Source organism: Candidatus Pelagibacter sp. HIMB1495 (genome assembly GCF_052047955.1).
GTDB lineage: Bacteria > Pseudomonadota > Alphaproteobacteria > Pelagibacterales > Pelagibacteraceae > Pelagibacter.
In genome coordinates, this window is record NZ_JBNAIQ010000001.1 from 1090098 (window position 1) to 1147423 (window position 57326).

General features: G+C 31.1%; 58 protein-coding genes, 1 tRNA gene and 1 pseudogene (2 of these 60 cut by a window edge). 22 read left to right on the plus strand and 38 right to left on the minus strand.

Going from position 1 to position 57326, the window contains the following annotated elements; genetic code table 11:
* The 3 genes in view from purL to grxD are tightly spaced (each overlapping or abutting the next) and all read left to right on the plus strand, a layout consistent with a single transcriptional unit that may run on beyond the window.
* A protein-coding gene (gene purL, locus ACTTAW_RS05935; RefSeq protein WP_440651504.1) for a phosphoribosylformylglycinamidine synthase subunit PurL crosses the window boundary here: on the plus strand, positions 1-804 show its final stretch. It extends 1389 nt beyond the left edge of the window; the window shows 804 of its 2193 coding nt (coding positions 1390-2193); the start codon falls outside the window, past its left edge; its stop codon occupies positions 802-804.
* Positions 804-1034 (plus strand): BolA/IbaG family iron-sulfur metabolism protein, encoded by a 231-nt coding sequence (locus tag ACTTAW_RS05940; protein WP_440651505.1) that lies wholly within the window; start codon positions 804-806, stop codon positions 1032-1034. Before purL ends, ACTTAW_RS05940 begins: the two co-directional genes overlap by 1 nt.
* Positions 1034-1366: a Grx4 family monothiol glutaredoxin gene (gene grxD / locus ACTTAW_RS05945; protein WP_262589070.1), complete on the plus strand. Its 333-nt coding sequence runs from the start codon at positions 1034-1036 to the stop codon at positions 1364-1366. The genes ACTTAW_RS05940 and grxD overlap by 1 nt, the downstream gene beginning before the upstream one ends.
* A 9-nt stretch (positions 1367-1375) precedes the next feature.
* On the opposite strand, the gene rpsD is transcribed toward grxD, so the two are convergent.
* Genes rpsD through ACTTAW_RS05990 form a run of 9 tightly spaced genes read right to left on the minus strand, consistent with a single transcriptional unit; the run spans position 1376 to position 11251 of the window.
* Positions 1376-1993 carry a 30S ribosomal protein S4 gene (gene rpsD / locus ACTTAW_RS05950; RefSeq protein ID WP_440651506.1) on the minus strand — a complete coding sequence of 206 codons (618 nt, stop codon included), beginning with the start codon at positions 1991-1993 and terminating at the stop codon, positions 1376-1378.
* Positions 1994-2033: 40 nt separating this feature from the next.
* Positions 2034-2747 (minus strand): RNA methyltransferase, encoded by a 714-nt coding sequence (locus ACTTAW_RS05955; RefSeq protein WP_440651507.1) that lies wholly within the window; start codon positions 2745-2747, stop codon positions 2034-2036.
* Positions 2747-3610, minus strand: coding sequence for an urea carboxylase-associated family protein (locus ACTTAW_RS05960; protein ID WP_440651508.1), 864 nt, complete (start codon positions 3608-3610; stop codon positions 2747-2749). The genes ACTTAW_RS05955 and ACTTAW_RS05960 overlap by 1 nt, the downstream gene beginning before the upstream one ends.
* A 2-nt stretch (positions 3611-3612) precedes the next feature.
* Positions 3613-5214 (minus strand): citramalate synthase, encoded by a 1602-nt coding sequence (gene cimA / locus ACTTAW_RS05965; protein WP_440651509.1) that lies wholly within the window; start codon positions 5212-5214, stop codon positions 3613-3615.
* Positions 5211-6566: a cysteine--tRNA ligase gene (gene cysS, locus ACTTAW_RS05970; RefSeq protein ID WP_440651510.1), complete on the minus strand. Its 1356-nt coding sequence runs from the start codon at positions 6564-6566 to the stop codon at positions 5211-5213. Before cysS ends, cimA begins: the two co-directional genes overlap by 4 nt.
* Before the next feature lie 45 nt (positions 6567-6611).
* The gene (nadE, locus tag ACTTAW_RS05975) at positions 6612-7349 is read right to left on the minus strand and encodes an NAD(+) synthase (RefSeq protein ID WP_440651511.1); all 738 of its coding nucleotides are present in this window, start codon (positions 7347-7349) and stop codon (positions 6612-6614) included.
* Positions 7350-7388: 39 nt separating this feature from the next.
* Positions 7389-8768: a class II 3-deoxy-7-phosphoheptulonate synthase gene (locus ACTTAW_RS05980; RefSeq protein WP_440651512.1), complete on the minus strand. Its 1380-nt coding sequence runs from the start codon at positions 8766-8768 to the stop codon at positions 7389-7391.
* A gap of 35 nt (positions 8769-8803) precedes the next feature.
* The gene (gene glmS / locus ACTTAW_RS05985; protein ID WP_440651513.1) at positions 8804-10624 is read right to left on the minus strand and encodes a glutamine--fructose-6-phosphate transaminase (isomerizing); all 1821 of its coding nucleotides are present in this window, start codon (positions 10622-10624) and stop codon (positions 8804-8806) included.
* Between the two features lie 3 nt (positions 10625-10627).
* The gene (locus ACTTAW_RS05990) at positions 10628-11251 is read right to left on the minus strand and encodes a DapH/DapD/GlmU-related protein (RefSeq protein WP_440651514.1); all 624 of its coding nucleotides are present in this window, start codon (positions 11249-11251) and stop codon (positions 10628-10630) included.
* A 69-nt stretch (positions 11252-11320) separates the two neighbouring features.
* Between ACTTAW_RS05990 and ACTTAW_RS05995 the strand changes: the two genes are divergently transcribed.
* The 4 genes from ACTTAW_RS05995 to ACTTAW_RS06010 are packed head-to-tail and all read left to right on the plus strand — an operon-like array spanning position 11321 to position 15577.
* A complete protein-coding gene (locus ACTTAW_RS05995; protein ID WP_440651515.1) occupies positions 11321-12001 on the plus strand; it encodes an HAD-IA family hydrolase in 681 nt (226 codons plus the stop codon).
* Positions 12002-12054: 53 nt separating this feature from the next.
* Entirely contained in the window at positions 12055-13557 is a 1503-nt protein-coding gene (locus ACTTAW_RS06000; protein WP_440651516.1) for an MmgE/PrpD family protein, read from the plus strand.
* Positions 13557-14453, plus strand: a complete 897-nt coding sequence (prpB, locus tag ACTTAW_RS06005; protein WP_440651517.1) for a methylisocitrate lyase — start codon at positions 13557-13559, stop codon at positions 14451-14453. The genes ACTTAW_RS06000 and prpB overlap by 1 nt, the downstream gene beginning before the upstream one ends.
* Complete coding sequence (locus tag ACTTAW_RS06010) at positions 14453-15577, plus strand: bifunctional 2-methylcitrate synthase/citrate synthase (RefSeq protein WP_262589057.1); 1125 nt, start codon at positions 14453-14455, stop codon at positions 15575-15577. The genes prpB and ACTTAW_RS06010 overlap by 1 nt, the downstream gene beginning before the upstream one ends.
* 14 nt (positions 15578-15591) lie before the next feature.
* Here ACTTAW_RS06010 and ACTTAW_RS06015 read toward each other — a convergent pair whose 3' ends face one another.
* Positions 15592-16605, minus strand: a complete 1014-nt coding sequence (locus tag ACTTAW_RS06015) for a ribonucleotide-diphosphate reductase subunit beta (protein WP_440614253.1) — start codon at positions 16603-16605, stop codon at positions 15592-15594.
* Positions 16596-18533: a ribonucleoside-diphosphate reductase subunit alpha gene (locus ACTTAW_RS06020; protein ID WP_440651518.1), complete on the minus strand. Its 1938-nt coding sequence runs from the start codon at positions 18531-18533 to the stop codon at positions 16596-16598. Before ACTTAW_RS06020 ends, ACTTAW_RS06015 begins: the two co-directional genes overlap by 10 nt.
* Before the next feature lie 179 nt (positions 18534-18712).
* Between ACTTAW_RS06020 and ACTTAW_RS06025 the strand changes: the two genes are divergently transcribed.
* A complete protein-coding gene (locus ACTTAW_RS06025) occupies positions 18713-20167 on the plus strand; it encodes a phosphomannomutase/phosphoglucomutase (protein WP_440651519.1) in 1455 nt (484 codons plus the stop codon).
* Positions 20168-20270: 103 nt separating this feature from the next.
* Here the strand turns inward: ACTTAW_RS06025 and ACTTAW_RS06030 are convergent, their stop codons facing one another.
* The 5 genes and pseudogenes from ACTTAW_RS06030 to ACTTAW_RS06050 form a co-directional block, all read right to left on the minus strand.
* Positions 20271-20672: an HIT domain-containing protein gene (locus ACTTAW_RS06030; protein ID WP_440651520.1), complete on the minus strand. Its 402-nt coding sequence runs from the start codon at positions 20670-20672 to the stop codon at positions 20271-20273.
* 2 nt (positions 20673-20674) lie between these two features.
* Positions 20675-21460, minus strand: a complete 786-nt coding sequence (locus tag ACTTAW_RS06035; protein WP_440614249.1) for a sulfite exporter TauE/SafE family protein — start codon at positions 21458-21460, stop codon at positions 20675-20677.
* Positions 21461-21500: 40 nt separating this feature from the next.
* On the minus strand, positions 21501-22493 hold the full coding sequence (gene dusA, locus ACTTAW_RS06040; RefSeq protein WP_440651521.1) for a tRNA dihydrouridine(20/20a) synthase DusA: 993 nt from the start codon (positions 22491-22493) through the stop codon (positions 21501-21503).
* 180 nt (positions 22494-22673) lie between these two features.
* Positions 22674-23054: pseudogene (gene rpoZ, locus ACTTAW_RS06045) on the minus strand (DNA-directed RNA polymerase subunit omega); the annotation flags it as partial.
* Positions 23055-23099: 45 nt separating this feature from the next.
* Positions 23100-24305 carry an MFS transporter gene (locus ACTTAW_RS06050; protein ID WP_440651522.1) on the minus strand — a complete coding sequence of 402 codons (1206 nt, stop codon included), beginning with the start codon at positions 24303-24305 and terminating at the stop codon, positions 23100-23102.
* Between the two features lie 11 nt (positions 24306-24316).
* Between ACTTAW_RS06050 and ACTTAW_RS06055 the strand changes: the two genes are divergently transcribed.
* Together ACTTAW_RS06055 and ACTTAW_RS06060 are read left to right on the plus strand one after the other, a co-directional pair.
* Complete coding sequence (locus ACTTAW_RS06055; protein ID WP_440651523.1) at positions 24317-25192, plus strand: NAD(P)-dependent oxidoreductase; 876 nt, start codon at positions 24317-24319, stop codon at positions 25190-25192.
* A 3-nt stretch (positions 25193-25195) separates the two neighbouring features.
* A complete protein-coding gene (locus ACTTAW_RS06060) occupies positions 25196-25801 on the plus strand; it encodes a flavin-binding protein (RefSeq protein WP_440651524.1) in 606 nt (201 codons plus the stop codon).
* On the opposite strand, the gene ACTTAW_RS06065 is transcribed toward ACTTAW_RS06060, so the two are convergent.
* From ACTTAW_RS06065 to ACTTAW_RS06075, 3 genes are read right to left on the minus strand one after another with little or no spacing between them, the layout of a single operon-like run.
* Complete coding sequence (locus ACTTAW_RS06065) at positions 25798-26088, minus strand: DUF1330 domain-containing protein (RefSeq protein WP_440651525.1); 291 nt, start codon at positions 26086-26088, stop codon at positions 25798-25800. The genes ACTTAW_RS06060 and ACTTAW_RS06065 overlap by 4 nt on opposite strands.
* 24 nt (positions 26089-26112) lie before the next feature.
* The gene (locus ACTTAW_RS06070; protein ID WP_440651526.1) at positions 26113-27033 is read right to left on the minus strand and encodes an ROK family protein; all 921 of its coding nucleotides are present in this window, start codon (positions 27031-27033) and stop codon (positions 26113-26115) included.
* 11 nt (positions 27034-27044) lie between these two features.
* Positions 27045-27557, minus strand: a complete 513-nt coding sequence (locus tag ACTTAW_RS06075; protein ID WP_428079902.1) for a gamma carbonic anhydrase family protein — start codon at positions 27555-27557, stop codon at positions 27045-27047.
* Positions 27558-27577: 20 nt separating this feature from the next.
* Here ACTTAW_RS06075 and ACTTAW_RS06080 point away from each other — a divergent pair, with 20 nt between their 5' ends.
* From ACTTAW_RS06080 to ACTTAW_RS06090, 3 genes are read left to right on the plus strand one after another with little or no spacing between them, the layout of a single operon-like run.
* Positions 27578-28132 (plus strand): thioredoxin family protein, encoded by a 555-nt coding sequence (locus ACTTAW_RS06080; protein WP_440651527.1) that lies wholly within the window; start codon positions 27578-27580, stop codon positions 28130-28132.
* Positions 28132-29214: a glycosyltransferase family 4 protein gene (locus tag ACTTAW_RS06085; protein ID WP_440651528.1), complete on the plus strand. Its 1083-nt coding sequence runs from the start codon at positions 28132-28134 to the stop codon at positions 29212-29214. Before ACTTAW_RS06080 ends, ACTTAW_RS06085 begins: the two co-directional genes overlap by 1 nt.
* On the plus strand, positions 29211-30101 hold the full coding sequence (locus ACTTAW_RS06090; RefSeq protein WP_440651529.1) for a DMT family transporter: 891 nt from the start codon (positions 29211-29213) through the stop codon (positions 30099-30101). The genes ACTTAW_RS06085 and ACTTAW_RS06090 overlap by 4 nt, the downstream gene beginning before the upstream one ends.
* Here ACTTAW_RS06090 and ACTTAW_RS06095 read toward each other — a convergent pair.
* Genes ACTTAW_RS06095 through ACTTAW_RS06105 form a run of 3 tightly spaced genes read right to left on the minus strand, consistent with a single transcriptional unit; the run spans position 30098 to position 33073 of the window.
* The gene (locus tag ACTTAW_RS06095; protein WP_440651530.1) at positions 30098-31597 is read right to left on the minus strand and encodes a tripartite tricarboxylate transporter permease; all 1500 of its coding nucleotides are present in this window, start codon (positions 31595-31597) and stop codon (positions 30098-30100) included. The two genes, ACTTAW_RS06090 and ACTTAW_RS06095, sit on opposite strands and share 4 nt — an antisense overlap.
* The gene (locus ACTTAW_RS06100; RefSeq protein WP_023855083.1) at positions 31594-32064 is read right to left on the minus strand and encodes a tripartite tricarboxylate transporter TctB family protein; all 471 of its coding nucleotides are present in this window, start codon (positions 32062-32064) and stop codon (positions 31594-31596) included. Before ACTTAW_RS06100 ends, ACTTAW_RS06095 begins: the two co-directional genes overlap by 4 nt.
* A 28-nt stretch (positions 32065-32092) precedes the next feature.
* Positions 32093-33073, minus strand: coding sequence for a tripartite tricarboxylate transporter substrate binding protein (locus ACTTAW_RS06105; protein WP_440651531.1), 981 nt, complete (start codon positions 33071-33073; stop codon positions 32093-32095).
* A gap of 117 nt (positions 33074-33190) precedes the next feature.
* Here ACTTAW_RS06105 and ACTTAW_RS06110 point away from each other — a divergent pair, with 117 nt between their 5' ends.
* Both ACTTAW_RS06110 and ACTTAW_RS06115 read left to right on the plus strand, forming a co-directional pair.
* The gene (locus tag ACTTAW_RS06110) at positions 33191-33889 is read left to right on the plus strand and encodes an IclR family transcriptional regulator (protein ID WP_440651532.1); all 699 of its coding nucleotides are present in this window, start codon (positions 33191-33193) and stop codon (positions 33887-33889) included.
* A complete protein-coding gene (locus ACTTAW_RS06115; RefSeq protein ID WP_440651533.1) occupies positions 33889-34941 on the plus strand; it encodes an AbrB family transcriptional regulator in 1053 nt (350 codons plus the stop codon). Before ACTTAW_RS06110 ends, ACTTAW_RS06115 begins: the two co-directional genes overlap by 1 nt.
* Here ACTTAW_RS06115 and ACTTAW_RS06120 read toward each other — a convergent pair.
* Positions 34931-35872, minus strand: a complete 942-nt coding sequence (locus ACTTAW_RS06120; protein WP_440651534.1) for a glycosyltransferase family 9 protein — start codon at positions 35870-35872, stop codon at positions 34931-34933. The two genes, ACTTAW_RS06115 and ACTTAW_RS06120, sit on opposite strands and share 11 nt — an antisense overlap.
* 32 nt (positions 35873-35904) lie before the next feature.
* On the opposite strand from ACTTAW_RS06120, the gene ACTTAW_RS06125 reads away from it, so the two are divergent.
* Positions 35905-36294, plus strand: coding sequence for a DUF6165 family protein (locus ACTTAW_RS06125; RefSeq protein ID WP_440651535.1), 390 nt, complete (start codon positions 35905-35907; stop codon positions 36292-36294).
* Here the strand turns inward: ACTTAW_RS06125 and ACTTAW_RS06130 are convergent.
* From ACTTAW_RS06130 to ACTTAW_RS06165, 8 genes are read right to left on the minus strand one after another with little or no spacing between them, the layout of a single operon-like run.
* Positions 36284-37072: a phytanoyl-CoA dioxygenase family protein gene (locus tag ACTTAW_RS06130; protein ID WP_440651536.1), complete on the minus strand. Its 789-nt coding sequence runs from the start codon at positions 37070-37072 to the stop codon at positions 36284-36286. The two genes, ACTTAW_RS06125 and ACTTAW_RS06130, sit on opposite strands and share 11 nt — an antisense overlap.
* Position 37073: 1 nt before the next feature.
* Positions 37074-37751, minus strand: a complete 678-nt coding sequence (locus ACTTAW_RS06135) for an ABC transporter permease (protein ID WP_440651537.1) — start codon at positions 37749-37751, stop codon at positions 37074-37076.
* Positions 37751-38443 carry an ABC transporter permease gene (locus ACTTAW_RS06140; protein WP_440651538.1) on the minus strand — a complete coding sequence of 231 codons (693 nt, stop codon included), beginning with the start codon at positions 38441-38443 and terminating at the stop codon, positions 37751-37753. Before ACTTAW_RS06140 ends, ACTTAW_RS06135 begins: the two co-directional genes overlap by 1 nt.
* A 44-nt stretch (positions 38444-38487) precedes the next feature.
* On the minus strand, positions 38488-39339 hold the full coding sequence (locus ACTTAW_RS06145; protein WP_440651539.1) for a transporter substrate-binding domain-containing protein: 852 nt from the start codon (positions 39337-39339) through the stop codon (positions 38488-38490).
* A 57-nt stretch (positions 39340-39396) separates the two neighbouring features.
* A complete protein-coding gene (gene speD / locus ACTTAW_RS06150; protein WP_440651540.1) occupies positions 39397-40437 on the minus strand; it encodes an adenosylmethionine decarboxylase in 1041 nt (346 codons plus the stop codon).
* Positions 40437-41072: a class II aldolase/adducin family protein gene (locus ACTTAW_RS06155; protein WP_440651541.1), complete on the minus strand. Its 636-nt coding sequence runs from the start codon at positions 41070-41072 to the stop codon at positions 40437-40439. Before ACTTAW_RS06155 ends, speD begins: the two co-directional genes overlap by 1 nt.
* Positions 41069-42139: an S-methyl-5-thioribose-1-phosphate isomerase gene (gene mtnA, locus ACTTAW_RS06160; RefSeq protein ID WP_440651542.1), complete on the minus strand. Its 1071-nt coding sequence runs from the start codon at positions 42137-42139 to the stop codon at positions 41069-41071. Before mtnA ends, ACTTAW_RS06155 begins: the two co-directional genes overlap by 4 nt.
* The gene (locus tag ACTTAW_RS06165; RefSeq protein ID WP_440651543.1) at positions 42136-43008 is read right to left on the minus strand and encodes an S-methyl-5'-thioadenosine phosphorylase; all 873 of its coding nucleotides are present in this window, start codon (positions 43006-43008) and stop codon (positions 42136-42138) included. The genes mtnA and ACTTAW_RS06165 overlap by 4 nt, the downstream gene beginning before the upstream one ends.
* Before the next feature lie 33 nt (positions 43009-43041).
* Between ACTTAW_RS06165 and ACTTAW_RS06170 the strand changes: the two genes are divergently transcribed.
* Entirely contained in the window at positions 43042-43569 is a 528-nt protein-coding gene (locus ACTTAW_RS06170; protein ID WP_440618283.1) for an adenine phosphoribosyltransferase, read from the plus strand.
* 1 nt (position 43570) lies between these two features.
* Here ACTTAW_RS06170 and ACTTAW_RS06175 read toward each other — a convergent pair.
* Positions 43571-43647, minus strand: a tRNA-Met gene (locus ACTTAW_RS06175).
* A gap of 58 nt (positions 43648-43705) precedes the next feature.
* Between ACTTAW_RS06175 and ACTTAW_RS06180 the strand changes: the two genes are divergently transcribed.
* Positions 43706-44179, plus strand: a complete 474-nt coding sequence (locus ACTTAW_RS06180) for a DM13 domain-containing protein (RefSeq protein ID WP_440651544.1) — start codon at positions 43706-43708, stop codon at positions 44177-44179.
* A gap of 9 nt (positions 44180-44188) precedes the next feature.
* Here the strand turns inward: ACTTAW_RS06180 and ACTTAW_RS06185 are convergent, their stop codons facing one another.
* From ACTTAW_RS06185 to ACTTAW_RS06195, 3 genes are read right to left on the minus strand one after another with little or no spacing between them, the layout of a single operon-like run.
* A complete protein-coding gene (locus ACTTAW_RS06185) occupies positions 44189-46633 on the minus strand; it encodes a GcvT family protein (protein WP_440651545.1) in 2445 nt (814 codons plus the stop codon).
* Between the two features lie 2 nt (positions 46634-46635).
* Positions 46636-47754: an alanine dehydrogenase gene (ald, locus tag ACTTAW_RS06190; RefSeq protein WP_440651546.1), complete on the minus strand. Its 1119-nt coding sequence runs from the start codon at positions 47752-47754 to the stop codon at positions 46636-46638.
* 30 nt (positions 47755-47784) lie between these two features.
* Entirely contained in the window at positions 47785-49131 is a 1347-nt protein-coding gene (locus ACTTAW_RS06195; RefSeq protein WP_440651547.1) for an aspartate aminotransferase family protein, read from the minus strand.
* Positions 49132-49333: 202 nt separating this feature from the next.
* Between ACTTAW_RS06195 and ACTTAW_RS06200 the strand changes: the two genes are divergently transcribed.
* From ACTTAW_RS06200 to ACTTAW_RS06210, 3 genes are all read left to right on the plus strand, one after another.
* On the plus strand, positions 49334-50275 hold the full coding sequence (locus ACTTAW_RS06200; protein ID WP_440614218.1) for an ABC transporter substrate-binding protein: 942 nt from the start codon (positions 49334-49336) through the stop codon (positions 50273-50275).
* Positions 50276-50361: 86 nt separating this feature from the next.
* Positions 50362-51159, plus strand: a complete 798-nt coding sequence (locus tag ACTTAW_RS06205) for an ATP-binding cassette domain-containing protein (RefSeq protein ID WP_179850418.1) — start codon at positions 50362-50364, stop codon at positions 51157-51159.
* A complete protein-coding gene (locus ACTTAW_RS06210; RefSeq protein ID WP_440651548.1) occupies positions 51159-53084 on the plus strand; it encodes an ABC transporter permease subunit in 1926 nt (641 codons plus the stop codon). Before ACTTAW_RS06205 ends, ACTTAW_RS06210 begins: the two co-directional genes overlap by 1 nt.
* 18 nt (positions 53085-53102) lie before the next feature.
* Here ACTTAW_RS06210 and ACTTAW_RS06215 read toward each other — a convergent pair whose 3' ends face one another.
* From ACTTAW_RS06215 to ACTTAW_RS06225, 3 genes are all read right to left on the minus strand, one after another.
* Positions 53103-53609, minus strand: coding sequence for a TRAP transporter small permease (locus ACTTAW_RS06215; protein WP_440651549.1), 507 nt, complete (start codon positions 53607-53609; stop codon positions 53103-53105).
* Positions 53610-53611: 2 nt separating this feature from the next.
* Entirely contained in the window at positions 53612-54895 is a 1284-nt protein-coding gene (locus tag ACTTAW_RS06220; protein ID WP_440633518.1) for a TRAP transporter large permease, read from the minus strand.
* A gap of 90 nt (positions 54896-54985) precedes the next feature.
* Positions 54986-56011, minus strand: coding sequence for a TRAP transporter substrate-binding protein (locus tag ACTTAW_RS06225; RefSeq protein WP_440651550.1), 1026 nt, complete (start codon positions 56009-56011; stop codon positions 54986-54988).
* Positions 56012-56247: 236 nt separating this feature from the next.
* Here ACTTAW_RS06225 and ACTTAW_RS06230 point away from each other — a divergent pair, with 236 nt between their 5' ends.
* Positions 56248-57326, plus strand: partial view of an aldehyde dehydrogenase gene (locus ACTTAW_RS06230; protein WP_440614213.1) — the 5' portion only. It continues 409 nt past the right edge of the window; 1079 of the gene's 1488 nt are visible here — the first part of the coding sequence; its start codon is at positions 56248-56250; the stop codon falls past the right edge of the window.

Sequence of the window (57326 nt, forward strand, 5' to 3'; positions counted from 1 at the left end):
ACCGGTGGAAAACAAGTTGTTTGTGAAAGTTTTAGAAATTTAATTGCTGTTGGTGCAAAACCTATAGCTATTACTAATTGTTTAAATTTTGGAAGCCCTGAAAATGAAGAGAATATGGGTGAATTTGTTGAATGTGTTCAAGGAATTGGTGAAGCAAGCGAATATTTAAAATTCCCAGTAGTTTCAGGAAATGTTTCTTTTTACAATCAAACTAAAGATGAAGGTATAAAGCCAACTCCTGCTATTGGAGGTGTGGGCTTGATAAAGGATTATAATAAAATGATCACTATGGATTTTAAAGATATTGATAATGTGGTTTTAGTTATTGGAAAAACAGAGGGACATTTAGATCAAACTTTATTTGCAAGGAATATATTAGATGAAAAAAATGGCCCTCCTCCTGAAATAAATTTATTTAATGAAAAAAATAATGGAGAAACATTATTAAAACTTATCGAAAGTAATCTAATCAAAAGTGCTCATGACGTTTCTTTAGGTGGAATTATTACAGCGGTAGCCAAAATGTGCATCAAAGGTAAAAAAGGAATAAATTTAAATAAACCAAAATATTTAATCAACGAATTGGAATATTTCTTTGGTGAAGATCAAGGGCGTTACATTATTGAGGTTAGTAAAAAAGATTTAAAAAAAGTCACAGATATATTGAATAAAAATGCTGTTCATTTTGACGAACTTGGTACAATCAGTGAAAATGAACTATATTTTGATGATAAGACAAATGTTACAATTGACGAATTAACAAGTTCTAATACAAAGTGGCTTAAAGATTATATGAGTAAATAATGGCAATGGATTTAAAAGAAATTGAGAGTTTAATTAAAGATGCAATGCCTGATGCGGTTGTAGAAATTCAAGATTTAGCAGGTGATGGAAATCATTATTCAGCGACTGTGACTTCTTCACAGTTTTCAGGAAAAAGTAAAATTGAACAACATAAAATGGTATATAATTCTTTAAAAGGGCGTATGGGAAATGAATTACATGCCCTAGCAATTAAAACAAAGGAGCAATAATGGACGATAATACAAAAAATATAATTCAAAATCATATAGACAACAATGATGTTTGTTTATTTATGAAAGGAACTCCAGATGCTCCACAGTGTGGTTTTTCAATGGCTGTTTCAAACATGTTAAAAATTCTTGAAGTAAATTTTAAAGGAGTAAATGTTTTAGAAGATCAAAACATCAGAGAAGGTATTAAAGTTTACAGTGATTGGCCAACAATTCCTCAATTGTATATTAAAAAAGAATTTGTTGGTGGATGTGATATCGTAAAAGAAATGTACGAAAATGGAGAACTTAAAAAAGTTCTTGAAGATAAAGGTATTAATTTTAAAAATTAAATTTAGAAATTATCTAGAGTAATATTCAATTACAAGATTAGGTTCCATTATTACAGGATAAGGAACTTCTTCAAATTTAGGAATTCTCACAAATTTTAATTTTTTATTTTTCTCATCCATTTGGATATATTCTGGTGTTTCTCTTTCTTTATTTGCTAGAGCGATATCAATGATTGCTAATTGCTTAGATTTGTCTCTAATTTCAATTGTATCTTCTTCTTTTACTAAATAGCTTCCAATATTTACTTTCTTACCATTAACTCTTACATGACCATGATTAATTAATTGTCTAGCTGAAAAAATAGTAGTTGCAAATTTTGCTCTATAAATAATTGCATCTAATCTTCTCTCTAAAAGACCAATTAAATTTTCACCTGTATCACCCTTAAGCATAACTGCTTTTTTATAAATATTTCTGAACTGTTTTTCGTTAATATTTCCGTAATATGCTTTTAATTTTTGCTTAGCTTGCAACTGAATCCCGTAATCTGAAGGCTTCGATGTTTTTGTTTGACCATGTTGGCCAGGTCCATAAGCTCTAGTATTAAAAGGACTTTTTGGTCTACCCCACAGGTTAACCTTTAGCCTTCTGTCTACTTTATGTTTAGAGTTTAATCTTTTTGTCATTTAATAGTGGGCTTTATAAACTTACTCTTACTTTTGTCAATCAACGTTTTTTACCTAAACTGGCAAATACACCAGATAAAATACGCGTTTCTTTAGTTGATAATTCCATTCGGTAAAAGATATTTCTTAAGTTTTCAAGCATTATTGGCTTCTTGTCTTTTGATTTGAAGAAATTAATCTCTTCTAGATTCTGGATGCATAAATTAGCCATAGCAATAATCTCTTTTTTGGAGGCAGATTTTACTTTATTTGATTTATTAAAAGAGGACACTTTTGAATTAAGAATACTTGATACATATTGAGCAATAATTATGAGACTGTGAGAAAGATTTAATGACTTGAAATCAGGATTTGTTGGAATTTGAAGAGTGTAATTGGCATAACTAATTTCATTGTTAGATAAACCTGATGCTTCTGATCCAAACAGAAAGGCTATCTTTTTTTTATAATTAATTTTTTTTAAATCTTCTAATTGAATATGCTTAATATTTTTATTTCTAAATCTTGCGGATGTTGCAATAACAATATCGATATTCTTTAAAGATCTTTCTAAATTTTCATAATTCTTTGTTTTATTAATAATATTTTTAGCTCCAACAGAAGTTGCTAAAATTTTATCATTAGGAAATATTGGTTTAGGACCTACAACAACTAATTTCTGAAAATTGAAATTTTTCATTCCTCTTGCGCAAGCTCCAATATTTTCTGAAAGCTGAGGCTTATGTAAAATGAAAGAAATATTATTAGCTGACATTAATCAATGCCATGATTTCTGTTATAACTAGAAATTGCAGATGGTTTAATGTCTGTTAAATACTTGGGGTCTACAGACCAAATAGAAACTTTTAATGGATAACATTTTGCAACATCAGAGGAATGTTCAGATCCACAATCTCCTCCAGGACAAGCAGAAAGAACTCCTAATATATCTGTTTCAGCAAAAAACTCTAAGTAATCCCCTGGTCTAACTGGACTAGCTTTCATAAAGTATTGTTTAGTATCATTAGTAAAACCAGTAAGCATAAATACATTTAATACATCATGAACTATTTTTTCTGCATGATCTAATTGAACATTTTTTTCTTTAACTAATGCTCTTGTTAAATTTGAATGACAGCAATAGTGGTAATCATTATCACTTAAAAGTTTAGAAGTATAAGGATCACATCTAGTACCAATTACATCATGAACAGAACCACCGTCTTTATCATAATCATACCAATCCAAAGTATCCCAAGTTATTGTAGCCAAAGACCTTAGATATGGAAAACTACTAAACATTTTGTCTCCAACAGAAAGATGCGTTCCATATAAAGCTCTTGTTTTTCCTGAATAAAATTTTTCCTCTAGATTATTTAAATTAAATAAATTTAGATCTCCTACCTGTGGTCCATCTACACTTTCAATTCTGAAAAACTCCCCAAATTTAACCTCAAATGTTTTCGCGTCTCTTGGAGGTATGATTACTTCATCTTTTTTAACTAAATGCTCTCTTGCAGAATGTAAAATACTTAAATTTTTATCTTCAATAGTGGTATTTGGATAACAAACGATAGGCTTTGCACCTATTCTACTATCGATATCTGTTGGTTTTTCTGAAAATTTTTTAATTTTCATATTTATAAACTTCCAGGTGCTTTATCCTTAAATAATTTATAATCTAAACTATCCACTAAAGCTTTGAATGAAGCATCAATTATGTTGGGTGATACTCCAATTGTGAACCAGTTCACTCCTTTAGAGTCTGTACTTTCAATACTAACTCTAGTAACTGCTTCTGTACCTGTATTTAGAATTCTAACTTTATAGTCAACAAGCCTTAAGTCTTTTAAATATTCAGAATATTTAGCAAGCTTATTAACATTCTTTCTAATTGCATTATCTAAAGCATTAACAGGTCCATTTCCTTGTCCCTCACATAAAATTTTCTCTCCATCTACTTCCAATTGAGCTTTAGCATAAGATACAATCTCTCCTGTTTTATCTTTCTTTACTGAAACATCGTACTCATTAATTGAAATATATCTTGGTATCTCTCCCATCAATCTTCTTGCAAGTAATTCAAAAGATGCATCTGCGCCATCATAGCTATAACCAATGAACTCTCTATCTTTTACTTCATCTAAAAGTTTTTTTATTTTTGGGTCGCTTTTCTGAACATTAATCCCAATTGAATTTAATCTAGACATTATATTTGATTGTCCTGATTGATCTGAAACTACGATATTTCTAGAATTTCCAACCTCTTCAGGATTAATGTGTTCATAAGTTTTTGGATCTTTTTGAACTGCAGATACATGCATTCCACCTTTATGTGAGAAAGCTGATGCACCAACATAAGGTAAATGTTTGTTAGGTTTTCTATTTAATATTTCATCTAGTAATCTTGAGCATTGAGTTAAATTTTTTAAATTTTCTCTCTTAATACTAAGTTCAAATTTATCAGAAAAATCTTTCTTTAAGAAGAATGAGGGTATTAATGACATCAAGTTTGCATTACCACATCTTTCACCTAATCCATTTATAGTACCTTGAACTTGTCTTACGCCAGCTTGAACTGCTGCAAGACTATTAGCAACAGCGTTTTCAGTATCATTATGAGCGTGTATTCCTAAATTTTTTCCCGGAATATGTTTGGTTACTTCAGTTACAATTTTAGAAATTTCATGTGGGAGTGTTCCACCGTTAGTATCACACAATACAATCCATCTAGCTCCATTTTCAAACGCAGCTTTTAAACAAGACAAAGCGTATTCTGGATTAGATTTATAACCATCAAAGAAATGTTCAGCATCAAACATAAATTCTTTTCCTGATTTTACTATATGTTTTGCACTTTCACTTATGTTAGTTAAATTTTGTTCGTTAGCAATTCCTAAGGCAACTTTTACTTGAAAATCCCATGATTTACCAAATAAACAAACAGATGAGCATTTTGAGTTAATTAATGATGATAACATTGGATCATTTTCAGCACTATGCTCTGATTTTTTTGTCATCCCAAATGCAGTTAGTTTAGTTGATTTAAAATTATGATTTTTATTAAAAAATTCTGTGTCTGTTGGATTAGCTCCAGGCCATCCTCCTTCAACATAATCTACTCCTAACAAATCCAATGCAGATGAAATTTTCTCTTTATCATCAATAGAAAAATCGACACCTTGTGTCTGTGCACCATCACGTAATGTTGTATCAAAAATATAAAGTTGCTCTTTACTCATTTAAATTTCCAAATTGTTTTACCATCTTTATCTTCTATTAAAATACCTTTGTCTGATAGTTCCTTTCTAATTTTATCAGCTTCTTCGTAACTTTTCTTCTCTCTTGCTTTGTTTCTCTCGTTTATTTTCTTCAATATTTCTTCTTCAGATATAGAGGCTTTACTTTTCTTGAAACTTAACCACTCCTCTTTATTTTGATTTAACAAACCTATAAATCGACAAGCAGAAACAAATAAAGCTTTATCATTATCCTTACCTTTTTGAGCTTTTTCATATAATTTGTGTAAATTTGCAATGTAACCTGGAGTATTCAAATCATCATACAGAGGTTGAAGAATTTCATCAGATATATCTGTATTATTTTTACTATCTACATAAACATTGTACCATTTGTTAATAGTATTTTGACAATCTTCTAAAAGCTTATCATTCCAATCCAGTGGTTGTTTGTAATGTGCGCTCATTAAAGCTAACCTTAAAATCTGGCCACTTATTTTATTTCTAAAATCTTTTATTTTTAAAATGTTACCCTGAGACTTTGCCATCTTTTCATTAGACATAGTAATAAATGCATTGTGCAACCAATAATTAGCAAATACCTTTGTGCCATTAGCGCATCTTGATTGCGCTATTTCATTTTCATGATGAGGGAATATTAAATCAATACCACCTCCATGAACATCAAATTCATCTCCTAAAAATTTTTTTGACATTGCTGAACATTCTAAATGCCATCCAGGTCTTCCTTTTCCCCACGGAGAATCCCAAGATGGTTCGTCACTTGCTGATGGCTTCCATAATACAAAATCTTCTGAATTTTTTTTATTTTCACTTATTTCAATTCTTGATCCAGCAATTAAGTCCTCTGGTTTTTTGTTTGATAGCTGACCATAATCATTAAACTTTTTAACCTCAAAATAAATATGGCTGTTATTCTCATAAGCAAAACCTTTTTTGATTAATTCAGAAATCATATTAATCATCAAATCAATATTTTCAGTTGCTTTAGGTTGATGAGTTGGTGCTTCACAATTTAAATAATTACAATCTTCACCAAAACTTTCTGTTACTTTATTTGTTAACTCTGAAATTGAAATATTATTTTCTTTTGATGATTTAATAATTTTATCATCTACATCTGTAATATTTCTAACATAAGTAACTTTTGAATATTTTTTATTAAAAATTTTATAAAGAATATCAAAAACAACTATTGGTCTTGCATTTCCAATATGAGGATCATCATAAACTGTTGGTCCACAAACATACATTCTTATATTTTGTTCATCTATGGGAACAAATTTTTCTTTTTTGTTTGTAAGATTGTTTGTTAAAAAAATATCGTTACTCATAATTTTAGAAATATACTTAAATTATAGATTTGTGAATCTATTTGATTAATTTGGAATTTTGCATACTGGAATAGGCTCCATTTTATGCAAATTTTGTTTTCTAATGGTTTCGTATTTTGCTCTATTGGAAGATTTAGGATTATCCATAGCTTCCTCAAGTTCTTCATATTTTAACCCAAGCTGACCTTCATCAGTTCTACCATCATCCCACAATCCATCTGTAGGTGCTGCTTCAATAATTTCATTTAAAATACCAAGTTCTTTGCCGAGTTCCCAAACCTGAGTTTTATTACAATCTGCTATAGGGGAAATATCTACTCCTCCATCTCCATATTTTGTATAAAACCCAACCCCAAAGTCTTCTACCTTATTACCAGTTCCAACCACTATTCCTTTGTTAGCTGCAGCAACTTGATAAAGTGTGGTCATTCTCAATCTAGCTCTAGAATTTGCCATTCCATGCTCGTTGTCAAATTTAGATAAACTTGAGCTAAATGCCAAAAACAATTCATCTAAATTAATTGTATGTGCTTCAACATTGTTAAAATTTTTTACTAACCATTCCTGATGTTTTAAACTTAGATCATGTTGATGTGATTTTTGTTTAATTGGCATTGACAAAACTATTGTTTTCAAACCTGTCATAGCACTTAAGGTGCTAGAAACAGATGAGTCAATGCCTCCAGATATTCCTATAACAAGAGACTGTGCCTTTGAAGGCATATTGTCCACATAGCTTTTAATCCAATTAGATATAAACTTAGCTTTTTCTGAAGCATTCATAATTTATAAATTATTTTATTATATAGATTTTACAATGCCTTAAGATGCCGCTCTATCTGCATTTTTAGAATATGAGCTATTCTTTTTAATCTCATCTGAAATCATAAATGCTAATTCTAAAGCTTGGTTGGCATTCAATCTTGGGTCACAATGAGTATGGTATCTTGAAGAAAGATCTTCTTCAGAAATTTTTTGCGCTCCACCAATACATTCAGTTACATCTTGACCAGTTAACTCAATGTGAAGACCTCCTGCATAACTTCCTTCACTTTGGTGACATGCAAAGACATTTTTTACTTCATTTAGTACACTGTTGAATGGTCTAGTTTTGAAACCTGTTGCAGCTTTAATTGTATTTCCATGACATGGGTCGCAAGACCAAATTACATTCAATCCTTCTTTTTTAATTGCTCTAATTAATTTTGGTAAAAATTTTGAAACATTATCTGCTCCAAATCTTGATATTAAAGTGATTTTACCTTTTTCATTTTTTGGATTAATTCGGTTACATAGATTAATTAAATCATCTGGTTTTAAAGTTGGTCCACATTTAATACCAATAGGATTTTCAATTCCTCTACAAAATTCTACATGTCCTCCATCAAGTTGCCTTGTTCTGTCACCTATCCAAACGAAATGAGCTGAGGTATCATGGTTCTCACCTGTAGTAGAATCTGTTCTAGTCATTGCTTCTTCAAAAGGTAATAATAAAGCTTCATGTGATGTCCAAAAATTCACAGTGTATAATCTATTATTGAAATCTGATGTAATTCCACACGCTCTCATAAATGCTATCGCATCTGCAATTTTATCCTCTAGATCTTTAAATTTTTTGGCTTCAGGACTTTTTTTAATATAACCTAAATTCCATAAATGAACTTTGTTTAAATCTGCAAAACCTCCTTTTGAAAATGCTCTTATAAGGTTTAGAGTTGATGCAGATTGAGAATAAGCTTTAAATAATCTTTTTGGATCAGGAATTCTTGCTTTTTCAGTAAATTCCATTCCATTTATGTTGTCACCTAAATAACTAGGAAGCTCCACACCATCTTTATTTTCAACTGGAGAACTTCTTGGTTTTGAAAATTGACCAGCAATTCTTCCAACTTTCACAACTGGTAAAGAAGCTGAATAAGTTAAAACTAAAGACATTTGCAAAATTAATTTAAATGTATCTCTTAAATTATCAGGATTAAATTCAGCAAAACTCTCTGCACAATCCCCACCCTGAAGTAAAAATGCTTTTCCATCTACAACATCAGCTAATTGATCTTTTAGGTGCCTAGTCTCTCCAGCAAATACTAAAGGTGGAAAAGTTCCAATTTTATCTAAAACTTTATTAAGTTCTTTTTTATCTGGATACTCCGGTATGTGTTTAACCGGATATTTTCTCCAACTATTTTTTTTCCAATTTTTCATATTCAACCTAGAGGTGTTTTAGCAGAGTTTAAACTTTATTCAACTGTGACTGATTTAGCTAAGTTTCTGGGCTTATCTATATCATAACCCATTTTCAAAGCCGAATAATATGCAAGCTTTTGAAGTGGAATTGTTAGAAGGAATGGTAATAAATCGTCGTTTGTATTTTCTACTTCAATAGTTTCCCAAATATTTTCTGAATAAATCTCGTCTTTACTTTTGTTTGTAATTAAAAGAACTTTAGCACCTCTTGCTATAACTTCCTGCATGTTGGAAATTGTTTTTTTATAGTAATTGTCTCTTGGTGCCAGAACAACAACTGGCATCCCCTCTTCTATTAAAGCAAGCGGTCCATGTTTCATTTCACCAGCTGGATAACCCTCTGCATGAACATAAGATAATTCTTTCAATTTCAACGCTCCTTCCAAAGCTATTGGGAAAGAGAAACCTCTTCCAAGAAACATAGATCCTTTAGCTTCATTGAATGTTGAAGAGATTGCTTGAATATCATTATCTATTAATAAAGTTTTTTCTATTAAGCTTGGTAGGTTTTTAAGATCTTTAATTTTTTCATGATAATTTTTTTTATCAATTTGACCAGACAAAGATCCAATTTTTAAAGCTAAAATATATAAAACAAGTATTTGACCTAAGAAAGCTTTTGTAGATGCAACCCCAATTTCAGGTCCGCAGTGAATTGGTAACACAAAATTTGAGTCTCTTGCTATTGAGCTTTCAATTACATTAACTACAGCGCATGTTTTCATGTTATTTTTGTTACAAAGATCCAAGGCTGCATAAGTATCTGCTGTTTCACCAGACTGCGAAACAAAAATATATAAACTTTCCTTTTTAAATCTGTTTTTTCTATATCTAAACTCTGAAGCTATATCGATATTAACATCTAATGACGTTAATTCTTCAAACCAATATTTTGCCATTAAGCAAGAATGATAAGCAGTACCACAACCAATTAAAGTAACTGATTTAATTTCGTTGATTTTCCATGGAAAATTGAAAATATTTATCTCATTATTTACATTATCTAAATATTCTTTAATTCCAGTTTTTATTGTTACAGGCTGTTCTTCTATTTCTTTAGCCATAAAGTGTTTAAAGTCACCTTTATCATAAGTTGATTCATTAGATGATAACTCTAAAATTTTTTTATTAATTTTTTTGCCCTCTTCATTATAAAAATGAACCTGATCTTTTTTAACAATACAAAACTCTCCATCATCAAGATAAGTAATTTTGTTTGTCATAGATTTTAAAGCATATGAGTCTGACCCTAGGTAATTTTCATTAGGACCATAACCAACAGCTAATGGTGATCCTCTTCTTGCACCCACAATTAAATCTGAAATATCTTTAAAAATTATACCTAATGCAAAACTTCCATGAAGTTGTTTTAAAGTTTTGGTAATTGCCTCTTCTAGTTCCATAGTTTTTAAATTTTCTGTAATTAAATGAACAATTACCTCAGTATCAGTCTGAGATTTAAAAGTATGACCTTTGTTAATTAAATGTTTTTTAAGAATTGTTGAATTCTCTATAATTCCATTATGGACAACAGATACATTATCTGATGAATGTGGGTGGGCATTAATACTATTTGGAACTCCATGAGTAGCCCATCTGACATGGCCTATCCCTATATTTCCTTTTAAAGATTTTAGATCAAAGTTTTGCTCTAAATTATCAACTCGTCCTTCAGATTTTACCTCATTAATTTCACCATCAAATAAAGTTGCAACCCCAGCAGAGTCATAACCTCTATATTCAAGTTTTTTTAAAGAATTTATAATATTTGCAGAAACAGATTTGTTGCTAGATATTCCTATAATTCCACACATAATTTATTTTGACTTTCTCTTATAATTTTTAATTTCTACTTGTACAGATCTAGTTAGTGCTAGGGATTTTTTTTTAACATTTTTTGTTATTACAGACCCTGCACCAACAATACTTTCTTTATCAATCTTTACAGGTGCTACTAGAGATGAATTTGATCCTATAAATACTTTATCTTTAATTACTGTCTTACTTTTTTTTACACCATCATAATTACAAGTAATTGTTCCAGCACCAACATTTACCATATTACCAATGTCGCTATCTCCTACATAAGATAAATGATTAATTTTTGATTTATTTCCAACAGTTGATTTTTTAATCTCTACAAAATTACCTACTTTTGAACCTTCTTTAAGAGTTGTATCAGGTCTAATTCTTGCATAAGGACCTATCTCAACTTTATTTTCTACCTTGCAAGATTCTAAATGCGAAAAAGATTTAATGACTACATTATTTCCTATTTTAACTTTAGAACCAATTACCACATATGGTTCGATTATAACTCCTTTTCCAATTTTGGTATCACCTGAAAAAAAAATAGTTTCAGGACCTATCATTTTAACACCAGCTTTTAAAAACTTATTTCGAAGTTTGTTTTGATTATTTTGCTGTTTTGTAGGTTTCATCTAGATTTTCTTTACATTAAGTATATATGTTAATTAATTCACAAATTATTTCTTTAAAATACTTTTAATATGAAACAAAAATTTACAGTATTATTTGATTTAGATGGAACATTGGTTGATACAGCACCAGATTTAATGCTTGCTCATAATCATGTAATGAAAAAATTTGGATATCCTACCAAATCACTAGATGATTTAAAAAGTTCAGTTGGAAAAGGTGCTGGCGCTATGATTGGCAGATCAATATGGAGCCAAGCAAAAAAAGAACTGACCAGTATTAATGAAAAAGTTAAAAGTGATATGACTGATGAGTTCATATCTTATTATGGTAAAAATATTTTAAGAGAAAGTGTTTTAATTAATGGCACAAAAGATTTTTTAAATTGGTGTAAAAATGAAAATATCTCTATGGCTGTATGTACTAACAAAACTGAGCATCTAGCAGTTGACCTTTTAAAAAAAATTGGAATTTATGATTATTTTGAATATGTAGCGGGGTACAATACATTTGATTATTGTAAGCCTGATCCAAGACATTTGACTACAGTTATAGAAATTTTAGATGGTGATTTAAAAAAATCTATTATGATTGGAGATAGTGAAACAGATGCTAATTCTGCAAAAGCTGCAGATATTCCAATGATATTGCTTGAGGATGGATACACTGAAAAAAAAACTGATGAAATATACCATAATCACCTAATAAAAGATTTTGTTGGTATCGAAAAAATCATATCTGAATATCTTTAATATTGATTAATTTATTTTAGCTATTAAAACAAAATTACTTATAAGGAGTTATTTTGTTACTACACACAGTTAAAGTTTTTCCATCAAAAATTCATTTACCTAAGAAAAAACAACTTGCCTGGAAAATTGCAGAAATTGCAAGTGATAATGCTAAACTAAATAAACAAGCAGTTGAAATGGTGATCAATAGGATTATTGATAATGCTTCAGTTGCTATTGCTTCTTTAAATAGGAGACCAGTGGTTTCATCTAGAGAAATGGCTTTGAAGCATTCTAGAAAAACTGGAGCAACTCTTTTTGGAGTTAATTCAAAACTAAAATTTGATTGTGAATGGGCAGCCTGGTCAAATGGAACTGCTGTGAGAGAACTTGATTTTCATGATACTTTTTTAGCTGCAGATTACAGTCACCCTGGTGATAATATTCCCCCATTACTAAGTGTAGCTCAACAAAATAAGAAGAGTGGTTTAGATTTATTAAGAGGTATTATTACAGCATACGAAGTACAGGTAAATTTAGTTAAAGGGATTTGTTTACACAAACATAAAGTAGATCATATTGCTCACCTAGGTCCAAGTGTTGCTGCAGGATTAGGATCCATGTTAAAATTAAATACTGAAACAATTTACCAAGCAGTTCAGCAAGCACTTCACACAACTATTTCTACAAGACAATCAAGAAAAGGAGAAATTTCTAGCTGGAAAGCATATGCACCTGCACATGCAGGGAAACTAGCAATAGAAGCTGTTGATAGAGTTATGAGAGGTGAAGGCGCCCCAAGTCCAATTTATGAAGGTGAAGATAGTGTAATTGCAAGGATACTTGATGGTAAAAAAGCAAAATATAAAGTTCCTTTACCCAAAAAAGGAGAGAGTAAAAAAGCTATATTAGAAACTTATACAAAAGAATATTCTGCAGAGTATCAATCTCAGGCCTTAATAGATCTTGCAAAGAAATTAAAAACTAAAATACCAAATTTAAATCAAATCAAAAAAATAGATATTTACACAAGTCATCATACACATTATGTAATTGGAACAGGTGCAAATGATCCACAAAAAATGGATCCTAATGCAAGTAGAGAAACATTGGATCACTCTATTATGTATATTTTTGCAGTCGCTCTAGAAGATGGTGATTGGCATCATGTAAAATCTTATACAAAATCAAGAGCTAATAGAAAAAGTACTATTAAGATATGGAATTCAATAACAACCTATGAAGATAAAAAATGGACAAAAAAATATCATGATCCAGATCCAAAAAAGAAATCTTTTGGAGCAAAAGTTGTTGTTACATTGAACAATGGGAAAAAAGTAGCTGAGGAACTAGATAAAGCTGATGCTCATCCATATGGAGCAAGACCATTTAAAAGAGAGAATTATATAAATAAATTTTTAACTCTAACAGATGGCATTTTAGATAAAAAAGAGAGTGATCGTTTTTTAAGAAATGTTCAAAATCTAAAAAACTTAAAAGCTGGACAATTAGATAAACTAAATATTGAGATTAAAAAAAGTAAGTTAAAAAGAAATTTGAAAAAAGGAATTTTTTAATGCACTTTGTTGAAAAAGAACCAAGCCAAAAAAGAATAGATTTTGACCAAAAACTTAAATCAAATAAAATTCTGAGGGTTCCTGGAGCTTACAATCCTCTAACAGCTAAATTGATTGAGGAAATTGGTTATGATGCAGTTTACGTATCAGGAGGTGTTATGGCTAATGATCTTGGTTTTCCTGATATTGGTTTAACAACACTTCAAGATGTGAGTACTAGATCTTATTTAATATCTAGGGTAACAAATCTTCCAACAATAGTTGATATAGATACAGGATTTAAATCTTGTAAAGAAACTATAGAGACTTTTGAAGAGTTTGGGCTAACTGGTGTTCATTTGGAAGATCAAATCGAAAGAAAAAGATGCGGTCATCTAGATAATAAAGAACTTGTTTCAACAGAGGCCATGGTTTCAAAAATAAAAGAATGTGTTGCAACAAAAAAAGATCAAAATTTTAAAATTATAGCACGTTCAGACGCAAAAAGTGTTGAGGGAATTGATAAAATGATTGATAGATGTAAAGCGTATATTGATGCTGGAGCTGAAATTATATTTCCTGAAGCTTTACATGATGAAAAAGATTTTGAAAAAGTAAGAAAAGAACTTTCATGTTATTTGTTAGCTAATATGACAGAATTTGGTAAATCCAAATTATTTAACTATAAAGAGTTAGAAAACCTTGGCTATAATATTGTCATATATCCAGTAACTACACAAAGGCTAGCAATGAAAAACGTTGAAGATGGATTAAGAGACATTTATGCAAATGGACATCAAAATAATATAATTGATAAGATGCAGACAAGAAAAAGATTATATGAATTGGTAGAATATGAAAAATATAATTCTTTAGATGAAAAAATTTATAATTTTAGTACAGAAGGACATGAATAATGAGTGATGATATAAAAAAAGGTTTACTTGGAATTGTTGTAGATGAAACTGAAGTTTCAAAAGTTATGCCAGAGATTAATTCTCTGACATATAGAGGTTATGCTGCTCAAGATTTATGTGAATATTGCAGATTTGAGGAAGTCGCTTATTTAATTTTAAACAAAGATCTACCTAACACTATTCAATTAAGACAATTTGAAAAAGAGGAGAGAAATAATAGAGAGCTTACAAAAAATTTATATGAAATTATAAAACACATGCCAAAAAAATCTCATCCGATGGATGTTGCAAGAACAGCTGTTAGTGTAATGGGATTAGAAGATAAAGAAACATCTAACTCTACTCCAGAAGCCAATATGCGAAAAGCATTAAGAATTTTTGCAAAAACTCCTACTGCTCTTGCTGCTTTTTACAGAATTAGAAGTGGTAAAAAAATAATTAAACCTAAAAAGAATTTAACTTTTGCAGAAAACTTTTTCTATATGTGTTTTGGAAAAGTGCCTCAAAAAGAAATTGTTAAAGCATTTGATGTTTCTCTAATATTGTACGCTGAACATAGTTTCAATGTATCAACTTTTACTGCTAGAACAATTACAAGTAGTTTATCTGATATTCATGGAGCAATAACTGGTGCAATTGCTAGTTTGAAAGGTCCATTGCATGGTGGTGCAAATGAAGAGGTAATGCACATGATGAACAGAATTAAAAAACCAGAAAATGCTCTAAAATGGATTAATAACGCTCTTAAAAATAAAGAAGTAGTTATGGGCTTTGGTCATAGAGTTTATAAATCAGGAGATTCTAGAGTTCCAACTATGAGAAATTATTTTGGTAAAGTTGCTAAACTTAAAAAAGATAAAAAGTTTGAAAAGATTTATGACATCGTTGAAAAAGTAATGATCAAAAAGAAAAATATCCACCCTAATGTCGATTACCCTACTGGTCCGATGTATCATTTAATGGGTTTTGACACAGATTTTTTCACACCTATATTTGTTATTTCTAGAATTACTGGTTGGTCAGCACATATTATGGAACAACATGCTGCCAACAAACTTATTCGACCGCTTGCTAAATATAAAGGTAGCAAGCATCGAAAAGTAATGGAATTAAATTACAGATAATACAGTTATATTTATTAACTAAATGCTTCTGCCCAAGTTCCTTGGGTTGATGCTTTAGAATATTCTGTAGCTCTTCCTTCAAAGAAGTTCATGTGCTCTACAGCATTTAACATTGTATCTAACCAAGTTAATGGATTTTTATCAATGTCATAGATCGCTTCTAATCCTAATTGATCTAATCTTCTATTTGCAATAAATCGAATATATTTTTTAATATCATCTGCAGTCAAACCTTCCATTGGACCCATTTGAAAAGCCAAATCAATAAAAGCATCTTCATGCTCAACAATTGTTCTGCAAGCTTCGTAAATTTCTTTTTTCAATTGAGGTGTCCATGTTTCAGGATTTTCTTTAATGAAATCTTTAAATAATCTGATCATCGAATTGCAATGCAATGTCTCATCTCTCACAGACCAAGTAACAATCTGACCCATTCCTTTCATCTTGTTATGTCTTGGGAAGTTTAACAAAATTGCAAAACTTGCAAATAACTGAAGACCTTCTGTGAAAGCACTAAATACAGCAATTGTTTTTGCAATATCATGATTTGATTTAACATCAAAACCTTGCATGTAATCGTATTTATCTTTCATTTCTTTATACTTCATAAATGCTGAATACTCAGACTCTGGCATACCAATTGTATCTAACAAATGTGAGTAAGCAGCAATGTGAACAGTTTCCATTGAAGCAAAAGAAGACATCATCATTAATACTTCAGTTGGTTTAAATACATTCATGTAATGTCTTATATAACAGTTGCTAACTTCGACATCTGCTTGAGTAAAAAATCTAAAAATTTGTGTTAATAGATTTTTTTCTGAAGTTGAAAGATTTTTTTGCCAATCTCTCACATCATCTCCAAGTGGAACTTCTTCTGGTAACCAATGAATTCTTTGTTGTGTTAACCATGCATCATAGCACCATGGATATCTGAAAGGTTTGTAAACTGGGTTTGCAACAAGCAATCCATTATTGTTTTTTTGTGGTTGAATAATTTCTGACTTAACTTTTTCTGCTACTGACATGATAAACACTCCTCGTACTCTGGTTCACTATTTTCGGTTGATTTATTTTTATACACATTAGCCATGATGTCTGTTGACTTAGAGTCGTTAACATTCTCAGCTCTTTGAATTGATTTTGATCTACAATAGTAAAGGCTCTTTAAACCTTTCTTCCACGCATCAAAATGAATTTTATGTAATTCTTTTTTATGAACATCTGCAGGTAAAAATAAGTTAACTGATTGAGCTTGTGAAATAAAAGGAGTTCTATCTCCACTCAATTCAATTATCCAGCTTTGGTTAAGTTCAAATGCAGTTTTAAATACATCTTTTTCTAAATCAGTTAAAAAGTCTAAATGGTTAACTGAGCCCTGGTTTGTAGTAATACTAGACCACGTTTCCTCATCATTTTTACCGTGACTTTCAAGTATTTCTTCAAGATATCTGTTCCTCACATTGAATGAACCAGATAAAGTTTTATGAGTATAACTATTTGCTGCAATAGGCTCTACTCCTGGAGAAGCTCCTCCACAAATAATAGAAATTGATGCTGTTGGTGCAATTGCAGTTTTATTAGAAAATCTTTCTTGATAACCATACTCTGCAGCATCAGGACACGCTCCTCTTTCTTCAGCTAAATCTTTAGAAGCTTGATTAACTTTTTCGTGAATGTTTTTAAATATTTTTTTATTCCATGATTTTGCCATTACAGACTCAAGTGGAATTCTATTTTTCTGTAAGAAAGAATGGAAACCCATCACACCCAAACCAACACTTCTCTCTCTTTCAGCAGAGTATTTAGCGTCTTTAAATTGTTCGGGAGCTTTGTTAATGAAATCAGATAACACATTATCCAAAAATCTCATTACATCACTAATCATATCTGGATCATCTTTCCATTCTTCATATTTTTCTAAATTTAAAGATGATAAACAGCACACCGCTGTTCTATCTCTACCGTCTTTATCAATTCCTGTAGGAAGAGTTATCTCACTGCATAAGTTAGAAGTTTTAACAGTAAGATTTGCTAACTTATGATGTTGAGGAATTTGTCGGTTAACTGTATCTATATAAATTATATAAGGCTCACCAGTTTCAATTCTAGCAGTTAATAATCTTATCCATAAATTTCTTGCAGAAATAGTTTGTTGCACAGTTCCGTCTGCTGGACTTTTTAACGCCCACTGTTCATCTGTTTCAACTGCTCTCATGAAAGCATCTGAAACTAAAACACCATGATGTAAATTTAATGCTTTTCTATTTGGATCTCCGCCAGTTGGTCTTCTCATTTCAATAAACTCTTCTATTTCAGGATGATCGATAGGAAGATAACAAGCTGCAGAGCCTCTTCTTAATGAGCCTTGGCTAATTGCCATTGTTAAAGAGTCCATTACTTTAATAAAAGGAATTATTCCTGAAGTTTTTCCAACTCTGCCAATTTTTTCTCCAATAGATCTTAGGTTACCCCAGTAGCTTCCAATTCCTCCACCCTTCGCAGCAAGCCAAACATTCTCACTCCAAAGATCTAAAATTCCACCTAAGCTATCAGATGCTTCATTTAAAAAACATGAAATAGGTAAACCTCTTTTAGTTCCACCGTTTGATAAAACTGGTGTTGCTGGCATAAACCAAAGATTGCTTATGTAATTATAAATTCTTTGCGCATGTAAATTATCATCAGCATAAGTGCTTGCTACTCTTGCAAATAAATCTTGATAAGATTCGTTTAAACCAAGGTATCTATCTTTTAAAGTTGCTTTACCAAAATCTGTAAGATTTGAATCTTTAGAACGATCAATTTTAATTATTATACCTTTATCGTTTTGAAATAATTCTGTTTCATTATTTAAAGAAAATAAATCAGGCTTATTCGTTTTTGAAACTTCTTTAACTTCAGGGCTATATTCGGAGACAGCTTTCTTGAGGGCTTGAGATAGAATCTTGTTCATATTTGTTATTATATTATTTTAGTTTTGCGAAAACAACTATATGTTGTAGGCGCTTTGATTAAGTATACTAAATAAACGTTTAATCAATGGAACATTTATAGAACGCGACAATATGATTATCAATAAAAAAATAAAATTTTTTTAAAGAAATTAACATAAAAAGAGTAAGTAGTGGATAAATGAGTGAAAATTTAAAAATAGATCCTTATGGTTTTAGAGAATATGACGCCCGTTGGTTGTATGAAAAAGACATAAACTCAGCAGGAATCGAGAATCTCGGCAAAGGACTTGGAACACAAATAAAAAATCACACCAAAAAAGATTATCCTAGAATTATTGTTGGACATGATTACCGATCTTACAGTGAGGAAATAAAAACTTCACTTAAAAAAGGATTAAAGTCAACAGGATGTCATATAGAAGATATTGGTTTGTCATTATCTCCAATGGTTTATTTTGCACAATTTAATTTAGATGCGGATGCAGTTGCTATGGTTACAGCAAGTCATAATGAAAATGGTTGGACTGGTGTAAAAATGGGTATCAAAAAAGGCTTAACTCATGCGCCTGAAGAGATGAGAGAATTAAAAGAAATAACATTGAGTGAAAAGTTTTCAAAAGGTGATGGAAATGAAAAAGAAATAAAAGATTTCGATAAAATTTATAAAAATGACCTAATTAATAAAAACAAAATAAATAAAAAAATTAAAGCTGTAGTTGCTTGTGGCAATGGAACTGCAGGTGTTTTTGCACCAGATATCTTAAGAGGTATTGGGTGTGAAGTGATTGAGTTAGATTGTAACTTAGACTGGAATTTTCCAAAATATAATCCTAATCCGGAAGATTTAGAAATGCTTCATGAAATTGCTAAAGCGGTTAAAGAAAATAATGCTGATATAGGTTTCGGTTTTGATGGTGATGGAGATCGAGTTGGTGTTATTGACAATGAAGGTAACGAAATATTCTCTGATAAAATCGGTTTACTAATAGCAAGAAACTTATCTACTAAACACAAAAATTCTAAATTTGTTGTAGATGTAAAATCAACAGGTTTGTACGCAAAAGATAAAATTTTATTAGAAAACAATTGTGAAACAATTTATTGGAAAACAGGTCATTCACATATTAAACGTAAAGTTAATACTGAAAAGGCATTGGCAGGCTTTGAAAAAAGTGGTCATTTCTTTTTCAATCAGCCTTTAGGATATGGTTACGATGATGGAATAAATTCAGCCATTCATGTCTGTCATTTATTAGATAATGAAAATAAAAAAATGAGTGAAATAATTAATGAATTACCAAATACTTTTCAAACACCAACGATGGCGCCATACTGTAAAGATGAAGAAAAATATCAAGTAGTTGAAGAATTAGTTAAAAAAGTAGAACAATTAAAAAATAATAAAACTAAAATTGATGATCAAGTAATAACTGAAGTTCTTACAGTTAATGGTGTAAGATTTTCTTTTGAAGATGGATCTTGGGGATTAATAAGAGCATCATCCAATAAACCTTCATTAGTGATTGTAACTGAAAGCCCAACCTCAGATAATAGAAAGAAGAAAATCTTTGATTTTATTGACGATTTACTTCAAAAAACAGGGAAAATAGGCGAATACGATCAAAAAATTTAGCGCTTAATAAAGTTAATTTTCAACTAATAAGTGTTCATAAAACTGTAAAGAATCATTTAAAAAATTAGGTGAGGTGATGGAGGGAGACTGAAGTCACCTCTTTTTATTTTAGAGCTTTTCTTAATTTATCTACTATTACTTTTAGAGCTGTTTTAGAATAACTTTTTCCTTTAACAACCCATACTGATAATGGCCATGAACTATCTTTTTTACTTCTAGCAATAATATGTATATGCAACTGAGGAACAATATTTCCAATTTTTTCTACATTGAGCTTCGAAGTTTTAAATAATTTTTTCATTACTTTACTTGCATAAACAATTTCCTTCATTAGCAGAGTTTGATCTTTAGAATTAAGATCGCTTATGTCGGTAATCTTATTTCTTTTGGGAATTAGAATTATCCATGGAAATTTAGAATTATCGTTTAACCTAATAGTGCATAATTTAAGATCAATAAGATGATGTGAAGTCTTTAAAAATTTCCTATTTAACTTAAACGACATGCTTATAATTTAATATATTCGTAGAAAAACTTAACTGCTACGAATAGTAAGAAAATAGCAAGTAATTTACTAATTTTATTTTTATCTATTCTGTGAGCCGTTCTTGCACCTATTCTTGCCATAAAAGTTGTAATCGGAATGAAGATTAAAAAAGCTGGTACATTTAAAAATCCAATACTAAATGGTAAATTTGTTTTTAAATAACTTCCTGAAATAAAAAAACCTGTAGCACCAAATAGTGCAATTAAAAAACCAATCGCTGCAGCACTTCCAATTGCTTTATTAATTGAATAACCGAAAAATTTTAGGATTGGTACATTCATAACAGCACCACCTATACCTGTTATAGCTGAAATAAATCCAACAATCGCACCAAGTATTATTTTTAAATATAATTTCATTTCAGATATTACATTTTGCTCCTTTTCTTTAATTGTAAGTAAATAAATTCCTAAAAAGAAGATTACGATTGCAAAAAAAAGTACTAATGATTTTGTTTTGAAAGTTGCAGCAAATATTGTTCCCAAAACAACTCCTGCAACTACAAAAAAACCGTAGCTTTTAACTACATTAAAATCGACTGAATTAAATTTATGATGGGTTAAAACTGAAACTATTGATGTTGGAATTATTATTGCAAAAGAAGTTCCTACCGCTAAGTGCATTATATAAGCTTGATCAATTCCAAGTTTGCCAAATATGTAATAAAGAAACGGGACTGTTATTAAACCACCGCCGATACCAAAAAGGCCAGCTACAAATCCTACTGGAATTGCAGTCAAAACCATTAATAAAACTATATAGATATATTCATTTGCTAAGATTGAACTAAGCAGATTGACCTTCTCTCATATCAACATTGTTGTATTTAATTTTATCCATTATGTGATCAATTTTTTTTACATCAGCATCTCTCACGCACATATTTTCACTTAAATATCTTTTCCAATGACTAGCACCAGATTGGCCATGAAATAAACCTAATGTATGTCTCATAATTTGATTTAACCGAGTTCCTTTTTTCAGTTCATTTTTTACATAAGGAATTAACTGCTCAATAACATCTTGCCTACTAGGAATATCCTCATTATTAAAAATTTCTTTCTCAATATCTGCTAACAAATAAGGTGTGTGATAAGCAGCTCTTCCAATCATTACTCCATCTGTTTTTTCTAAATGTGGTTTAATTTGATCAACAGAAGTTATTCCTCCATTTATAATTATTTCTTCATTTGGAAAATCTTCTTTTAATTTATAAACAAACTCATATTTTAAAGGTGGAATGTTTAGGTTTTGTTTAGGTGTAAACTTACCAAGCATAGCCTTTCTTGCATGGATAATAAAAGTTTTAACACCTGTAGATTTTAGAGTAGATATAAAATTGTATAAATTTTCATAATCTTCGACACTATCATATCCAATTCTAGTTTTTATCGTTACAGGTAATTTTGTTTTTGATTGCATCTCATTTAAACAATCTGCAACTAAGCTTGGCTCTTTCATCAAACAAGCACCAAATCTATTTTTCTCTACTTTTCTACTTGGACAGCCTAAATTTAAATTAATTTCATCGTAGCCAAAGTCTTCTCCAACTTTTGTTGCCTCAGCAAGTAACTTAGGTGAAGATCCACCTAATTGAAGTGCTACTGGCTTTTCATTGATATTGAATTCTAGTAATTTTTTTTTATCACCTCTATTGATTGCTTCATCGACAACCATTTCGGTATAAAGAAGTGTATTTTTAGATATTAGTCTTAAAAAATATCGTTCATGACGATCTGTACAGTCCATCATAGGAGCAACTGATACTAACCTATTCATAAACTAAGACTTTATATTATTTTTTTATGAGTTTGAAGCTTCTGGATCTTCAGAAGCAACATCTGCTTCTTGATTTTCTGATTCTGAAACTTCATCTAATGAAACTTCACCTTGTTCATTCATAGTTTCTTGGCCAACTGAAGCGTCAACCTCAGGTGTAGCTGTTTCAGACAATTCGGCTAAATCTTCCTTTGATACTTGAATTTTTTCTGGAGTTTTTCTAGCTCTTTTAGATGGTAAAATTGGAGTACCACTTTTTGAAATTTCGCCTTTGTAAAGATTTTCAAAATCATCACCAATATCTTCATCATCCTCTACCCCATCATCAACTTGTTCAACATGTTTTCTAAGTTTATAAACAGCGCTTTCAGTTAAATCTGATACTTTAATTTTCTCTTCAGCAATTTCTCTTAAAGATATCACTGTATTTTTGTCATTATCCCTATCAATTGTTGGTTCTAAACCAGCATTAAGTTGAGTAGCTCTCTCTTTAGCTACTAAAACTAATTCATAAGGACTTTCTACTTTATCTATACAGTCTTCAACGGTAACTCTAGCCATGCGCAGTATCTATACAGTGAACCTTAAAAAATCAAGGAGTATTTTTTATAAATATTGAGGATTTAGCTTATTTTTCACTAAATAAAGGAGCAATATAGATAGCAAGATATAAGCACCTGATACAACAGCAATTTGTTCAATGCTAAACCCGAAATCAATAAGAATCCCAAATAAAGCTGTCCCAAAAGCAGTTGAAAATACCATTAGTGCTGTGGTTAGAGCTTTAATTGATCCAATATGTTTTACACCATAAATTTCTGCCCAAGTTGAAGAACCCAAAACATTAGCTAGACCATTCGAAATACCAATCAAACCTAGAAAGACAAAAGATGAAATTGGTGTTTCAAAATAAAATAATACAATTGTTGAAAAAAATAGTGGGATATTCATATATATTAGTAACTTACGACTAGAAAACTTATCAATTAAAAATCCCGATATAAATAATGTGATTACTGAAAAGGTTGAATAAGCCATAAACGATTGCGCAATAACATATGGCCCCCATCCTTTAGAGTTTGTTATAAAAGATTGATAAACAAAAGATCCAGTTGCTATCCATGGCATAGCTAACATGGTCATACAAATAATATAAAACCTGTAATCTCTAAGAACCTCAGTTCTTTTCCATTGTCTTATCTCTTTTGGTATCTCATTATCCTTTGCTTCTTCTCTAGTATCTAATTTTATTTCTCTTACCAGGGAATATGCAACAATAGGAAGAACTATAATTACGACAATGGATATTGAAATCCAAATATTTCTCCATTCAACAAATGTTAATAAAAAAACTATTAATACAGGCAAAATAAATTCTGCTAAAGATAATCCTAGCCACCCAATACTTAATGCTCTTCCTCTATTTTTTTCAAAAAAACGTGAAATTGTAGTTGTAGCTGTATGAGTTGTTAAACCTTGACCTGCTAACCGCATTAAAAAAATTCCAACAAATAAAAAAATTACAGATGATATTTTTGAAAAAACAAAACATGAAACTGATAGAAAAATAATCACGTAAGAAGCAAATTTTAAGATATTTACATCATCAATTTTCTTACCAATCCAGACAAGAACTATACTACTTAATAAAGTTGCTGATGCATATAATGAGCCAAATTGACCGTGGGTAATAGATAATGCATCTCTAATACTTGAATTAAACAATCCAAGAAAAAAACTCTGTCCAAAACTAGAAAAAAATGTAAAAATAAATCCAAATACAATTACTTTTAAACTTAAACTTTTAAACATAGAAAAAAATTATGACTTTTAATGTTGCTTTCATAGGTCTTGGGGTAATGGGCTACCCAATGGCTGGTTATATATCAAAAGCCGGACACAATGTAACTGTTTTTAACAGAACAAAATCAAAAGCTGAAAAATGGATTGGTGAATACAAAGGTAAAATGGCTGATACTCCAGCACAAGCAGCAGAGGGTGCGGATTTTATATTTACATGTGTAGGTAATGATGATGATTTAAGAGAAGTATCATTAGGTGAAAATGGATTATTTAAATCAGCAAAAGAAGGTTCTGTTTATATAGATAACTCAACTGTCTCTGCAGAAATTTCTAGAGAACTGTATGCTGCTGCTAAAGAAAAAGGATTTGGATTTTTAGATGCTCCTATATCTGGAGGACAATCTGGAGCAGAAGGAGGAATTTTAACCGTTATGGTTGGTGGAGATGAAGATGTATTTTCAAAAGCTGAACCAATTATTGATTGTTATAGCAGAAAAGTAAAATTAATTGGTCCATCTGGAAGTGGGCAACTAACAAAAATGATGAACCAAATGTGTATTGCTGGAGCAGTTCAAGGTTTATCTGAAGCAATTAATTTTGGTATAAATGCTGGTCTTGATATGGATATTGTAATGGAAACAATTTCAAAAGGTGCGGCTCAATCTTGGCAAATGGAAAATAGATACAGAACGATGACAGATGACAAGTTTGACTATGGATTTGCTATTGATTGGATGAGAAAAGATTTAAAAATTGCAATTGAAGAAGCAAAAAGAAATGGTTCACCAGTACCAATTACAGAAATCATAGATGGTTACTATGCTGAAGTTCAAGAAATGGGTGGTAATCGTTGGGATAGCTCTGCACTTATTGCTCGATTAAAAAAGAAAAAATAATCTGTGACTGATACTGTTCCTTATTATGAGGACTTTGTAGAGATCAAAAAGAAAATTTGGTCTATGTTAGACAATGCTGTCAAAGACAGAAGCTCACCTTTTAGAATACCTGTTTTTATATGTGGTAGCCAGTCTGATTTAGATGGTAGAATTGTAGTTCTTCGAAAATCAGATCATTCTAATAACTTACTTCAGTATCATAGCGATATTCGTTCAGATAAAATTGAAAAATTAAAATCAAACAAAAATGCAGCGATGTTATTTTATGATAAAGAAGAAAAAATTCAGGTTAGACTGAAAGTAGAGTGCACTATTAATCATAATAATGAAGTTACTAAAGAATCTTGGTCAAAAACCCAACACATATCTAGAAAATGTTATTTAGTTGATAATGGACCAGGAACTGAGTCTGATACTCCAACATCTGGACTGAAACCTGAGCTTGATAATTTTGATTACACTAAAGAACAAAGTGAAGAAGGATACAAAAACTTTACAGTTATTCAGTGCAAAATAAAATCAATAGAATGGTTATATTTGGCTGCTAAAGGTCATCGAAGAGCAAAATTCGATTTAGAAAATAATAAAGATACCTGGTTAGTACCTTAAATCCCTTTTACAATTATATTGCTTCCTTCAGAGTTTTGAAGACGAATATCTTTGACTGGTTTATACTCATCAGAGTGATACCACTCCAAAGCTTTTTCATATGATGGAAATTTAATGATTACTAATCTTGGAAAATTATCTTCTCCCTCTACTACTTGATATTCACCATTTCTAACAAGATATTCTCCCCCAAATTTTTTTACAATCTCTGTAACTTTAGCTACATATTCTTTATAGTTTTCTGGATTTGTTACTTTTAATTGAGCTATCACGTAACCTGCTGACATAATTACCTCTCCTTTTTAGTTATATTACTCATTATTCCAAAGCCAAGCTGCCCCTCTCACTCCACTTGAGTCCCCGTGTAAATTTTTTAAAACTTTCGTTTCTACTTTATTAGAAAAAGTATACTTAGGTATCAAAGACGGAATGTTTATATAAAATCTATCAATATTTGACATTCCTCCACCAAGAATTATGGCATCAGGATCAAAAATTCCTATCATTACAGCCATTAATCTTGCCATTCTATCTTCATATAAACCCAATTCTAAATTAGCTCTTGGATCCTTTTCTAAATCAAGTTTAACAATTTCTTCTGATGTAAAATTAGTGTCATATTTTTGATTGAACCTATCTTTAAAACCAATGCCAGACATAAATTGCTCAGCACACAAAGGTCTGCCGCAATTATTTGAGGGGCAACTTATCTTTATTTCTTGTTCTTCTTTAGTTGGATAAGGCAATGGTTGATGCCCCCAATCGCCTGCAATTTGATTTGATCCCTCAATAATTGATTTATTGTAAGATAATCCACCCCCAAAACCTGTACCAATAATTATACCAAAAATAGATTTATAATTTTTTCCAGCTCCATCTACTGCTTCAGACAATGTAAAACAATTTGCATCATTCATTAATCTTACTTCTCTATTTAAAGCTAATTCTAAATCTTTTTTAAAAGGTTTGTCATTTAACCAAAGAGAATTTGCGTTAGTAATTATTCCAGTTTGTCTCGAAGAAAATCCAGGTATTCCAATACCAACAGAACATACTTCTTTACTAATTTTATCAAATTCATCTACAAGCTTTTTTACAGTTTCAATTCCTGATAAATAATTTCTTTCATATGAATATCTTTTTCTTTCCAGCTGTTTGCCATCGTGATCTAAAAGAATACCTTCAATTTTAGTACCTCCGTAATCAATCCCTATTTTAAATTTACTCTTCATAAATTTAACTTTTAAAAAATAGATTTAGAATATTTCTTCCAGTTATTTTGATAGTGTTTGGTATTTTCCTCTACTGCTTTTTTTTCTTCCTCGGTAACTTCTCTTACAATTTTTCCAGGTGATCCCACTACTAAAGAATTATCCGGTATAACTTTATTTTCAGTTATTAGAGCTTTTGCTCCAATGATACAGTTTTTTCCTATATTTGCTTTATTTAAAATTACTGCTCCAATTCCAATTAAACTATTATCTCCAATGGTACATCCGTGAAGCATCACTAAATGACCTACAGTAACATTTTTACCTACTTTTAAGGGACAGCCAGGATCTGTATGTAAAACACTACCATCTTGAATATTAGATCCCTCACCTATGTGAATATTTTCTATGTCGCCTCTTAAAACGGCATTGAACCAAATGCTTGTATTTTTCTCTAATGTGACATCTCCAATTATAGTTGCATTAGGAGCTACCCAATTTTCGCCAGAGTTTTTTGGTTTTTTATCTTTTAAATCATAAAACATAATTTATATATTCTTACAGTATGCCAATACAAACTCCAATATGTGATTTTGGTCAAAAAGCTATTCCATTTGAATTAAAATCAACAGATAATAAAATTCTTTCGTTAGAGGATATCAAAGGAGAAAATGGAACTTTGATAATGTTTATTTGTAATCATTGTCCATATGTAAAAGCAGTTACAAAAGAAATAGTTGAAGATTGTAATGAATTAAAAAAAATTGGAATAAATTCAGTTGCAATCTGCGCAAATGATTCAGAAAATTATCCTGAAGACTCTTTTGAAAATATGATTAAATTTTCAAAAGATAATAATTTTAATTTTCCTTACTTAAACGACGAAACGCAAAATATTGCAAAAGCATATGATGCTGTCTGCACACCAGATTTTTTTGGATATAACAAAAATTTAGAACTTCAATATCGTGGAAGATTAAGAGAGTTAAGAAATCTTATACCTGTTAAAGAAGGTGAAAGTGACTTGTTAAAAGCTATGAAACAAATTGCTGAAACAGGTGAAGGTCCTAAAGAACAAATTCCTAGTGCTGGCTGTAGCATAAAGTGGAAAACTAATTAATGTATTTAATTGTTACTAGATCTTTTCCTCCTGAACTAGGTGGAATGCAAAGCTTAATGTGGGGTTTATCAAGAGAGTTATCTAAAAACTTTATGATAAAAGTGTTTGCAGATTATATTGATAATCATAAAGATTTTGATGAACAAGCTTCGTTCTCAATTGAAAGAGTTGGTGGAATAAAACTTCTTAGAAAATACAGAAAAGCTCAATTAATTAATGAATTTATTAAAGATAATAAAGTTGAAGGAGTAATTGGAGATCATTGGAAAAGTTTAGAATTAATTAAAACTTCCAAAAAAAAATATTGTCTTATTCATAGCAAAGAAATCAATCATCCTAAAGGATCCACTCAAAATAAAAGAGTTTTAAATGTTCTTAATAATGTAGAAAAAGTTATTGCTAACTCACAATATACCAAAAACCTTGCTATTGAATGCGGGGTTAATGAAAATAAAATTATTGTAATTAATCCTGGTGTTGATCCAGTTCAAGAATTAAACAAAAAATCATTAGAAAAAGTTGAAAGCTTACTAAAAGTTAAAACCCCAAGATTAATTACTGTTTCAAGATTTGATAAAAGAAAAAATCATGAAAAAGTGGTTATGGCTCTTAGAAATCTAAAACAAATTTATCCAGATATTGTTTATGTTTGTATTGGTTATGGTGATGAAGAAGAGAATATCAAAAAATTAGTAAAAGAACTAAATTTAGAAGAACAAGTAATGTTTTTTAAAGATATAAGTGATGATTTAAAAAATGCACTAATCGCTAAATCGAATTTATTTGTAATGCCTTCTATAATTCATAAAAAATCTGTTGAAGGGTTTGGAATTGCATATGTTGAAGCAGCACAATACGGTGTACCATCTATAGGCGGTAAAGATGGAGGTGCGGCAGATGCAATAGATCATGAAAAAACTGGTTTAATATGTGATGGAAATAATCTGGATGATATTTATTCTTCTATTAACTCAATGTTAGAAAATAAAAAATATTTAGAACATGGAAAAAATGCAAAAGAATTTGTGAATAAGTTTCAATGGTCAAAAATAATTGAAGAATACAAAAAGTTACTAAATTGATTTCAAATAATAAATTAGCAATTTTTTTAATTATAATCTCAGTTTTTTGTGGAACATTAATGTTAACCTTTTTAAAATTAGCACAAGAGGAAGTTAATGTTTATGTAGCAGGTTTTTTTAGATTTTTATTTGGTTTCCTGATTATTTTTCCTTATATGTTAAAAACTAAATTTGCAGTTTTTGAATCAAATCATCATAAAAAACATTTTCTTAGAGCGGTTTTAAACTTGCCTTCAATGCTTTTATATTTCTCAGCTTTAACGATGATGCCAATTGAAAAAGCTACTGCAATATCTTTTGTTGTTCCTTTCATAGTAACTATTTTGGCTGTTTTGTTTCTTGGAGAAAAAATTTATATCTACAGAAGTTTTGCGCTAGTTTTAGGATTTATTGGCATGTTGGTAATTTTAAGACCAGGTATAATTGATATCTCTATTGGAGTATATATGGCACTAGCATCATCATTTATGTGGTCAATAGTGATTATAATTACAAAAACTATAACAAAAGATGATAGTTCGATTACAATTTTATCTTATGGTTACTGTTATATGACTATTTTTAGTTTCCTTATTGCACTGTTTTTTTGGCAAACACCTAGTTTACAAACACTGATTTATTTATTTTTTGCAGGTCTATCTGGTACATTGTTACATCTTTGCATTAATCACGCTTATAAATTAGTTGATGTTAGCATGACACAACCCTATTCTTTTCTAAGTTTAGTATTTGCATCTCTAATTGGTTACTTTGTATTTAGCGAAATCCCTGATCTCTTCACTTGGATTGGTGCAAGTATAATATTTTTAGGAGTTATCATTATGTCTTATCGTGAAATGAAACTTAATAAAGAAATCATTAGAAAACGAATAGATATTAAATCTTAATTTTTCTTCTTAAAAGTTTTGTAAATATGCCAAACTACAATTAAAATTGTAGTAGCTAGGATACATGCAGTTAATGTTCTGTCCCACAAAAATTCCCAAGAACCATTACTTAACAATAAAGATCGTCTCAAGTTTTCTTCCATCAATCCACCAAGTACAAATGCTAATATCAAAGGTGGCATAGGGAAATCATATAATCTTAAAAAAGTTGCAACTACAGCTATCCCAATCATTAAATAAATATCAAAATTATTAAATGACATTACGTAAATTCCAGTGACAGAAAAAAATAAAATTAAAGGAATTAAGTAATTTTTAGGAACAGCAAGAATCCTAGCTATATAAGGAATGAGTGGTAAGTTTAATATAAGAAGAATTACCATTCCAATATACATAGACATAATTATTGACCAAAAAATTTCTGGATTGGTCATATAAAGTCTAGGGCCAGGCTGAACACCAAAACCTAAAAGAGCCCCAAGCATTACCGCTGTGGTTCCACTCCCAGGAATTCCTAAAGTAAGCATTGGTACAAAAGAACCAGAGCAAGCAGCATTGTTTGCTGTTTCTGGTGCTGACAGACCATTTACGCTTCCTTTACCAAATTTTTCTTTTTCCTCATCACTAACTACGTTTCTTTCCATTCCATAAGCCAAAAAGGAAGCAATTGTTGCACCAGCGCCAGGCAACACACCAATTAAAAAACCAATTACCGAAGATCTTGGGATTGTTTTGTACATTTTAGTTCGTTCTTCTTTATTGATTTTAATTGAACCAAGTTCAGTTAAAGAAACTTGTTTAGCTGCAGTTGTTGGATCATTTCTTTTTAAAATAATTGTTAAAGCTTCACTCATTGCAAAAGTTGCCATCACAACTAGTACAAAGCTAATTCCGTCAGTTAAGTTCATATTATTAAATGTATATCTTGTAATATCAGACAAACTATCTTGACCAACTGAAGCTAACATCAAGCCTAGAACAACCATCATCATTGCTTTTAAAAATTGTCCCTTAGATGAAAAAGCTGCAATAGCCGTTAAACCTAAAATCATTAAAGCAAAATAATCAGGAGATCTAAAAGATAAGCTTACTTTAGATAAGCTTGGTGCCATGAATAACAAATAAATTGCAGATAGTGTTCCACCTGCAAATGAGCTCCAAGCAGCAATTGCTAAAGCTTTCCCAGCCTTACCTTGCTGTGCCATTGGGTAACCATCAAATGAAGTTGCAACTGTTCCTGGAACACCAGGGGCATTTAACAATATTGAAGAAGTTGAACCTCCAAATACTGCTCCATAATAAACTCCAGCCATTAAAATTAATCCAGTTGCGGGTTCAAAACCATATGTAATAGGTATCATTAAAGCTATTGCAGTCATTGGCCCAAGACCAGGAAGCATTCCAATGATTGTTCCAAAAAAACAACCAACCATAACCATTAGTATATTATGGAGTGTAAGTGCTGTCGTTAGTCCAATTAGTATTCCTTCAATCATCCCATCACTCCAATTAGTTGTAGAAATGGATCTCTTAAATAAATATCAAGGATACCATGAAGCAAATACATAAAGGCAGCAACAAATGGAAAGGATAATAAAAACATTAAAATCCACCTTCGTTCTCCTAAAAAATAATATGAAGCAAATAAAAATAATGAAGTGGTTAAAAAATAACCAACTTTTAAAATTGTAGCTCCGTAAATAATTGCAATCAGTATAAGTATACCAGTTTTTTTATACTCTAAATTTTTATGCTCTACTTTAATTGTATTTGGGTCTGGTAAAATAAGTTTTAATCCAGAAAAAAATAATCCTGCATAACCTAAATAAATTGGAAATGTTCTAGCATTAAATGGAGCATTTTCATCGAATGTGAAAACTTGAATTTGATAGGCTAAATATAAATAAAATGCTGAAAAAATAAAAAAGAGCAGTGATATAATTTTTGTAGTATTTATATTCACTGCTCTAATTTTAATTTCTAACCAAAGGTTAGATAACTCCTAGTTTTTTCATAAGAGCTGTCATTTCTTCAGTTTGCTTTTCTAAGAAAGATACAAACTTACTTTCAGGGTTATAAATATTAACCCAAGCATTTCTTGCTCTCACTGTTTCCCATTCAGGAGTTTTTTGTACATCGCCAAGCATTTTTGCAATTGCTGCTTTATCAGCACTGCTCATACCTGGAGGGCCAAAGAAACCTCTCCAGTTAACGAATTGTACATCATACCCTTGTTCTTTAAGAGTTGGTGCATCTGGTGCATCAGAAACTCTTGAAGGAGCAGTAATACCAATAATTGTTACTTGGTCTCTTGCACCCATCAATTCACCTAAACCAGTTGAAATGATTTGAGTTTCTCCAGATAAAAGTCCAGCTAAAGCTTTTCCACCAGCATCATAAGGAATGTATGCAACAGCATTTGGATCTGCACCTGCAGCTTGGAATGCTAAAGCACCAATTAAATGGTCCATACTTCCTCTCACTGATCCACCAGCCATTTTAATTGAGCTTGGATCTTTTTTGTATGCATCAACTACATCTTTGAAGTTTTTGTAAGGTGAGTTTTTCGCAACTGCAATAGCACCGTAGTCACCAATTACGCCAGCAATTGGCACAACGTCTTTATAAGATAAAGTTCCACTACCTTTTACGTAACCTTCGTGTCTAGTAATAGATCTTAATACTAATGGTGTAGATTGAACTAAAACTGTGTTAGCAGGTTTAGTGTTAATCATGTAAGCAAGTGCTTTACCACCACCACCACCTGACATATTTTCAAATGATGCGCTTTTTAACATACCAGCTTTTGTTAAAGCTTCTCCAGTACCTCTAGCAGTTCCATCCCAACCACCACCAGCACCACCACCGATTACAAAGTGCAATTTATCAATTGCTACTGAGCTGGTAGTTGTTGCTGAGAATAATAGAATTGCTGAGAATAATACTGAAAATAGTTTTTTTATGTTTTTCATTATTTTCCCTCTCTATTTAATTTAATTGGATTTAATTTATTTTAATGAACGTTGTCTAAATAAATAAATACTATTGTTCTATTGAGCAGAACAATATATTCTGTTGAATAGAATAATATGAAAACTAATAAAAAAATTATTGGTGTAGATGCAGTAAATAAAGCTTTGGAAATCCTAAATTGTTTTACCGAAAAAAATGAAGCTTTAACTATAACAAAGATAGCTAATATTACAGGAGATCATAAAAGTAGAATTTCAAGAATATCAAAATCACTTGAGAATTTTGGATACATTAGAAAAATAAAAAGTGGTGAATTTAAAATTGGTCATACAATTCCAAGATTATTTGAAATTTATGAGAGTAGTTTTAATTTAAAAAATTCTATCAAAGCTGAATTAGATTTCATATCATCCAAAACAAAAGAGACAGCAAGTTTTTTTGTTAGACAAAATGATGTAAGAGTATGTATTCAATCAAGTTCACCTAACAAATCAATAAGACACCAAGAAGTCATTGGAGGTAAAAAACCTATTAACAAAGGTTCAAGTGGTCATATCTTGTCGGCTTATAATAATTTAGAAATTAAAGATAAAGACGATGTTTTAAAAAATGGATATGCTATGACTTTTGGAGAAAGAGATTCTGAAATGGCTTCTATATCAGTTCCAATCTTTAGAAAAAAAAATCAAATTCTTGGTGCATTAACTATTGCAGGTCATATTTCTAATTTTAATAAAAAAAACTGTATTAACTTTCTAAATGTTCTTAGATCTTCTAAAGTTAAAATTGAAAAGAATTTAATTCAAACTAGATAATGCTAAAGCAGATTAATCAAATCTTCACAGTTAAATTTATTTCTGTTTTAATTATTGCTTTTCCTAGTGCAATATTTGCAGAATATTTAAATATACCTCTAGCCTGGTTTTTGGGACCAATGATAATCACTTCAATTGCTGCATTATCAGGACTAAAAATCATTATGCCCAAAATTGTATTAAGTTTTATCTTGATAATTTTAGGTTTGCATATTGGAAATTACATAGATCAAAATCTATTTAATCAAATGTTTGATTGGATTTGGACTTCGCTAATTATGTTTATCTACATAATAATTTGTATTTTAGTTGTTGCTAAATACCTTCAAAAATTTGCAAGTTATGGAGAGAAAGCTTCAATCTTTTCGGCAGCTCCTGGTGCACTGGGTCCTTTAATGATTTTAGCTGAAAATGAAAAAACGGATTTATCTCAAGTTGCCACCTCTCACTTAATTAGATTAATCATCATAATAACCGTCATTCCATTTATTATAGTTAATAATACTGACAACAATGTTTTGTTAAATGATGACTTCAATTATTTAGCTCAAAATCATTTAAATTTAATTTTACTTATTGTTGCATCTTTATTTTTTATTTTTGTTTTTGATAAAATTAGAATTCCTGCTGCTTTACTATCTGGAACATTATTTGCTAGTGGTTTATTACAAATTACAGATATAGCCTCATATAAATTGCCAGATGAAACAGTAAATTTTTGTCTGCTAATTCTTGGCTCTTCTGTCGGATGTAGGTTTGCTGAAAAAACTGTTAAAGAGATAGCCAATAATTCTCTTCATAGTATTGTGGCTACTACTATTTTGGTAGTATTAGGTTTGGTAACAGCCTATGTTGCGACATTCTTTGTTGATACAAATATTTTAACTTTAATATTATCTTTTAGTCCTGGAGGAATTTATGAAGTGGCAGTTATAGCAATAGCTTTTGATTTAGACCCAGACTTTGTTGCTTTTCACCATATAGTAAGATTGCTTTTTATACTTTTCACAGTTCCAATATTTTTAAGAGTTTTAGAAAAAATTAAGAAATAATTTCAGAAAGTTTTTCAAAAACTTTTTCTGCAGATAGTTTTGATAATTCGGGAGCTTGTATTGCTTTAAAGTTTTCTCTTTCAATACTGACTTTAAAAGGAGTTGTATGTGAACCAAATAAAGCAACACCCTTTGATCCTAAATGAGCTGTTATATGAGCAGGTCCAGTATCATTAGCGACCACAAACAAACTATCTTTAATTAATCCAGATAATTGTGAAATATTTAAAGCTTTACCATTATCCAAAACACACAAAGCATTTATATTTTTTGCATCTTTAATTTCATCTGGCCCAGGTGCAGTAACTACTTTAAATTTATTTTCGAAATTTTCATTAATTAAAGAGATTAGATCGTTGTAGTAAGGCCATTTCTTTGAAGTTAAATGAGGTGAGCAAAAAGGAAAAAGTATTATGTATTTATCTAGTTCGTAATTATTTTTTATTTCTGAAATATCAACTGTACTCCATGAAAAGTCTGGATTCATTGTGTGATTAGTATTAATTCCTGAAGATTTTAACTGATGATCAAATCTTGAAAGAACAGAATCTTTATCAAAATCTTTTTTGGTTGTTCCTTCTGGTAGAGTTGTTTCTGTTGAACACCAAATAGTTTTGTCAGCTTTAGGAAATAATATATTTTTGTAAAATGATGTTCTGCTCGAATTTTGAAGGTCATAAACTTTTGAGAAATTATGTTTTTTAATCTCTCTCATTAACAAATATAAATAAATTAAGTTAATCTTTGATAATCTCTTATCTAGAATAACATTTGAAATATGTGGGTTTTTTTTAAATAGCTCAAAATAAGGTTTAGTTGTTAATAAATGAATTTGATCTTCTTTATGATTTTCAGAAATATCTTGAATTGCCCCACATGCTTGAGCTATATCGCCTAAAGATCCATGTTTAATAATTAAAATATTAGACATATTTCTAACAACTTAACATAGTATGAAGTTTTATGAATAAAATTATAATCGAGGTTTCTGTTGGAGAGCTTTTAGATAAGATTTCAATATTAGAGATCAAACAAGATAAAATAAAAGACCCAGAAAAATTAAATTTTATAAATAACGAACACTCTATTCTTAAAAATCAGTTAGAAAAAAATTTTAAGTCTGATGAGAAGCTTGAAAAATTGTTTCAAGACTTAAAAGATATAAATGCTAAACTTTGGGTTATTGAAGATGACAAGAGAGATTGTGAAAAAAATAAAGATTTTGGAGAAAAATTTATAAGACTTTCAAGAGACGTTCATTTTTTAAATGATGATCGTGCTAAAATAAAATTAGAAATGAATAACCATACTGGCTCTGCTATTAGAGAAATTAAAGAATATACTAGTTACTAAAAACTTTTGGAAACCAATCCTCCCTCATCTGATCACCTGATTTTAAATTAATTCCATCAAATGGTGGTGATGTTGGACCATCTCTTTCAACAAAAGTAACATCATCACCTATAAATCTCATAGAGAATGCTCTACGAGATTGAGAACTTTGATTTCCTGTTGAACCATGAACAGTTTTAAAATTAAACAAAACTGCATCACCTAATTTTAGGTCGGGAACTAATACATCTTCTTCAAATTCTTCTTTTTTTGGAAGACACATAAAAGAGCTATCATCTTCATACCAAGGTTGATCATTGGACCATTTAGTAGGTCTTAAAAGTTTTTGCCATTTATGTGATCTTAAAATTAATTTGAGGTTATTTTCTTTATTTACTTCATCTAATGGTATCCAAAAACTTCCTGTATCATCTCCATCAACACAGTAATATGGCATATCTTGATGCCAAGGTGTTTCTTTATTCGTTCCTGAGTTTTTAATAAAAAGGTGATCATGAAAAATTTGTATAGATTTTGAATTTGTGGCCTCAGCAACTATTTGGCCTGCAGGGGAATTGAACATACAATCTTTAAATTCTTGAATTCTTTCCCAATTACAATAATCTTCAAAAAACCTTCCCTCATTTTCTCTAACATTCTCTCTTCCATGTTGACTTGGGTTGTCTAAAACTTTTTGAAAACCATTTCTTAATGGTTCGATCCAATCTTTAAATGCACCTTTAATAATTATTGCACCGAGATTTTTATAATCATCAATCTGTTGTTGAGATAAATACATTTTATTGTTGGAAAGTATATTTTTTTTCTAAATACTTAATCACATTATGAATAACGAAAGTCATAAACAAATAAATTCCACCAGCTACAATAAATACTTCTATAGGCTTAAATGTTGTTGATATGATGTATTTTGCAACACCAGTTAAATCCATTAGGGTTACTGTGCTTGCAAGTGAAGTGCCTTTCATCATTAGAATTATTTCATTTCCATATGCAGGAAGTGACTGTCTAATAGCAATAGGTATTTGAATTTTATAAAATATAATTTTATTTGAAATACCTAAACTTTTTCCAGCTTCAATAATTCCTGGTTTTACAGTTTGGAATGCAGATCTCAATATCTCAGAGGTGTATGCACCTGTATTTAATGTAAAAGCAATAATTGCACACCAATAAGGTTCTTTTAAAACAACCCACAAAAATGTTGATCTTAAATATTCAATTTGTCCTAATCCAAAATAAATAATAAAAATTTGAACTAATAAAGGAGTGCCTCTAAAAACATAAGAATATCCGTAAGCTAATTTATTAATAAATATATTTTTGTTTAATCTTAAAATTGCAAAAAATAATCCAAGAAATAATCCAAAAAATAAAGATGCTGACAAAAGTTTTAAAGTAATAACAGTTGCTCCTAAAAGTTTTGGGAAACTAGTGATCATTAAATCAAAATCCATTAATAACCCCTACTGTATTTGACTTCTAATTTATTAATTAACTTCATACTTATGTAAGTGAGCAATAAATATAAAACTGCAGCAAAAGAATAAAAAAATAATGGATCTCTTGTGGATCCTGCAGCAATATAAGATTGTCTCATGATTTCGACTAATCCTGTTACTGATATTAAAGAAGTGTCCTTTAAAGTAATTTGCCAAACATTGCTTAAATTTGGAATTGCCAGTCTTAACATTTGAGGAAGAATAATTTTATAGAATTGACCGAACTTGCTTATACCTAAAACCTTTGCGGCCTCGAACTGTCCTTTATCAATAGACTGAATGGCTCCTCTAAAAACTTCTGTTGAGTAAGCGCCTGAAATTATGCCAATAGCAACTGCACCAGTAATAAATGCATTAATCTCTATATATTCGTAATAACCAAATATTGATGCAACATACATAATTGCACCACTCCCCCCAAAAAATAATAAATATATTACTAATAGTTCTGGCACACCTCTAATTACTGTCGTGTAAAAATTACCTATAAAGTTTAGTGTTTTATATTTTGAAAGTTTAAGAGGAGTAAAAATTAAAGCAAAAAGGAAGCCAACTAACATCGCTGTAACAGATACAGCAACTGTCATTAAGGTTGCGTAAAATAACTCGTCACCCCAACCTGTTTTTCCAAATGCAAGAAGTTCCATATAGATTGGCGACTATATATTATAGCCGCCAAATCCAAAATTAATTACATAGAAGCGTCAAAACCAAAGTGTTTTATAGCAAGTTCGCTAATAATTCCTTTTTTTCTAGCTTTGTTAATAGCTTTATTGAAATCTTTTAAGATTTTAGCGTCTCGTTTTCCAATAGCGCTATCACTAGCTTGTCTGATTCCAACACCAACTCCATTTCCAAATGCACCACCTGAAAAAGTTGGTCCAACTAAAACAACTGGTTTACCAGATTTATCAGCATAGTCTGTAAATGCTACAGCTGCAGCTAATGCAACATCACATCTTCCAGAAGTTAAATCTAAATTAACCTCGTCTTGAGTTTTGTAAGTTCTAACATTTACACTTCCAACGTCACCTGACTCTAAAAAGTTTTGGTGAATTGTACCTGTTTGAGTACATACTGTTTTTCCAGCAAGAGCACCTGTCAAAGTTTTTAAAGCTTTTTTAACATCTGACCCACCTAAAGATAAGTTGATACCTTCTGGTGTATCCATGCCTTCTAAGCTTGAACCTTTCATTACAGCAAGAGATGCAACTTCATCAGCATAACCTTGTGAGAAAGTAATTGTTTTCTTTCTTTCATCAGTAATAGACATACCGGCCATGATTGCATCAAATTTTCTCATTACTAATGCAGGTATCATTCCATCCCAATCTTGCTCAACAATTGTACACTCGTACTTCATAATTTTGCAAAGCTCTTGAGCTAACTCAACCTCAAATCCAATTAAATTGCCAGAAGCATCTTTTGAATTCCATGGAGGATAAGCGCCTTCAGTTCCAATTTTAATTTTCTCAGCAGAAACATTTCCGATGATTAAAAAAGAAGCTAGAACTGTTAAAATAGTTTTTTTGAATATATTCATATTTTCTCCTTTAATTGGAATAATTATTTCATAATTTTTAGAAAGAAAAAAGAAAAATTAATGATTTATTGATGATGAAAAGTTCCAAGCACAATCAAAACTTGGTATGTAAACTCTAGATAATCTGGCATTACCAAAATTTTGATTAAAGACATTTAACCAACTATCAACTTGCTTAGGTTTTTTATCCTGACTTCCAACTTGAGCTGTAATCACACCTTTTGGTTTTAATATTCTCACCAAAGAATCCATATTTTTTGCTGCTAGGTCTATACAAAACTGATCATCATTAAGATCAACAAAAATATGATCGTAAGTATCATCAGCTACTGATTTAATACTTTCAAATGCATCTCCCCATACGCATTTAACAGAATTTTTTTCTGTAGCTTTTTTTCCAATATCACCAAGATGTTTATTGCAAATGTCTACAACTTCTGGATCTAACTCATACCAATCGATAAAATTAAAATTTTTAGAAATACATTCTCTTGCTACTCCACCATCTCCACCTCCAATGATAGCTGCTCTCTCATTATCTTGGTTTAAATTTAAACCTGAACCAACAAATGTTGAGCTATATAAATGCTCATCTGTTGCAGCAACTTGAATTTCACCATCTATAAATAATGATTTTCCAAATTGCTCAAGATCTAAAATTTCAATATGTTGACCAACTTTAGATTTAAAATCTTCTAAAATATCATTTACAACATAGGATTTTTGCAAACCTGGTGAGCTATAAATGTCATGATAAAGTGATTTTGTGTCTCTATTAAATTCTTTTTTAACAATTCTTGTATGTTCAAATTCTTTTTTGATTATATCGATTGCAACTGAAGGACTTACTTTCCCGCAAGTAAAAAAATCAAAACTAATAATTCCTTTTTCAGGAAATGTATGAAAGCTGATATGACTTTCTGCTAACAGAGCCAATATTGTGAAACCTTGAGGTTCAAATTTATATTTAGAAATATTTAAAATTGTTACTTTTGCAGCTTTTGCAATTTCATGAATTACTTTTTCATAAATAGAAGGATCGTATTCTGTTGTAGTTCCAATGATGTCTAGAGTTATATGTTCTCCAACTTTAGTCATTAGCTATCCTTTTTATAATTTTTAGCTTTGGATAAAACTTTATTCATTTCTGCTTTAGAAAGAATTTTTGGCTTACCCAATTTCAGGCTTGTTATATACTGAAGCGATATATTTTCAACCTCTTCAGCTAACTCAAAAGCTTTTGATAAATTATTTTCAAATGCAATCTGACCGTGATTTGCAATTAAACAGGCTTTTCTACCTTTTAGAGCTCTCAAAATATTTTTGGATAATTCTCTCGTTCCAAAGGTTGCATATTTCGCACATTTAATGTCATAGCCACCAGCCATTGCAACCATGTAATGAAAAGAGGGGATTCCTTGATTATGAGTAGATACAGCAGTTGCATTTGTTGAATGGGCATGAACAATCGCTTTAGCTTCTTTTTTATTTTTATAAATATCTTGATGAAATTTCCATTCTGAAGAAGGAATACCTTTTTTCTTATCTAACTTACCGTCTAATGTAACGAAAACTATATCTTTATTTTTTAAAGTTGAGTATTTTTTTCCAGATGGGGTAATTAGAAAACCATTTTTATACCTTACTGAGATATTTCCAGATCTTAAAGCTGATAATTTTTTTGTATTCAACATTTTTGAATATCGAATAATTTCAGAACTTAAATTTTTCATTTGAATAAATTTTTTAGTCCATTGGTGGAAGCTTCACATACTCCTCTCTCAGTAATTAATCCACTTACATATTTTGCAGGAGTTACATCAAAAGCTAAATTCATTACTTTACTTTTCTTTGGGTAAATCAAAACTTTTTTAACTTCATTGTTTTCATCAATACCCTCTACATGAGATAATTCCTCAGAGTTTCTTTCCTCAATTGGAATGTCTATTGCATCTTTAATATTCCAATCAATAGTTGAACTTGGGAGTGCAACATAAAAAGGAACTTTATTATCATGTGCAGCTAAAGCTTTTAGATAAGTTCCAATTTTATTACACACATCTCCATTTGATAAAGTTCTATCTGTTCCAACAATACACATGTCAACTTCGCCTCTTTGCATTAAAATACCACCAGTATTATCAGCTATAATTGTATTTGGAATTTCTTCCTCATTTAACTCATATGAAGTTAAATTTGCACCTTGGTTCCTTGGTCTTGTTTCATCTACCCAGACATGAACCGGAATTCCTTTTTTATGAGCATGATAAATCGGTGAAGTTGCTGTGCCCCAATTAATTGTTGCTAACCAACCTGCATTACAATGAGTTAAAATATTTACTGTATTTTTTTTGTTATTGTAGATTTCCTCTATTATTTTTAATCCATTAATGCCTATATCCTCACAAAACCTCTCATCCTCATCACAAATTTCTTTAGTTTCTTTTAAAGCTATATCTAAAATTTGATCACTATTGATACCAGATAATTTTTTCATCATACGATCAACTGCCCATTTTAAATTTATAGCAGTAGGTCTTGATTTAATTAATTCTTCTGAACATTTGCTTATAAATTCTTGAGAGTTGTTCTCATGAATAGCCAAAACTATTCCGTAAGCAGCTGTTGCCCCAATTAAAGGAGCACCTCTAACTTCCATAACTTTGATTGCATTTATTGCATCTTTTACTGATTTAAGATCTTTTATTATAAATTGATGAGGAAGTTTTGTTTGATCAATAATTTTTACTATATTATCTTCATACCATATTGTTCGATACTCTTTTCCTTGAATTCTCATTTATTCAAAACTCTACCAGCAACGGTTTTTAACTTATCAATTGTTTTTTGGGTTCGTTTTTCTGGAGCAGTAATAATTGCTACATCTAAGCAATTATTAGTTGGATCATTTGGATCTATATGATCTTCAAAATTCTCAATTAAGTTTTTAATCATAACCTTTGCTTTTTCAGCATTTCCTAACAAAACTTTTATTACTTGTTGAACATCAACGTTTTCATGATCTGGGTGCCAACAATCAAAATCTGTAACCATTGAAACTGATGCATACCTAATTTCTGCCTCTCTTACGAGTTTTGCTTCAGGCATATTGGTCATACCAATTACATCTGCTTTCCAAGATCTATATAAATTAGATTCTGCTAATGTTGAAAATTGAGGACCCTCCATAACAACATAGGTTCCATTTCTTTGATATTCTATATTGGATTTTTTAATTGCATCTTCACAAGCATTCATTAGTCCATTAGATGTGGGATGTGCCATCGATACATGGGCAACGATTTCATCATCAAAAAAAGTTTTTACTCTTGCAAAAGTTCTATCAATAAACTGATCAACAATAACAAATTTTCCAGGTGGCAAATCTTCTTTCAAAGATCCTACGGCTGAAACTGAAACAATATCAGTAACACCTAACTGTTTTAACGCATCGATATTTGCTCTAAAATTTATATTAGAAGGAGAAACAAAATGCCCTCTCCCATGTCTTGGCAAAAAATAAACTTCTTTATTATTATAATTGGTTTTTAATATTTGATCAGATGGTTTACCCCAAGGTGTATCAATTTGTAATAATTCTCTGTCAGTAAATTCTTCAACATCATAAAGACCACTTCCACCAATTATCGCTAATTTATTTGTTGTCATAATTTAAAATATATTTATTTATAATTGAGTATTATGAATTTAAAAGATCATATTAGATCAATTCCTGATTATCCTAAAAAAGGTATTCTATTTAGGGATATAACTACTCTAATTAAAAACGAGGAAGCTTTTGCTGAAACAATTAATCAAATTATTGAAAGATCTAAAAAATACAAGATTGATAAAATTGCTGCAATAGAATCAAGAGGTTTCGTGTTTGCCTCTGCTGTTTCTTATATACTTAAAAAACCTTTTATAATGTTGAGAAAAAAAAATAAGTTACCAGCTGAAGTACATTCAGTAGATTTTGAATTAGAATATGGAACTGCAACTATTGAGGTTCATAAAGACTCTATTTTAAAAGATGAGTCTGTTTTAATAATTGATGATTTAATTGCAACTGGTGGCACCGCAGAAGCTGCTGCTAAATTGGTTGAAATGTGTGATGCAAAAGTAGCTGCATTTGTTTTTGTTATTAATTTGTTTGATTTAGGTGGATCAGATAACTTAGTAAATAAAAACTATAAAGTTGAAAATTTAATTGAATTTCCAGGTCATTAAATGGTAGCGGGAAGTGGGATCGAACCACTGACCTCGGGCTTATGAGTCCCGCGCTCTAACCAACTGAGCTACCCCGCCATAAAATGAAAGATTTATACTACATTTATTAACTCTTTCAACTATAAGTAAATTTCCTATGAAAAAAAAAATTACCTTTCTATTTATCAGTCACTTTTTCTTTTTAATGATCGGCTTTGGCTTAGGTGTATATTTTCTACCAATTTTAACCGCACCAGAGTCAGTCGAAATAAGTAAAATTAATGAGTATGAAAATAAATCTCAATATCAAACTGAGTTTGTAAGAGATTTAAGAGGGAGTGATCCATTTCACTGGGGAGAAGCAAAAGTTACAATTTCAAATACAAAAATTACAGTTAATGGTGCAATTGCACCCGGGCCAGATTATAAACTTTATCTAACAAATGAATTTACACAACATGAGGATGAATTTTTACCAATTAAAGATGAAGCTAAATATGTAGCAGAGGTTAAAAGTTTTGAAAACTTTGTTGTTGATGTTCCTTCAAATGTAGATGTAAGTAAATTCAATACCCTAGTTATTTGGTGTGAAAGTTTCAGTGAATTTATAACTGCAGCTAAATACCAATAATTTTATTTATTAACTATTTTTAAAATTAGTTTGCTTTAATGGTTTAAAGATAATTTCAGCAGGATATTTAATTTTCTCTATTTCTATTGAAATATTTCCATTTAGAAGTTCATCATCTGAATAGTCATTGTTTATATAACCAAATGCAAGATTTTTTTTGAAGTTAAAAGAATAATTACCAGATGTAGTTCTTCCAACTATTTTATCATCTTTATAAATTGGTTCATCGTGAAGTAGAAGAGGTTTTCCTGGTTCATTATTTTTAAGGACAAACATAGCAAATTTCCTGTTAATTTTTTTATCTTTTATTTTTTCAAGTGCTTCTCTCCCAATAAAATTAAAGTCTTTCTTGTAACTAATTGTAAAGTTAAGACCTGCCTGGTATTGGTTTTCTTCAGGTGAAATATCATGGCCCCAATGTAAAAAACCACTTTCCATTCTCATAGTATCTAACGCATGCATTCCACAATTAGATAAATTATATTTTTTACCGCTTTCTATTAATTTCTCATATATATTTTTAGACTCAGAATTTTTAACATAAAGCTCATAACCTAACTCTCCAACGTAAGATAGTCTCTGGGTCCATATTTTAGTTCCGTCAATTTCAATATATTTTGAATTTGCAAACTTAAAATTTTCATTGCTAAAATCGTCTGAGCTTAAATCTTGAATTAAAAATCTACTCTTTGGACCAAATATTCCAAACACGCAATAATCATCGGTAACGTCAGTTAACTCTACACCTTCTGATAGATGCTTCTTGATATGAAATTTATCTCTTTCTCTTGTTGCTGCAGAACTAATTATTCTAAAATGATTTTGATCAATACAAACTACTGTAAGATCTATTTCTATTCCTCCATCTTTATTAAGCATATGAGTATAAGTACATTTTCCAGGTTCCTGTTTTATATTTGATGTACAAATTTTCTGAAGATCTTCATGTGCTTTTTCAGATTTAATTTCGAATTTAGAAAAAGGAGACAAATCATATAGACCAATATTTGTTAGTGTGTTGTTAGTTTCGTATTCAACTGATGGATACCAGTTTTGATAATTATAACTATATTCATACTCTGCTTTTTCTCCATCAAGAGCAAACCACATTGGTCTTTCATATCCAGCTGAAACTCCAAAACATGCACCAAAACTTTTTAATTCATCGTGGTATGGTAATTTTTTTACATTTCTTGATGTTTTGTGTTGTTTATAAGGCCAATGCATTCCATACAAATCCCCAAGTGACTCTGTAATACGATCTTTAATAAAACCTAATTCTGAATGAAACTTTTGAAATCTCTTTATGTCGTAATTAAAAATATCTTCATTGATATGACCAGTCATTAACCATTCGGCAGTTACTTTTCCAACTCCACCTCCACTTCCAATACCTATGCTATTCAAACCACAACTAACAAATAAATTTTTAACTTCAGGAACTTCACCTAATAAAGAATTGGTATCAGGCGTAAAAGACTCTGGTCCAGAAAAAAACTTTCTAATTCCAGCTTGTTCTAAAACTGGAAATCGTTTCATAGATTTTTCTAAATAAGGTTCAAAATGATCAAAATTTTCTGGAAATTCACCGAATGAAAAATCTTCTGGAACTTTATTAGTATCTTTAAATGCAGGTATTGATTTACCTTCGAATATTCCAATTAAAAGTTTTCCAGCATCCTCTTTAATATAAGTGCTGCTATCAAAATCTCTAATTACAGGTAATGTTGGTGAAAGATTTTCAATTGGTTCTGTAATTACATAAAAATGTTCTGCAGGATATAAAGGAATACTAACTCCTATTTTTTCTCCAATTTGTCTAGACCACATACCTGTAGCAAGGACCACATATTCACATTCAATATCTTGCCCATTAACTCTAACACCACTAACTCTACCATTTTTAGTTAATATTGTTTCAACAGGTGATTGCTCAAATATTTTTGCACCACCTAATCTTGCACCTTTTGCTAACATGTGTGTAACACCACTTGGATCAGCAGCACCATCTCCTGGCATTAACACTCCACCTTTTAAATCTTCTGTGTACATAATTGGATAATTTTTCTTTATTTGATCTTTATCTAAAATCTTAATATCAACATCATACAATTGAGCTGTAGTTGCTTGTCTTTGAAGTTCTTGCCATCTAGCATCTGTTTGAGCAATTGATAAGGCTCCGTTAATTCTTAAACCTGCAGAGTGATCAACTTCTTTTTCTAATTTTTTATATAAATCTAAAGTATATTTTCTAATTTTTGTAACTGCTGCTGTAGGTCCTAATTGACTAACCAATCCTGCAGCATGCCAGGTTGTACCTGATGTCAATTGATCTCTCTCTATAAGAACAACGTCTTTCCAGCCAAATTCTGTTAAGTGATAAGCAATAGAGCAACCAATAACTCCACCTCCAACAACAACTACCTTTGTGCTAGAAGGATACTTTTTTTCCATTACTAATGTTTGACAGCTTCTCCTGGGTCTACAAAGTTATGACCAAATACATCTGCAACTGCTTTATAGGTAACCATTCCTTTGTGAACATTTAATCCAGCTAAAAAGTTTTTATCTTCACTCAATGCTTTTTGATAACCATTATTAGCAAGTTTAACCAGATAAGGTAACGTTGCATTGTTTAATGCTAAAGTAGAAGTTCTAGGAACTCCGCCTGGCATATTAGCCACACAATAATGAACAACGTCATCAACAATATAAGTTGGTTCACCGTGAGTAGTTGGTTTACTTGTTTCAACACATCCACCTTGATCAATTGCAACATCAACAATAACAGAGCCCCTCTTCATACTTTTGATCATGTCTTTTGTAACTAATTTCGGAGCCTCTGCACCTGGAATTAAAACACCACCAACCAATAAGTCTGCTTCAGAAACTAATTTAGGTAAATCAATCTTATCACTTTGCTCAGGAATAATTTTGTCACCAAACATCTCTACTAATTGTTTTAATCTAGCTTCAGATTTATCGACAATATGAACTTTAGCTTGCATACCTGTAGCAATCACCGCAGCATTTTCACCTACTACACCACCACCTAAAATCACTACAGTTCCACCAGTCACTCCTGGAGCACCGCCTAACAAAAGTCCTCTTCCACTTTGATTCTTTTCTAAACAATGAGCACCAGCTTGTACTGACATTCTACCAGCAACTGCACTCATTGGGGCTAGTAATGGCAATCTTCCATTATCATCTGTTACTGTTTCATAAGCAATGTTAACACTTTTTGATTTAATTAATCCCTCAGTTAGTTCTTTAGCTGCTGCTAAGTGAAGATATGTGTAAACAATTTGATTTTCTCTAATCATATCAACCTCAACTTTTTGAGGTTCTTTAACTTTAACAATTATATCTGCATCATTAAAAATATCAGCTGCAGTGCTTGCTATTTTTGCACCTGCATTTGTATATTGATCATTTTCAAATCCAGCTTCAAAACCACCATTGTTTTCAACAATAACTTCATGACCTTCAGAAACTAAAGTTTTAACACTATCTGGTGTTAGCCCTATTCTATTTTCTTGAGGTTTTATCTCTTTAGGTACGCCTATCTTCATAAGCACTCTCCATGTCTTTAATTAAACTAATTAGTTCTTTTGGTTTTTTTGATAGTTCGTAATACCTGTTCTAAGTTTATCAATGATCTCATCTATATGTTTTTCTTCACATATAAACTGAGGAGCAATAATTAAACAGTCACCAGTTGCTTTAAAGTTAACCCCTGCTTCATAACAAGCTTTAAAACATTCATAACCTGCTTTACCTGGTTTAGTATTCATTTTCATATCAATACCACCCATCATTCCATAACCTCTTATGTTATCAACAGACTCTAAGTCTTGAAGAGAAAACAATCCTTTTTGAAAATAAGGTGCTAAATTTTTTGCTCTGTTAAAGATATCTTCTTTTTCAAAAATATCTTGAACAGCTAAACCTGCTGCTACTGCAACTGGAATTCCTGAATAAGTATATCCATGAAACAATTCAACAGATCCCATTGGAGAAGAATCCATCACTGCATCATAAATTTCATCCTTACATGCAACTACACCCATTGGAACAACACCGTTAGTTGTTGCTTTAGCCATAGTCATTAGATCTGGAGTAACATCAAACTCTTGACTTGCAAAAACTGAACCAGTTCTTCCCCAGCCTGTAATTACTTCATCAAAAATTAAAAGTATTCCATGCTTGTCACAAATTTCTCTTAATCTTTGTAAGTATCCTTTTGGTGGAACTAAAGTTCCAGTAGATCCAGCAATTGGTTCTACGATACAAGCTGCAATATTTTCTGGTCCAAAGTTACTTGCAATTCTCTCTAGATCATCTGCAAGATCCCCTCCTGTTTCAGGTTGACCACTAACAAATTTATGTTCTGGTAGATGTGTATGTCTCATGTGTTGAACACCTGGCATTAAAATGCTTGCAAATGTTTTAACATTGTTGATCATTCCACCAACTGAAACACATCCAATATTCATTCCGTGATAACCTCTTTCACGCCCTACAAATCTAAATCTATGAGCATTTCCTTTTGCTCTATGATAAGCAATTGCAATCTTAATTGCAGTCTCAACAGCAGTTGAACCACAAATAGTAAAGAACATTTTATTTAAATCACCTGGAGTGTGTTTTGAAATTTTTGTAGCTAATTCAAAAGAACCACCAAATCCTTGTTGGAAAGGCTGCGCATAATCTAAAGTCTCTAGTTGTTTAGTAACGGCTTCTGTAATTTCTCTTCTTCCATGTCCTAATGGATTACAAAATAATCCTGAGCTCGCATCAATTTGTGTTTTTCCGTGGTGAGTTTTTAAATAAACTCCTTTTGCTTCAGTAATTAATCTTGGGTTTGCTTTAAAATCTTTATTCGATGTAAACGGCATCCAATGTTCATTTAATGAATTTGGAACTGAAGTTCTTGTCTCTGAGCTCATAAATTTTTTTCTCTCTTTATTAACTGTTATAAATATTTCCAACTATTAGACTAAATCAATTGGTTTGCTAGAAATATTTTGACCACCCAAAATGATGCGTCATAAGTATACAACTTTTAATTGAACCTATCTTTTTGTTTTACAACCACCCAAAATTGAATTTAAATAAGGATAATTTAATTAAATTAACATAGGGGAATAAATGAAAAAAATACTAAGTTTTATTCTAGGATCTATTTTTGCTCTTAACCTTTCAATTTCAGTTGCAAACTCTGCAGCTACTGAAGTTAGAGTTGCATACTTTCTAGAATGGCCAAGTCCAAATCTAGAGGACATGCAGAAGAAAAATTTTGCAAAAGCTCTTGGTGTACCAGTTAAGTGGACTAACTTCACTAACGGTGGAGCTATGACTGATGCAATGTTAGCAGGAGATATTGATATTTCTTACTCTCAAGGTTTAGTACCTTTCATCAACGCTGTAAAATCAAATGCACCACTTAAGTTAGTGGATATTGCTATGGAATACGGAATGGGTGGAACTACTTGTGTAACATCAAATGCATCTGGAATTACAAAAGCTAACGCTACTGAATTAGAAGGTAAAAAAGTTGCTGTTCCACTAGGAACAATGGCTGAATACGTTTTTGATGAAAGTATGAAAGTTGTTGGTGCTGACAGAAGTAAAATGGATATCATTCAAATGGACCCAGAAGAAGGTGCTGCTGCATTAGTAAGTGGTGATGTTGTTATGGCATGTTTATTTGGTGGTAACTCAATTAAAGCAGCAACTGCAGTTGGTTCAAGATTATTAACTGTAGATGAAGCAAGAGCTGCTGGTATTTTAGGTATAGATATCACATCTGTTACAGATAAATTCATGAAAGAAAATCCAGGAATGCTAAGAACTTTCATCGAAGTAACACACGAAGCAAACGACAGATACAGATCAGGTAAATCTGATATGAATGCTATGTCAAAAGCTTCTGAAATGACTGTTGCTGACATGAAAGAAACTTTAAGTGGATTTAAATTCTTAACTCCAGAAGAAACTAAAGCTTCTATGGAGAGCGGAAACCTAGATGGGTTCTTAAAAGGAATGGGAACTCCAGCTGGTAACGTAGACACAAGTTTCTTACCTTTATAATTTTAAAGGTTTAAGACTTTTTAAATAGGCACTGATTTAAAAATTAGTGCCTATTTTTTTTAAAAAATTTCTAATATAAGGGCGCTATGAGTGATCTTGTTTCTCAAAATCTAAATATGATTTTTAAAACTCCAAAAGGAGAAACAGTTCATGCATTAAAAGATGTTAGCTTTACTCTAAAAAAAGGAGAACTACTTACTGTTCTTGGCCCATCTGGTTGTGGAAAAACAACTTTATTAAATATTACTGCAGGATTTTTAAGACCTACTTCAGGAAAAATTACTTTAAATAATAATGAAATAGATGGACCTGGTGTTGAACGAGGAATGGTGTTTCAACAAGGTGCTTTGTTTGAATGGTTGACTGTTGCTGAAAACGTAAACTTTGGTCTTCGTATGAAAAGTGAAGATCCAGAAGTAACAGCAAAAAAAGTTGAAGAATGGTTAGATATAGTTGGGTTAAAAGGATTTGGTAACACTCCTACTTATCAATTATCAGGTGGTATGCAGCAAAGAGTTGCTCTTGCAAGATGTTTAATCAATGATCCTGATTTAATTTTAATGGATGAACCGTTAGGTGCCTTAGATGCATTAACTAGAGAAAAGATGCAGTCTTTAGTTTTAAAAATTTGGAAAGAAACTGGAAAAACAATTATTTTAATAACACACTCTGTTGAAGAAGCTCTTTTACTTGGTGAAAGATTGTATGTAATGGCGCCAAGGCCTGGAAGAATACATAAAGAGTACAATCTACCGTTTGCTGAAATGGGTCTTACTCAAGATCTAAGAGAAATTAAAAAAAACAAAGAATTTTCATCTACTAGAGAAGAAATTTTATCCATGATCTGGAATATGGAAGAAGAAATAATGGGGAAAGATAATTAATGTTAACCCAATTTGTAACAATACTAATTATCGTTTCTGTTATTGGATGTATTCTTTATGGAAGAAGACTAATTAGAACTGAAAAAGTTGATGCTGTTTTTGGTAACCCAGAAAGAGCTAAAGGTGGAACGCACTGGGTAATTGTTGGAAGCAGTGCAATCTTGATGTTATGGCTTTATTATTCATGGGATATTGCAAAAGGTTTTTATCCAAAATCAGCAAATGAATTATGTCAGGTTGCTAAAATTAATGAGTCTTTACTAGGCTTAAAATATCAATTCCCTATTGAAGAAAGAGAATTCAAAAGTACATCCATCATTAAAATTGAAAATAAAAATCTTGTAAAAATTGCAAATGAAATAAATGGATCTACTGATCTAAATGATCAACAAAAAACAATTCTTGTAAGTTACATTGATAGAACTTCTAAATTAATTCCATTGTTGACAAGTGAAGAGTTAATGGAAATGGATACCAAAATTAAACTTCAAGAAATAACAGAAGAAATAAAACTTCTAAGCTCAAACTTCCAAAAGAAAGATTATCCTTTTGAGACTGATGCGCAAAAAACTGAAAGACAAAAACTTATTGATGAACAAGGCGGCTGGGGAATTACTACAATAGACTCTGGAAGTGGTTCTATTGAAAATACAATTGAAATACCAACCGCACCTCAAACTAATAAAGGTTTAAAATTTCATGCAGCTGCAGCAGAATTAAAAAAAATTGACGACAAATTTTTTAAATTAAAAAACCATAACCCACCTTTCAAAAGCTCAATTAAACAACTTAAAGATGACATTAAAGCTTACAGAAAAGGTTTGGATGATAGTGAAGAGATAGCATCTGACTATGCAAAAAATATTGTTAAAATTGCAAGAAGAATAGAGTTTGCAAGTATCTACCCTCCAAATGCATTAAATGAAATGCAAGCAGCAATCATAGAATTTGATGAGTTACAAAATAAAGAACAAGCTGGATTAAGATTAATCGATATATTTTTATTTCCTGCTGGAACAATTGTAGCAAGTGGACCTACGTGTTCAGAGCAAGGTTCTGGTAGATGGTTACCTAAACCATCTGATACATTTAATAAGTTTGTATTGATGTCTAAACCAAGTGTTGGGTACAAAAATGTTCCTCTTTTATGGATTGAAATGGTCGATGTTAGTAAAATGATTGGCTTCGTTTTACCAGATTGGATAGCTGATATTTTGCCTGGTGATTATCCGGTTCATACAAAAGATGGAATAGTTAAAGAAAACTTTAAAAGTAATGTTTTAAAAGTTGTTACTGGTGACTTTAAATTATTCAAAGTCCCTGTTCCATACGGACATATCTGGGATTCATTTATGAGGGTATTTTTAGGATTAGTCTTTGGAATTATCATTGGTGTTCCATTAGGATTATTTATGGGTCTAAACAGATTTGCAAAAGGTTTCTTTGATCCATTAATTGAACTTTATAGACCAGTTCCCCCACTTGCTTGGGCTCCATTAATTATTTCTGTACTTGGAATTGATAACTCTGGAAAAATATTTTTATTATTTATGGTTTCTTTGTCTATTATGATTATTTCAGCAAGAGCTGGAGCATCAGGAACTCAATTATCAAAGATTCATGCTGCTCACTCATTAGGAGCTACAAAAAAACAAATATTACGATATGTAATTTTCCCAAATTCTCTTCCAGAAATTTTAACCGGAATAAGAGTTGCTGTTGGAATGTGTTGGGGAACATTGGTTGCAGCAGAATTTTTAGCAGGAACAACAGGTATTGGTTTTGTTGAAAACGTTGCTAAAAAATACTTCCAGTACGAAGTAATTTGGATAACAATATTTATTATGGGTCTTCTTGGTTTATTGTTTGATGTAACTTTAAGAAAGATAATTGATAAAACTATACCTTGGAGAGGTAAAGGTTAATTAGCTTTTATTTTAAAGTTAGACTTTTTTAATAAAACTTATTGCAGCACCAACAGTAGTTAAAAATCCAGCTAATGGCAAGATTGCAACTGCATATTTTTTAGGCATATAATTTGGTTTGAACTCAATACCCTGCATACTAATTTCAAAATACCACATTTCCCAATACTTCCCTCTCATACCTTCTACAAGTTCAATTCCATATATAATTAAGACGATACCAATTATCATAATCATAACTTTCCAGAACTGACGAATGTATAAGGAAACTCTCTCTGGTAATTTTTCATATATTAAATTTAAAGCTACATGTTCATTATCTCTAGCTGTCAAAGAAAGTGCTATAAACATCAACCAAATATTACTTAATACTGTAAGTAGATCTCCCCATACAGGAGGATTATTAAAAACATATCTCATCGTAACGTTATAAAGAGTAAAGCCAACCATCGCCGCCAAAAATATTGAACACATCGCTTCAAGTACCCTATGAACAAAACGATCAATACTATTCAAAAATTTCATCATTAATTACTCAATAGATTAGGAAGAAACATTGTTAATTCTGGAACAACTAAGATAAAAAATAAAAGTAAAAATAGTCCAACCAGGTAAGGAATTAAAGCAACAGCTACTTTTTCTAAACGCACTTGAGCTATTGTTGCAGATGTAAAGTACGCAACACCAACTGGTGGTGTAACTGATCCAATTAAAAATCCTACTATTACAACGATTGCAGCTTGTACTTCAGGAAAACCTGCTTGAGACATAACATTCACAAGCACTGGACCAACAATGATAATGTTTACTGCTGAGTCCATTACGGTTCCAAGAAGAAAAATAAATAATATTAATGCTAAAATAAATAATATTGGAGAATCCGCTAAACCTAAAAGCCAAGTTTCAAGATCACCAATTGCTCCAAGAGAAGTAAGTAACCAACTAAAAGGTCCAGAGGCAGCTATGATAATAAAAACCATTGCTGAATTACGGAACGCTCTTCGGAAAGCACCAGTACAATCTTTCCATTTGATAGTTCGGTAAACAAATACACCAGTAAACAAAGCAACTAAAGCAGTTATAGCACCTGCCTCAACAACCGATGCGACACCTCCCATTACCGAACCTACTAATACTAAAGGTATTAAAAGAGCAAATGAAGAACGATATAATTCTTTACCAGCTCGACGAACTGAGAACGGCTGATCACTACGCTCGAAATTATATTTAACTGCAAAGTAATGATTGATTACCATTATCACAACACCAATCAAAATACCTGGAACAATCCCAGCAGCAAATAAAGATGCAATTGAAATTTCAGTTGCGTTAGCAAGAACGATCATCATGATACTAGGTGGAATAATTCCTCCTATTGTCGAACTTACACCTGTGACCGCAGCTGAAAATGCAGCAGGATAACCAGCTTTCTTCATGGCTGGTAAAACTAATGCTCCAACGGTTGCTGTATCTGCTACAACAGAACCATTCATGCCTGCAAAAAACATACTCACAAGAACATTAACTTGAGCCAACCCTCCTCTTATACGTCCAATTAATGCTCTACTTAAAGCAACTAAACGGTCAGTAATTGTTGCGCTTGTCATCAGCTCACCTGTTAACATAAAGAATGCAATGGCGGTCAATGGAACCGAGTCTATAGCAGTAAACATTTGACTAGGAATTAAAACAAGAGGAACAGCATCTGTTAATAGAATATAAACAAATGGTATCAGTATTAAAATAAAACCAATTGGAGCTCCTAATAAAATCAGCAAAAGGAGTACTACAAGTAAAATAATACTTTCCATAGATATTTATAAGTTATGATTATTTTTAGGTAAAGACCATCTAATTCTAAAATAGAACTAAATGGTCTTCACAAAGTTTTAATTAATGAATTATAGAGCTCCAGCCGCTTCTAACTGAGCTACAAATCCATCCATACCTTGTTCTAGAAGTACTCTTTTAGCTACTTCTGGTTCAAAAGTACCTTTAGCATCTAACCAAGCACCGATTGCACCGGCTCTCCACTTAGTCATTTCTGCTTCTGTTGGAACATACCACTCTTTAGCAGATGCTTTAATTGCATCTTCACCATTTTTAATCCAAGCGTTATCCAACTCGTTTACTTTTTCTCCATAAGCATCAGCTGCTTCGTGTAACCATTTTCTTTGTTGGTCAGACAATGCATTGTACTGCTTAGCATCCATCGCTAAAATATTTCCAGACCACATTCCTCCGATCTCAGTGAAATATTTTGCAACTTCATGAAGTTTTGCTACATGCTGCCATGGACTAGCAACATACTGACCTTCAACTACACCTGATTGAAGACCTTGATATAATTGACTCCAGTCATAAGGTGTTGGTGTTGCACCCCAATTTTTAACTAGCATGAACTCAACAGGACTTTTAGTAGTTCTCCATTTAAGTCCTTTCATATCATCTGGTTCGTGAACAGGTTTAGTTGCATTTCCAAGCTGTCTAAATCCTCCACTTGAATATACAGAAAGGCAAATGTGACCAGCATTTTCAAGAGCTAGTTTACACTGTCTTTCAGCTAACCATTCATCTGATATTCTTTTAGCATCCTCTAATGATTTGAAAATAAAAGGCAAATCGAAAATTGCTAGTTCAGGACCAAAGTTACCGTAGTTTGCAGTAGAACTAGTCCACAAAGCTATAAGCCCTTGGTTAGCTTGTTCACCACATTTTTGTTCTGCGCATAAGCTTCTTTGGTAGTGAGGTTCAATTTTCATTTTACCTCCAGATGCTTTCTCCATAGCTGGTATTAAAGCCTGATCGATTGCGTCACCAATTGGCATACCCAATCTACCAGTAGTTCCAAGCTTAAGAGTTACTTCTGCATAAGCAGCTTGTGCAAAGAAAATAATCGCAACCACTTTGATAAGTGTTTTGCTCATTGTTTTAATAAACATTTTATTTATCTCCTCTTAGTTAGTTAAAGTATCAATTTAAATTAATTAAAGCCTAGTGAAGTTTGCAACTGAAGTATACATAAAAAAAAATTTTCTATTCAAAATGGGATTACAATCATAAGTTGAAGTGATAATTTAGAAGTTAACCTATTTATTTTAATCTCAAGGTGTCTTAGACTAAATTTTAGAAATAAAATAAATACAATGTATAGGAAAAATTTATGAGCTCAGGTAACAAATACAAAGTAATAGCCAGTAAAATTAAATTTGAAGGAAGAGCGTTTATTAATGGAAAATATGTAAATGCCATTGATGGAAAAAAATTTGAAACAATAAATCCTGCAACTGGTAAAAAACTTTGTGCTGTTGCAAAATGTAATCACAAAGATGTTGACTTAGCAGTTAAAGTTTCAAGAAAAGCTTTTAATAGTGGAGTGTGGTCTAAAAGTTCACCCGAGCACAGGAAAGAAGTTTTGTTAAAATTTGCTGAATTACTTAGAAAACATGGTGATGAAAATTCAGTTTTAGAATGTATAGACACAGGTAAACTTATTGCTGATTGTATTAATGAAGTTGCAAATGATGCTCCAATGCATTTTCAGTGGTATGGAGAATTAATTGATAAAGTTTTTGGAAAAGTTGGTCCAACAGAGCCATCTATTACTAGTTTAATTGTTAAAGAACCAATTGGTGTTGTTGCTGGAATTGTTCCTTGGAACTTTCCTTTAATGATGGCGGTATGGAAAATGGCCCCAGCACTTGCAGCGGGTTGTTCAGTAATAATTAAACCAGCGGAGGATACACCACTCACAGCTATTAGAGTTGCTCAAATTGCAAAAGAAGCTGGTGTACCGGATGGTGTTTTAAATGTACTTCCAGGTTATGGTGATGTTGGTGAAGCTTTAGGTCGACACAAAGATGTTGATGCCGTTTCTTTTACAGGTTCAACTGAGGTTGGAGGATACTTTTTAAAATATGCAAGTGAAAGTAATTTAAAACCTGTTGCATTAGAGATGGGAGGAAAAAGTCCATTCATAGTATTAGAAGATGCTAAAATTACTGATGACTTAATAGATAACGCAATGAATTCTGCATTTTGGAATGGCGGACAAAACTGTTCTGCAAATATGAGACAGATAGTTCATAAGAAAGTTAAAGATGAATTTTTACATAAAATTATCAAAAAGGTTAAAAAGTTAAAAGTTGGAGATCCATTAGATCTTAAATCAAATATGGGATCTATGATTTCAAAAGGTCACCTACAAACTGTTGATGGATATATTCAAACAGGTATTGATGA

What these genes read in the sequence shown, in the direction of transcription:
- ACTTAW_RS05940 (WP_440651505.1), top strand. Translation starts at nt 804, where the DNA reads ATGGCAATGGATTTAAAAGAAATTGAGAGTTTAATTAAAGATGCAATG.
- grxD (WP_262589070.1), top strand. Translation starts at nt 1,034, where the DNA reads ATGGACGATAATACAAAAAATATAATTCAAAATCATATAGACAACAAT.
- rpsD (WP_440651506.1), bottom strand. Translation starts at nt 1,993, where the DNA reads ATGACAAAAAGATTAAACTCTAAACATAAAGTAGACAGAAGGCTAAAG.
- ACTTAW_RS05955 (WP_440651507.1), bottom strand. Translation starts at nt 2,747, where the DNA reads ATGTCAGCTAATAATATTTCTTTCATTTTACATAAGCCTCAGCTTTCA.
- ACTTAW_RS05960 (WP_440651508.1), bottom strand. Translation starts at nt 3,610, where the DNA reads ATGAAAATTAAAAAATTTTCAGAAAAACCAACAGATATCGATAGTAGA.
- cimA (WP_440651509.1), bottom strand. Translation starts at nt 5,214, where the DNA reads ATGAGTAAAGAGCAACTTTATATTTTTGATACAACATTACGTGATGGT.
- cysS (WP_440651510.1), bottom strand. Translation starts at nt 6,566, where the DNA reads ATGAGTAACGATATTTTTTTAACAAACAATCTTACAAACAAAAAAGAA.
- nadE (WP_440651511.1), bottom strand. Translation starts at nt 7,349, where the DNA reads ATGAATGCTTCAGAAAAAGCTAAGTTTATATCTAATTGGATTAAAAGC.
- ACTTAW_RS05980 (WP_440651512.1), bottom strand. Translation starts at nt 8,768, where the DNA reads ATGAAAAATTGGAAAAAAAATAGTTGGAGAAAATATCCGGTTAAACAC.
- glmS (WP_440651513.1), bottom strand. Translation starts at nt 10,624, where the DNA reads ATGTGTGGAATTATAGGAATATCTAGCAACAAATCTGTTTCTGCAAAT.
- ACTTAW_RS05990 (WP_440651514.1), bottom strand. Translation starts at nt 11,251, where the DNA reads ATGAAACCTACAAAACAGCAAAATAATCAAAACAAACTTCGAAATAAG.
- ACTTAW_RS05995 (WP_440651515.1), top strand. Translation starts at nt 11,321, where the DNA reads ATGAAACAAAAATTTACAGTATTATTTGATTTAGATGGAACATTGGTT.
- prpB (WP_440651517.1), top strand. Translation starts at nt 13,557, where the DNA reads ATGCACTTTGTTGAAAAAGAACCAAGCCAAAAAAGAATAGATTTTGAC.
- ACTTAW_RS06010 (WP_262589057.1), top strand. Translation starts at nt 14,453, where the DNA reads ATGAGTGATGATATAAAAAAAGGTTTACTTGGAATTGTTGTAGATGAA.
- ACTTAW_RS06015 (WP_440614253.1), bottom strand. Translation starts at nt 16,605, where the DNA reads ATGTCAGTAGCAGAAAAAGTTAAGTCAGAAATTATTCAACCACAAAAA.
- ACTTAW_RS06020 (WP_440651518.1), bottom strand. Translation starts at nt 18,533, where the DNA reads ATGAACAAGATTCTATCTCAAGCCCTCAAGAAAGCTGTCTCCGAATAT.
- ACTTAW_RS06025 (WP_440651519.1), top strand. Translation starts at nt 18,713, where the DNA reads ATGAGTGAAAATTTAAAAATAGATCCTTATGGTTTTAGAGAATATGAC.
- ACTTAW_RS06030 (WP_440651520.1), bottom strand. Translation starts at nt 20,672, where the DNA reads ATGTCGTTTAAGTTAAATAGGAAATTTTTAAAGACTTCACATCATCTT.
- ACTTAW_RS06035 (WP_440614249.1), bottom strand. Translation starts at nt 21,460, where the DNA reads ATGGTTTTGACTGCAATTCCAGTAGGATTTGTAGCTGGCCTTTTTGGT.
- dusA (WP_440651521.1), bottom strand. Translation starts at nt 22,493, where the DNA reads ATGAATAGGTTAGTATCAGTTGCTCCTATGATGGACTGTACAGATCGT.
- ACTTAW_RS06050 (WP_440651522.1), bottom strand. Translation starts at nt 24,305, where the DNA reads ATGTTTAAAAGTTTAAGTTTAAAAGTAATTGTATTTGGATTTATTTTT.
- ACTTAW_RS06055 (WP_440651523.1), top strand. Translation starts at nt 24,317, where the DNA reads ATGACTTTTAATGTTGCTTTCATAGGTCTTGGGGTAATGGGCTACCCA.
- ACTTAW_RS06065 (WP_440651525.1), bottom strand. Translation starts at nt 26,088, where the DNA reads ATGTCAGCAGGTTACGTGATAGCTCAATTAAAAGTAACAAATCCAGAA.
- ACTTAW_RS06070 (WP_440651526.1), bottom strand. Translation starts at nt 27,033, where the DNA reads ATGAAGAGTAAATTTAAAATAGGGATTGATTACGGAGGTACTAAAATT.
- ACTTAW_RS06075 (WP_428079902.1), bottom strand. Translation starts at nt 27,557, where the DNA reads ATGTTTTATGATTTAAAAGATAAAAAACCAAAAAACTCTGGCGAAAAT.
- ACTTAW_RS06080 (WP_440651527.1), top strand. Translation starts at nt 27,578, where the DNA reads ATGCCAATACAAACTCCAATATGTGATTTTGGTCAAAAAGCTATTCCA.
- ACTTAW_RS06085 (WP_440651528.1), top strand. Translation starts at nt 28,132, where the DNA reads ATGTATTTAATTGTTACTAGATCTTTTCCTCCTGAACTAGGTGGAATG.
- ACTTAW_RS06095 (WP_440651530.1), bottom strand. Translation starts at nt 31,597, where the DNA reads ATGATTGAAGGAATACTAATTGGACTAACGACAGCACTTACACTCCAT.
- ACTTAW_RS06105 (WP_440651531.1), bottom strand. Translation starts at nt 33,073, where the DNA reads ATGAAAAACATAAAAAAACTATTTTCAGTATTATTCTCAGCAATTCTA.
- ACTTAW_RS06110 (WP_440651532.1), top strand. Translation starts at nt 33,191, where the DNA reads ATGAAAACTAATAAAAAAATTATTGGTGTAGATGCAGTAAATAAAGCT.
- ACTTAW_RS06115 (WP_440651533.1), top strand. Translation starts at nt 33,889, where the DNA reads ATGCTAAAGCAGATTAATCAAATCTTCACAGTTAAATTTATTTCTGTT.
- ACTTAW_RS06120 (WP_440651534.1), bottom strand. Translation starts at nt 35,872, where the DNA reads ATGTCTAATATTTTAATTATTAAACATGGATCTTTAGGCGATATAGCT.
- ACTTAW_RS06125 (WP_440651535.1), top strand. Translation starts at nt 35,905, where the DNA reads ATGAATAAAATTATAATCGAGGTTTCTGTTGGAGAGCTTTTAGATAAG.
- ACTTAW_RS06130 (WP_440651536.1), bottom strand. Translation starts at nt 37,072, where the DNA reads ATGTATTTATCTCAACAACAGATTGATGATTATAAAAATCTCGGTGCA.
- ACTTAW_RS06135 (WP_440651537.1), bottom strand. Translation starts at nt 37,751, where the DNA reads ATGGATTTTGATTTAATGATCACTAGTTTCCCAAAACTTTTAGGAGCA.
- ACTTAW_RS06140 (WP_440651538.1), bottom strand. Translation starts at nt 38,443, where the DNA reads ATGGAACTTCTTGCATTTGGAAAAACAGGTTGGGGTGACGAGTTATTT.
- ACTTAW_RS06145 (WP_440651539.1), bottom strand. Translation starts at nt 39,339, where the DNA reads ATGAATATATTCAAAAAAACTATTTTAACAGTTCTAGCTTCTTTTTTA.
- speD (WP_440651540.1), bottom strand. Translation starts at nt 40,437, where the DNA reads ATGACTAAAGTTGGAGAACATATAACTCTAGACATCATTGGAACTACA.
- ACTTAW_RS06155 (WP_440651541.1), bottom strand. Translation starts at nt 41,072, where the DNA reads ATGAAAAATTTAAGTTCTGAAATTATTCGATATTCAAAAATGTTGAAT.
- mtnA (WP_440651542.1), bottom strand. Translation starts at nt 42,139, where the DNA reads ATGAGAATTCAAGGAAAAGAGTATCGAACAATATGGTATGAAGATAAT.
- ACTTAW_RS06165 (WP_440651543.1), bottom strand. Translation starts at nt 43,008, where the DNA reads ATGACAACAAATAAATTAGCGATAATTGGTGGAAGTGGTCTTTATGAT.
- ACTTAW_RS06170 (WP_440618283.1), top strand. Translation starts at nt 43,042, where the DNA reads ATGAATTTAAAAGATCATATTAGATCAATTCCTGATTATCCTAAAAAA.
- ACTTAW_RS06180 (WP_440651544.1), top strand. Translation starts at nt 43,706, where the DNA reads ATGAAAAAAAAAATTACCTTTCTATTTATCAGTCACTTTTTCTTTTTA.
- ACTTAW_RS06185 (WP_440651545.1), bottom strand. Translation starts at nt 46,633, where the DNA reads ATGGAAAAAAAGTATCCTTCTAGCACAAAGGTAGTTGTTGTTGGAGGT.
- ald (WP_440651546.1), bottom strand. Translation starts at nt 47,754, where the DNA reads ATGAAGATAGGCGTACCTAAAGAGATAAAACCTCAAGAAAATAGAATA.
- ACTTAW_RS06195 (WP_440651547.1), bottom strand. Translation starts at nt 49,131, where the DNA reads ATGAGCTCAGAGACAAGAACTTCAGTTCCAAATTCATTAAATGAACAT.
- ACTTAW_RS06200 (WP_440614218.1), top strand. Translation starts at nt 49,334, where the DNA reads ATGAAAAAAATACTAAGTTTTATTCTAGGATCTATTTTTGCTCTTAAC.
- ACTTAW_RS06205 (WP_179850418.1), top strand. Translation starts at nt 50,362, where the DNA reads ATGAGTGATCTTGTTTCTCAAAATCTAAATATGATTTTTAAAACTCCA.
- ACTTAW_RS06210 (WP_440651548.1), top strand. Translation starts at nt 51,159, where the DNA reads ATGTTAACCCAATTTGTAACAATACTAATTATCGTTTCTGTTATTGGA.
- ACTTAW_RS06215 (WP_440651549.1), bottom strand. Translation starts at nt 53,609, where the DNA reads ATGAAATTTTTGAATAGTATTGATCGTTTTGTTCATAGGGTACTTGAA.
- ACTTAW_RS06220 (WP_440633518.1), bottom strand. Translation starts at nt 54,895, where the DNA reads ATGGAAAGTATTATTTTACTTGTAGTACTCCTTTTGCTGATTTTATTA.
- ACTTAW_RS06225 (WP_440651550.1), bottom strand. Translation starts at nt 56,011, where the DNA reads ATGAGCAAAACACTTATCAAAGTGGTTGCGATTATTTTCTTTGCACAA.